At 66.5% G+C, this 57,671-nt stretch carries 45 protein-coding genes, 1 tRNA gene and 1 pseudogene (2 of these 47 only partly in view); 29 read left to right on the top strand and 18 right to left on the bottom strand.

All coding sequences use genetic code 11. The features are described from left to right. The 15 genes from ruvA to ABQZ09_RS04395 form a co-directional block, all read left to right on the top strand. On the top strand, window positions 1-103 hold the end of the coding sequence (gene ruvA / locus ABQZ09_RS04465; RefSeq protein WP_039413813.1) for a Holliday junction branch migration protein RuvA. Its footprint begins 482 nt before the window's first position; only the last 103 of its 585 coding nucleotides appear in the window; its start codon lies off the left edge, out of view; its stop codon occupies window positions 101-103. Window positions 104-156: 53 nt separating this feature from the next. Further along, window positions 157-2,064, top strand: coding sequence for a potassium transporter Kup (locus tag ABQZ09_RS04460; protein WP_184556735.1), 1,908 nt, complete (start codon window positions 157-159; stop codon window positions 2,062-2,064). Between the two features lie 157 nt (window positions 2,065-2,221). Continuing rightward, window positions 2,222-3,262: a Holliday junction branch migration DNA helicase RuvB gene (gene ruvB / locus ABQZ09_RS04455; protein ID WP_184388252.1), complete on the top strand. Its 1,041-nt coding sequence runs from the start codon at window positions 2,222-2,224 to the stop codon at window positions 3,260-3,262. Window positions 3,263-3,314: 52 nt separating this feature from the next. Further along, window positions 3,315-3,773 carry a tol-pal system-associated acyl-CoA thioesterase gene (ybgC, locus tag ABQZ09_RS04450; RefSeq protein WP_349776205.1) on the top strand — a complete coding sequence of 153 codons (459 nt, stop codon included), beginning with the start codon at window positions 3,315-3,317 and terminating at the stop codon, window positions 3,771-3,773. Between the two features lie 11 nt (window positions 3,774-3,784). Further along, window positions 3,785-4,564, top strand: coding sequence for a protein TolQ (gene tolQ / locus ABQZ09_RS04445; protein WP_039415390.1), 780 nt, complete (start codon window positions 3,785-3,787; stop codon window positions 4,562-4,564). 178 nt (window positions 4,565-4,742) lie between these two features. Next, window positions 4,743-5,192 carry a protein TolR gene (tolR, locus tag ABQZ09_RS04440; RefSeq protein ID WP_039415386.1) on the top strand — a complete coding sequence of 150 codons (450 nt, stop codon included), beginning with the start codon at window positions 4,743-4,745 and terminating at the stop codon, window positions 5,190-5,192. After that, entirely contained in the window at window positions 5,182-6,222 is a 1,041-nt protein-coding gene (tolA, locus tag ABQZ09_RS04435; RefSeq protein ID WP_039415383.1) for a cell envelope integrity protein TolA, read from the top strand. The genes tolR and tolA overlap by 11 nt, the downstream gene beginning before the upstream one ends. Before the next feature lie 265 nt (window positions 6,223-6,487). Continuing rightward, window positions 6,488-7,807, top strand: coding sequence for a Tol-Pal system beta propeller repeat protein TolB (tolB, locus tag ABQZ09_RS04430; RefSeq protein ID WP_047695287.1), 1,320 nt, complete (start codon window positions 6,488-6,490; stop codon window positions 7,805-7,807). A 57-nt stretch (window positions 7,808-7,864) separates the two neighbouring features. Beyond that, window positions 7,865-8,383, top strand: coding sequence for a peptidoglycan-associated lipoprotein Pal (gene pal / locus ABQZ09_RS04425; protein WP_039415542.1), 519 nt, complete (start codon window positions 7,865-7,867; stop codon window positions 8,381-8,383). 6 nt (window positions 8,384-8,389) lie between these two features. After that, the gene (gene ybgF, locus ABQZ09_RS04420; protein WP_039563636.1) at window positions 8,390-9,208 is read left to right on the top strand and encodes a tol-pal system protein YbgF; all 819 of its coding nucleotides are present in this window, start codon (window positions 8,390-8,392) and stop codon (window positions 9,206-9,208) included. 42 nt (window positions 9,209-9,250) lie between these two features. After that, window positions 9,251-9,934 carry a 7-carboxy-7-deazaguanine synthase QueE gene (gene queE / locus ABQZ09_RS04415; RefSeq protein ID WP_228314221.1) on the top strand — a complete coding sequence of 228 codons (684 nt, stop codon included), beginning with the start codon at window positions 9,251-9,253 and terminating at the stop codon, window positions 9,932-9,934. 429 nt (window positions 9,935-10,363) lie between these two features. Then, complete coding sequence (queC, locus tag ABQZ09_RS04410; protein WP_349776204.1) at window positions 10,364-11,038, top strand: 7-cyano-7-deazaguanine synthase QueC; 675 nt, start codon at window positions 10,364-10,366, stop codon at window positions 11,036-11,038. 46 nt (window positions 11,039-11,084) lie between these two features. Continuing rightward, a tRNA-Lys gene (locus ABQZ09_RS04405) sits at window positions 11,085-11,160 on the top strand. A 1,660-nt stretch (window positions 11,161-12,820) separates the two neighbouring features. Further along, a complete protein-coding gene (locus tag ABQZ09_RS04400; protein ID WP_228314219.1) occupies window positions 12,821-13,828 on the top strand; it encodes a sensor histidine kinase in 1,008 nt (335 codons plus the stop codon). Further along, entirely contained in the window at window positions 13,825-14,187 is a 363-nt protein-coding gene (locus ABQZ09_RS04395) for a response regulator (protein ID WP_039410960.1), read from the top strand. Before ABQZ09_RS04400 ends, ABQZ09_RS04395 begins: the two co-directional genes overlap by 4 nt. 243 nt (window positions 14,188-14,430) lie before the next feature. Here ABQZ09_RS04395 and ABQZ09_RS04390 read toward each other — a convergent pair whose 3' ends face one another. Then, window positions 14,431-16,599, bottom strand: a complete 2,169-nt coding sequence (locus tag ABQZ09_RS04390; RefSeq protein WP_349776203.1) for a methyl-accepting chemotaxis protein — start codon at window positions 16,597-16,599, stop codon at window positions 14,431-14,433. 462 nt (window positions 16,600-17,061) lie between these two features. Next, a complete protein-coding gene (locus tag ABQZ09_RS04385) occupies window positions 17,062-17,268 on the bottom strand; it encodes a hypothetical protein (protein WP_039410964.1) in 207 nt (68 codons plus the stop codon). Between the two features lie 195 nt (window positions 17,269-17,463). Between ABQZ09_RS04385 and ABQZ09_RS04380 the strand changes: the two genes are divergently transcribed. Continuing rightward, window positions 17,464-18,174 carry an rRNA pseudouridine synthase gene (locus ABQZ09_RS04380; protein WP_349776202.1) on the top strand — a complete coding sequence of 237 codons (711 nt, stop codon included), beginning with the start codon at window positions 17,464-17,466 and terminating at the stop codon, window positions 18,172-18,174. Between the two features lie 1,269 nt (window positions 18,175-19,443). On the opposite strand, the gene ABQZ09_RS04375 is transcribed toward ABQZ09_RS04380, so the two are convergent. From ABQZ09_RS04375 to ABQZ09_RS04360, 4 genes are all read right to left on the bottom strand, one after another. Next, window positions 19,444-19,848 carry a response regulator gene (locus ABQZ09_RS04375; protein WP_039410969.1) on the bottom strand — a complete coding sequence of 135 codons (405 nt, stop codon included), beginning with the start codon at window positions 19,846-19,848 and terminating at the stop codon, window positions 19,444-19,446. Window positions 19,849-19,926: 78 nt separating this feature from the next. Continuing rightward, window positions 19,927-20,409: a hypothetical protein gene (locus ABQZ09_RS04370; RefSeq protein ID WP_349776201.1), complete on the bottom strand. Its 483-nt coding sequence runs from the start codon at window positions 20,407-20,409 to the stop codon at window positions 19,927-19,929. A 139-nt stretch (window positions 20,410-20,548) separates the two neighbouring features. Further along, complete coding sequence (recQ, locus tag ABQZ09_RS04365) at window positions 20,549-22,345, bottom strand: DNA helicase RecQ (RefSeq protein ID WP_166751983.1); 1,797 nt, start codon at window positions 22,343-22,345, stop codon at window positions 20,549-20,551. 264 nt (window positions 22,346-22,609) lie between these two features. Next, the gene (locus ABQZ09_RS04360; RefSeq protein WP_039410975.1) at window positions 22,610-23,158 is read right to left on the bottom strand and encodes a Dps family protein; all 549 of its coding nucleotides are present in this window, start codon (window positions 23,156-23,158) and stop codon (window positions 22,610-22,612) included. 103 nt (window positions 23,159-23,261) lie between these two features. Here ABQZ09_RS04360 and hrpA point away from each other — a divergent pair, with 103 nt between their 5' ends. Further along, the gene (hrpA, locus tag ABQZ09_RS04355) at window positions 23,262-27,377 is read left to right on the top strand and encodes an ATP-dependent RNA helicase HrpA (protein WP_349776200.1); all 4,116 of its coding nucleotides are present in this window, start codon (window positions 23,262-23,264) and stop codon (window positions 27,375-27,377) included. Window positions 27,378-27,652: 275 nt separating this feature from the next. On the opposite strand, the gene ABQZ09_RS04350 is transcribed toward hrpA, so the two are convergent. From ABQZ09_RS04350 to pqqA, 9 genes are all read right to left on the bottom strand, one after another. Beyond that, window positions 27,653-30,289: a TonB-dependent receptor gene (locus tag ABQZ09_RS04350; RefSeq protein WP_349776199.1), complete on the bottom strand. Its 2,637-nt coding sequence runs from the start codon at window positions 30,287-30,289 to the stop codon at window positions 27,653-27,655. 100 nt (window positions 30,290-30,389) lie between these two features. Next, window positions 30,390-31,421, bottom strand: coding sequence for a glucokinase family protein (locus tag ABQZ09_RS04345; protein WP_228314213.1), 1,032 nt, complete (start codon window positions 31,419-31,421; stop codon window positions 30,390-30,392). A 461-nt stretch (window positions 31,422-31,882) separates the two neighbouring features. Beyond that, window positions 31,883-33,373 (bottom strand): PhoPQ-activated pathogenicity-related family protein, encoded by a 1,491-nt coding sequence (locus ABQZ09_RS04340; RefSeq protein ID WP_349776198.1) that lies wholly within the window; start codon window positions 33,371-33,373, stop codon window positions 31,883-31,885. Window positions 33,374-33,575: 202 nt separating this feature from the next. After that, complete coding sequence (locus ABQZ09_RS04335) at window positions 33,576-34,088, bottom strand: hypothetical protein (protein ID WP_184556698.1); 513 nt, start codon at window positions 34,086-34,088, stop codon at window positions 33,576-33,578. Between the two features lie 63 nt (window positions 34,089-34,151). Then, window positions 34,152-35,279, bottom strand: coding sequence for a pyrroloquinoline quinone biosynthesis protein PqqE (gene pqqE, locus ABQZ09_RS04330; protein WP_039410989.1), 1,128 nt, complete (start codon window positions 35,277-35,279; stop codon window positions 34,152-34,154). Beyond that, window positions 35,276-35,665, bottom strand: a complete 390-nt coding sequence (gene pqqD / locus ABQZ09_RS04325; RefSeq protein WP_503018468.1) for a pyrroloquinoline quinone biosynthesis peptide chaperone PqqD — start codon at window positions 35,663-35,665, stop codon at window positions 35,276-35,278. The genes pqqE and pqqD overlap by 4 nt, the downstream gene beginning before the upstream one ends. Then, window positions 35,551-36,303 (bottom strand): pyrroloquinoline-quinone synthase PqqC, encoded by a 753-nt coding sequence (gene pqqC / locus ABQZ09_RS04320; RefSeq protein WP_349776197.1) that lies wholly within the window; start codon window positions 36,301-36,303, stop codon window positions 35,551-35,553. The genes pqqD and pqqC overlap by 115 nt, the downstream gene beginning before the upstream one ends. Beyond that, on the bottom strand, window positions 36,300-37,199 hold the full coding sequence (gene pqqB, locus ABQZ09_RS04315; RefSeq protein ID WP_349776196.1) for a pyrroloquinoline quinone biosynthesis protein PqqB: 900 nt from the start codon (window positions 37,197-37,199) through the stop codon (window positions 36,300-36,302). Before pqqB ends, pqqC begins: the two co-directional genes overlap by 4 nt. 83 nt (window positions 37,200-37,282) lie before the next feature. Further along, window positions 37,283-37,363: a pyrroloquinoline quinone precursor peptide PqqA gene (pqqA, locus tag ABQZ09_RS04310; RefSeq protein ID WP_002812057.1), complete on the bottom strand. Its 81-nt coding sequence runs from the start codon at window positions 37,361-37,363 to the stop codon at window positions 37,283-37,285. Window positions 37,364-37,678: 315 nt separating this feature from the next. On the opposite strand from pqqA, the gene ABQZ09_RS04305 reads away from it, so the two are divergent. Together ABQZ09_RS04305 and ABQZ09_RS04300 are read left to right on the top strand one after the other, a co-directional pair. Continuing rightward, window positions 37,679-39,838, top strand: coding sequence for a RelA/SpoT family protein (locus ABQZ09_RS04305; RefSeq protein ID WP_349776195.1), 2,160 nt, complete (start codon window positions 37,679-37,681; stop codon window positions 39,836-39,838). A gap of 328 nt (window positions 39,839-40,166) precedes the next feature. After that, a complete protein-coding gene (locus tag ABQZ09_RS04300) occupies window positions 40,167-41,681 on the top strand; it encodes a hypothetical protein (RefSeq protein ID WP_349776194.1) in 1,515 nt (504 codons plus the stop codon). A gap of 77 nt (window positions 41,682-41,758) precedes the next feature. Here ABQZ09_RS04300 and ABQZ09_RS04295 read toward each other — a convergent pair whose 3' ends face one another. Then, a complete protein-coding gene (locus tag ABQZ09_RS04295) occupies window positions 41,759-43,861 on the bottom strand; it encodes a glycosyltransferase (protein WP_349776193.1) in 2,103 nt (700 codons plus the stop codon). A 231-nt stretch (window positions 43,862-44,092) separates the two neighbouring features. On the opposite strand from ABQZ09_RS04295, the gene mrcB reads away from it, so the two are divergent. The 5 genes and pseudogenes from mrcB to ABQZ09_RS19865 all read left to right on the top strand — a co-directional run. After that, the gene (gene mrcB, locus ABQZ09_RS04290) at window positions 44,093-46,537 is read left to right on the top strand and encodes a penicillin-binding protein 1B (RefSeq protein WP_166749101.1); all 2,445 of its coding nucleotides are present in this window, start codon (window positions 44,093-44,095) and stop codon (window positions 46,535-46,537) included. A gap of 13 nt (window positions 46,538-46,550) precedes the next feature. Next, on the top strand, window positions 46,551-47,075 hold the full coding sequence (locus tag ABQZ09_RS04285; RefSeq protein WP_349776192.1) for a tetratricopeptide repeat protein: 525 nt from the start codon (window positions 46,551-46,553) through the stop codon (window positions 47,073-47,075). 433 nt (window positions 47,076-47,508) lie between these two features. Beyond that, window positions 47,509-49,506 (top strand): DNA repair helicase YoaA, encoded by a 1,998-nt coding sequence (gene yoaA / locus ABQZ09_RS04280; RefSeq protein WP_349776191.1) that lies wholly within the window; start codon window positions 47,509-47,511, stop codon window positions 49,504-49,506. A 328-nt stretch (window positions 49,507-49,834) separates the two neighbouring features. Then, window positions 49,835-50,554, top strand: coding sequence for a tRNA (adenosine(37)-N6)-threonylcarbamoyltransferase complex dimerization subunit type 1 TsaB (gene tsaB, locus ABQZ09_RS04275; protein ID WP_349776190.1), 720 nt, complete (start codon window positions 49,835-49,837; stop codon window positions 50,552-50,554). Continuing rightward, window positions 50,551-50,766, top strand: a pseudogene (locus tag ABQZ09_RS19865) (ADP-ribosylglycohydrolase family protein); the annotation flags it as partial. The gene tsaB and the pseudogene ABQZ09_RS19865, both read left to right, overlap by 4 nt. A gap of 1 nt (window position 50,767) precedes the next feature. Here ABQZ09_RS19865 and ABQZ09_RS04265 read toward each other — a convergent pair. Next, window positions 50,768-51,643 carry an energy transducer TonB gene (locus tag ABQZ09_RS04265; RefSeq protein WP_166744609.1) on the bottom strand — a complete coding sequence of 292 codons (876 nt, stop codon included), beginning with the start codon at window positions 51,641-51,643 and terminating at the stop codon, window positions 50,768-50,770. After that, complete coding sequence (gene gshB / locus ABQZ09_RS04260) at window positions 51,640-52,590, bottom strand: glutathione synthase (protein WP_349776189.1); 951 nt, start codon at window positions 52,588-52,590, stop codon at window positions 51,640-51,642. Before gshB ends, ABQZ09_RS04265 begins: the two co-directional genes overlap by 4 nt. Before the next feature lie 237 nt (window positions 52,591-52,827). Between gshB and pilG the strand changes: the two genes are divergently transcribed. The 5 genes from pilG to ABQZ09_RS04235 form a co-directional block, all read left to right on the top strand. Beyond that, window positions 52,828-53,229 carry a twitching motility response regulator PilG gene (pilG, locus tag ABQZ09_RS04255; RefSeq protein ID WP_005913706.1) on the top strand — a complete coding sequence of 134 codons (402 nt, stop codon included), beginning with the start codon at window positions 52,828-52,830 and terminating at the stop codon, window positions 53,227-53,229. Window positions 53,230-53,246: 17 nt separating this feature from the next. Continuing rightward, on the top strand, window positions 53,247-53,609 hold the full coding sequence (locus ABQZ09_RS04250; protein ID WP_039413898.1) for a response regulator: 363 nt from the start codon (window positions 53,247-53,249) through the stop codon (window positions 53,607-53,609). Continuing rightward, window positions 53,609-54,139, top strand: a complete 531-nt coding sequence (locus tag ABQZ09_RS04245; protein ID WP_039413900.1) for a chemotaxis protein CheW — start codon at window positions 53,609-53,611, stop codon at window positions 54,137-54,139. The genes ABQZ09_RS04250 and ABQZ09_RS04245 overlap by 1 nt, the downstream gene beginning before the upstream one ends. A gap of 39 nt (window positions 54,140-54,178) precedes the next feature. After that, window positions 54,179-56,215 (top strand): methyl-accepting chemotaxis protein, encoded by a 2,037-nt coding sequence (locus tag ABQZ09_RS04240; RefSeq protein ID WP_039563648.1) that lies wholly within the window; start codon window positions 54,179-54,181, stop codon window positions 56,213-56,215. Window positions 56,216-56,328: 113 nt separating this feature from the next. Beyond that, window positions 56,329-57,671 carry the 5' portion of an Hpt domain-containing protein gene (locus tag ABQZ09_RS04235; protein WP_349776188.1) on the top strand. 5,872 nt of this gene lie beyond the right edge of the window, so 1,343 of the gene's 7,215 nt are visible here — the first part of the coding sequence; the start codon lies at window positions 56,329-56,331; its stop codon lies off the right edge, out of view.

Raw genomic sequence — 57,671 nt, 5'->3', positions numbered from 1 at the left:
TTACAAGCCGGCCGAGGCCACACGCATGGCACGCGAGGCCGGGGCAGAAGGCGACGACGTCGCCATGGTCATTCGCAAGGCCCTGCAGGCCGCGCTGCGTTAAGCAGCCTCGACCTTTCCCATTCTTCACGCCCTTCGGCGATACCCTGCCAACCCATGTCACAGACCTCCACTCCTGCAGCGGGCCACGGCCACGCGCCCGCCAACAGCCATATGGCCTTGGTCATCGGCGCCATCGGCGTCGTGTTCGGCGATATCGGTACCAGCCCGCTGTACACCCTGAAGGAGGCGTTTTCGCCGCACTACGGGCTGAGCAGCGACCACGACACGGTGCTGGGGGTGCTGTCGCTGGCGTTCTGGGCACTGATGATCACGGTGACGCTCAAGTACGTCACCATCATCATGCGCGCCGACAACGAGGGCGAGGGCGGCATCATGGCGTTGATGGCGCTGACCCAGCGCACCCTCAAGCAGGGGTCGCGTTCGGCGTATGTGGTGGGCATCCTCGGCATCTTCGGCGCCTCGCTGTTCTTCGGTGACGGCGTGATCACCCCGGCCATCTCGGTGATGGGCGCGGTGGAAGGCCTGGAAATCGCCGCGCCCAGCCTGCATCCCTTCATCGTGCCGATCACCGTGGTGGTGCTGCTGATCGTGTTCATGGTGCAGCGTTTCGGCACCGAGACCGTGGGCAAGGTGTTCGGCCCGATCACCTGCCTGTGGTTCCTGTCGCTGGGCGCGATCGGCGCCTGGAACATCGTCGATGCACCGGAGGTGATGAAGGCCTTCAACCCGTGGTGGGCGATCCGCTTCTTCATCGAGCACGGCTGGCACGGGGTGTTCATCCTGGGCGCGGTGGTGCTGGCGGTGACCGGCGGCGAGGCGCTGTACGCGGACATGGGGCACTTCGGCGCGAAGCCGATCCGCCACGGCTGGTACTTCTTCGTGCTGCCGATGCTGCTGCTCAATTACCTGGGCCAGGGCGCGCTGGTGCTCAATCACCCGTCTGCGCTGAAGAACCCGTTTTTTGAAGCGGTGCCTGGCTGGGCGTTGTACCCGATGATCATCCTGGCCACGCTGGCGGCGGTGATCGCCTCGCAGGCGGTGATCACCGGCGCCTATTCGGTGGCCCGTCAGGCCATGCAGCTGGGCTACATCCCGCGCATGCTGATCAAGCACACCTCGCGCGACACCATCGGCCAGATCTACGTGCCCGGCATCAACTGGCTGCTGATGGTGATGGTGATCGCGCTGGTGCTGATCTTCCGCAGCTCCACCAATCTGGCGGTGGCCTACGGCATCTCGGTGTCGATGACCATGCTGATCGACACCCTGCTGCTGGCCCTGGTCGCCCGCGCGCTATGGCCGCGCTGGCGCAACTGGGTGCTGCCGCTGTGCGTGGTGTTCTTTGTCATCGAACTGGCCTTCGTGATCGCCAACGGCGCCAAGCTGCTGCAGGGTGCCTGGTTCCCGCTCGCGCTGGGCATCGTGGTGTTCACCCTGATGCGTACCTGGCGCCGCGGCCGCGCGCTGCTGCGCGAGGAAATCCGCAAGGACGGTATCCGCATCGACAGCTTCCTGCCGGGCCTGATGCTGGCCCCGCCGGCGCGCGTGCCGGGCATGGCGGTGTTCCTGACTGCCGACCCGATGGTGGTGCCGCATGCACTCATGCATAACCTCAAGCACAACAAGGTGCTGCACGAGCGCAACATCTTCCTCAACGTCGATACCTTGCCGATTCCGTATGCGCCGGTGGACAAGCGCCTGCAGATCGAATCGATCGGTGACGAGTTCTACCGCGTCTACGTGCGCTTCGGCTTCATGGAGACGCCCGACGTGCCGCTCGCGTTGATGCGCTCCTGCGACCAGGGCGGCATCCATTTCGACCCGATGGACACCACCTTCTTCGCCAGCCGCGAGACCATCGTGGCCAGCGCCAACCGCGGCATGCCGATCTGGCGCGACAAGTTGTTCGCGCTGATGCATCGCAATGCCGCGCCGGCCACCGGTTTCTTCCGCATCCCCGGCAATCGCCTGGTGGAGCTCGGCGCGCAGGTGGAGATTTAAATGCCGGGACCCGGGACCCGGGGCCGGGGACCCGGTAAAAGCGGGCTGCAGTCTTCTACAATTGCCGGATCATGATTTCTTTCCTGTCCTCCGCTGCCCCGCCCGCAATCGCACGCCATGCGCTTGCCGGGTCCCCGGTCCCCGGTCCCGGGTCCCGCTGATGGACCAGCGCATCATCGCCAGCAGCTCCACCCGCGAGGACGAAGCCGCCGATGCGAGCATTCGTCCCAAGCGCCTGGCCGACTATCTCGGCCAGCAGCCGGTGCGCGAGCAGATGGAGATCTACATCCAGGCGGCCAAGGCGCGCGGCGAGGCCATGGACCATGTGCTGATCTTCGGCCCGCCCGGGCTCGGCAAGACCACGCTCAGCCATGTCATCGCCAACGAGCTGGGCGTGAGCCTGCGGGTGACGTCCGGCCCGGTGATCGAGAAGGCCGGCGATCTTGCGGCGCTGCTGACCAACCTGCAGCCGCACGATGTGTTGTTCATCGACGAGATCCATCGCCTGTCGCCTGTGGTGGAGGAAGTGCTGTATCCGGCGATGGAAGATTTCCAGATCGACATCATGATCGGCGACGGCCCGGCTGCGCGCTCGATCAAGATCGACCTGCCGCCGTTTACCCTGATCGGCGCCACCACGCGTGCCGGCCTGCTGACCGCGCCGTTGCGCGACCGCTTCGGCATCGTGCAACGCCTGGAGTTTTATTCGCCCCAGGAGCTGACCCGCATCGTGATCCGCTCGGCCGCGATCCTGGGCATCGACTGCACACCCGAGGGCGCCGCCGAAATCGCGCGCCGCGCCCGCGGCACCCCGCGGATCGCCAACCGCCTGCTGCGCCGGGTGCGCGACTACGCCCAGGTCAAGGCGGCCGGCCACATCGATCTGCCGGTGGCGCAGGCCGCCATGCAGATGCTGAAAGTGGACCCGGAAGGCTTCGATGAGCTCGACCGCCGCATGCTGCGCACCATCGTCGAGCATTTCGATGGCGGCCCGGTGGGCGTGGAATCGCTGGCCGCCTCGCTGTCGGAAGAGCGCGGCACGCTGGAAGACGTGATCGAGCCCTACCTGATCCAGCAGGGCTTCCTGATCCGCACCGCGCGCGGCCGCATGGTCACCACCAAGGCCTATCTGCACCTGGGCCTGAAGCCGCCACGCGACCGCGCCGCAGGCATCGGTGAACCGGGAGAGCTGTTTTGATGGCGCTCCGTTCGTCGCCAGCCGCGGCCGTCTCGACCATCAATCGGTGCCCATGACCACCAATCCCGTCATCCCGAATCTCGAATCCCCGCCTGTATTCAGTTGGCCGACACGCGTCTACTGGGAAGATACCGACGCCGGCGGGGTGGTCTACCACGCGCGCTACGTCGCCTTCCTGGAACGTGCGCGCACCGAGTGGATGCGCGCGGCCGGTTACGGGCAGGACCTGATGCGCCAGGACCACGGTCTGGTGTTTGCGGTCCGCTCGATGCAACTGGATTTCCTCAAGCCGGCCCGGCTCGACGACGCGCTGTCAGTGTCGGCGGTGCTGTTGAAATGCAGACGGGCCAGCCTGCAGTTTGCGCAGTCGGTCCGCCGCGAAGGCGAAGTGCTGCTGACGGCCGAGGTGCGGATTGCCGCACTCGCTGCCAGCGACTTCCGCCCGCGCGGCATGGACGATGCGGTATACGACGTGTTGAAAGCTTTAGAAACCACAGAATCCGATTACTGAGGAACGAACGGATGTCGATTGCATTGCTCCTGGCCCTGCAGGACACGGTAGTGGAAGCACTACCGCAGGACGTCACCGCGGCCGCGGCGCAAACCGCCACGGCGGCGCACAACAGCAGCATCAACTACGTGGATCTGATCCTGCGGGCCAGTATCCCGGTGAAGATCATCGTGCTGTTGCTGTTGATCGGCTCGTTCATCAGCTGGGTCATCATTTTTCGCAAGGCGCGCGCGTTCAAGCAGGCCAACCGCGAGGCCGATGAATTTGAAAACCGCTTCTGGTCCGGTGCCGACCTGGCCAAGCTGTACGCGTCGGCGACCGACCGCAACCGCACTGTCGGCGGCCTGGAATCGATGTTCGAAAGCGGCTTCCGCGAGTTCTCGCGGTTGCGCGACCGCCGCCGCCTGGACGCACGCGTGCAGCTGGAAGGCGCACAGCGCGCCATGCGTACCGCCTTCACCCGTGAGGTCGACCAGCTCGAGCGCAACCTCGAACTGCTGGCCAACATCGGTTCCACCGCGCCGTACGTCGGCCTGGTCGGCACCGTGTTCGGCATCATGGTGACCATGCACGACATGGTCAGCAGTGGTGAGCAGGCCGGTATCGCCGCGGTGGCACCGGGCATCTCCGAAGCCCTGTTCGCCACCGCCATCGGCCTGTTCGTGGCGATCCCGGCCGTGTGGGCCTACAACCGCTTCACCACGCGCGTGGAACGGCTGTCGGTGCGCTACGAGACCTTCGCCGACGAGTTCAGCTCCATCCTGCAGCGCCAGGCCGGCGCGGACGAGTAATGCGCGTGCCTTGCAAGCCTGTGACGGTTCGCGCATCCGGCCATGGGCGCCGCGCCGCAGTGGGTGGAGCCCGCCGCGCGCAAGCCAGCGCACGGACGTGCGCGTCGGCCTGCACTAGCGAGCCACTCGCGACAGATCGCACATGCATGTGCGAGGGATTAATTAGGAACGTTTCGCGATGATCTCCGGTATTTCCCGCCGTAAGAAGCGCAAGCTCAAATCCGACATCAACGTCGTGCCGTACATCGACGTGATGCTGGTGCTGCTGATCATCTTCATGGTGACCGCACCGTTGTTGACCCTGAGTACAGATGTCAGCCTGCCGAGCTCGCGCGCCAAGGCGCTGGAGAGCAAGCAGGACCCGATCGTGGTGGTGGTCGCCGCCGATGGCCAGCTGGCATTGCAGCTGCCCAAGGGCAAGCCGCAGGCGATGGACGTCGCTGCCCTGCAGGCGCAGTTGGCCGCCATCGTGGCGCAGGACAAGGACGCGCGCGTGGTCGTGGCCGGCGATCGCGCCGCGCCGTACCAGAAGATCATGGACGCCATCGACGTGCTCAAGCAGGCCAAGGTCGAGAAGGTCGGCCTGATCTCCGACTCCGGCGGCACTGCAGGCAGCGATGCACGCTGACGCACTCCCGACCCAAGGCGCGCGCGAGGATGGCTGGCTGCGACCGGTCATGCTGGCCCTGGTCGTGCACATTCTGGTCGCGCTGGTGTTCATCGCCGGCTGGCTGTGGTCGCCCGAACGCTCGGTCGAGCCGGCCGCGGGCGACCCCAGCATGGAAGCCTCGCTGGATGTCTCTGCCGCGGAGGCGCGCGTCGCGCGCCAGGCGTTGAAGGCCACGCCGGTGGAAGCGCCGCCTCCGCCGGCACCATTGCCCGAGCCCGCACCGGAAGACACCGTGCCGCCACCGCAGCCGATTCCCGAGCCGCGCCCGCAGGACGCGCCCACGCCGCAGCAGGCGCAGGCGCAGGAACGCGTGGCCCAGCCGGACAAGGTGGACCAGGAGAAGGTCGACGCATTGGCCATTTCCGCCGAAAAGGCCAAGCAGGAGCAGGAAGCCAAGCGCCGCCAGGAGCAGATCGACCTGACCGAGCGCAAGCGGCAGGAAGAGGCCGAGCAGAAATTGCGCCTGGCCAAGCAGCAGGAAGAGGCCGACGCCAAGAAGAAGCAGGCCGCCGCGCAGCAGGCGGCCGCCGATGCCGAGCGCGAAAAGAAGATTGCCGACATCCGCCGGCAGCGCGAGCAGGCCACCAAGGAAGCGGCACTGGCCGAACAGAAGCTGCGCCAGGTGGCTGCCGCGCGCGCCCAGCAGGCGTCCGCGGCCGCGGCGTCCAGCGCGCAGCCGACCGCGGGGCAGGGCGGTACCAGTACCGATCTGTCGGCCAAGTACGCCGCGGCGATCCAGCAGAAGGTGCTGGCCCAGTGGGTGCGCCCGCCGTCGGTGCCGCCGGGTCAGAAGTGCACCATCAACATCCGCCAGTTGCCCGGTGGCAGCGTGATGGAGGCCAAGGTCGCGCCAGGCTGCCCGTATGACGAGGCCGGCCAGCGTTCGATCGAAGCCGCGGTGTTGAGTGCGCAACCGCTGCCGTACCGTGGTTTCGAATCGGTGTTCCAGCGCAATCTGACCTTCGTGTTCACCGCGCAGGACCAGTAACCGGCGTCGGTACTGGCCGGGCCGCGGCTGCCTGCGCGGGCTGCAGCCCGGCGACGACGGCAAGGCCGCCGGAGCCGGTGTACGCGTGACAGCCGCCGCCAGGCAGTGGCGCAGTTGCTGCGCACCGGCGATTGGCCGGCAGTGCCATCCAATTCGCTACACGATCAATCGCTCCATTTTCACGTTGTCTCGTTCACGATTGCGAGTATGTTCACTCGCTGATTGGTATCCCTTGCCCACTTTTCCTGCCCGATCCGAGCCGTCCATGAAAAAACCGCTGCGTTGGCTAGCTGCCCTGACCGCCCTGTTGTTGCCGCTGAGCGCGCTCGCGCAGCAGCAGGGTCTTACCATCGATATCGTGGGCGGTAGCGCCTCGGCCACGCCGATCGCGGTCATCCCCATGCCGTATCAGGGCTCCGGCGCTGCGCCGCAGACCGACGTGTCCGCCGTAGTCGGTGCCGACCTGGATCGCTCCGGCCAGTTCCGCACCTTGCCGGCTGCCCAGATCGTGGAAAAGCCGACCCGCGGGACCGAGGTGCAGTTCCCGACCTGGCGCACGCTGAAGCAGAACTACATCGTCGTCGGCCGTGTGATGGACGCGGGCGAGGGCGCGTATCGCGTCGAATACGAACTGTTCGACGTGGCCAAGGGCGAGCGCCTGCTCGGCCTGGCGATGACCGCGCGCGCCAACGCGATGCGCGATGTTTCGCACCAGATGGCCGATGCGATCTACGAAAAGATCACCGGCGTGCGCGGCGCGTTCTGGACCCGCATCGCCTACGTCACCGCCAGCGGCAAGGGTGGCGCCATGCGCTATGCGCTGATGGTGGCCGATTCGGACGGCTACAACCCGCAGACCATCGTGCGTTCTGCCGAACCGCTGCTGTCGCCGAACTGGAGCCCGGACGGCAAGAAGCTTGCGTATGTGAGCTTCGAGCGCGGCAATTCGTCGATCTATCTGCAGGACATCGCCACCGGCGCCCGTGAGCTGGTGTCCAGCTTCCGCGGCATCAACGGCGCACCGGCGTTCTCGCCCGACGGCCGTCGCCTGGCGCTGGCCCTGTCGCGCAGTGGCAACCCTGAGATCTATGTGATGGATCTGGGCAGCAAGCAGCTGACCCAGCTGACCAACCACTTCGGCATCGACACCGAGCCGACCTGGGCGCCGGATGGCGGCAGCATCTATTTCACCTCCGATCGCGGCGGTCGCCCGCAGATCTACCAGGTGGCCGCCAGCGGCGGCAGCGCCAACCGCGTGACCTTCCAGGGCAACTACAACGCGACTGCCAGCGTGTCGTTCGACGGCAAGAAGATCGCCGTGGCGCAGGGCAGTGGCAACAGCTACCGCATTGCCATGATGGACCGCAGCCTGGGTTCGCCCAGCTGGAGCACGCTCTCGCCGGGGTCGCTGGACGAGTCGCCGAGCTTCGCGCCGAACGCCAGCATGGTGCTGTATGCGGCACGTGAGGGTGGTCGTGGCGTCCTTTATGCGGTGTCCGCCGACGCTCGGGTCCGCCAGCGCCTGGTTCTGGCCGACGGTGATGTGAGAGAACCTGCTTGGGGGCCTTACCGAACCGCGCATTAATGTTAATATTTCGCTGCGTTAAACCACTCATTGGCCCAGAGCCTCCATAGGTATCCCATGAACAAGTCCACCCGCGTCTTGCTTGTCTCCCTGCTGTCCGTTGCCGTGCTGGCTGGTTGCTCGAAGAAGGTGAAGGAAACTCCGCCTGCTCCGACCGACACCACCGCTGGTTCCTCCGTTCCGACCGGCCCGGCCACCTCTGGCCTGTACGGCCCGGGCGACCTGGATACCGATGCCTGCCTGCGTCAGCGCGTTGTCTACTTCGATCTGGATCAGGACTCCCTGAAGCCGGAATTCCAGGCCATCATGGCGTGCCACGCCAAGTACCTGCGTGACCGCCCCTCCTCGCGCATCACCCTGCAGGGCAATGCCGACGAGCGCGGTTCGCGCGAGTACAACATGGGCCTGGGCGAGCGCCGCGGCAATGCCGTGTCCTCCGCACTGCAGGCTGCCGGTGGTTCGGCCAGCCAGCTGACCGTTGTCAGCTACGGCGAAGAGCGTCCGGTCTGCACCGAAACCAGCGAAAGCTGCTGGTCGCAGAACCGTCGCGTCGAAATCGTGTACACGGCTCAGTAAGAAGCGATGCGCTTTCGAGTGACATCCCTGTTCGTCGCGGCGGCCCTTGTGGTCGCCGCGCCGGCTCACGCCCAGCGAGCAAGTCTCGCTGATCGTGTGGCGGTGCTCGAGCAGCAGCAGGCCAACAGTCAGGCCAACAACGATCTGCTCAATCAACTGCAGCAGGCGCGTTCCGACCTGCAGGCGTTGCGCGCGACCGTTGAACAGCTGCAGCACGACAACGAGCAACTCAAGCAGCAGTCCAAGGACCAGTATCTGGACCTGGACGGACGTCTGAACCGGCTGGAAGGTGCAGGTGGCGCAACGCCCCCGCTGCCTCCTGCCACCGGCAGCGTCACCCCAGCCCCGGCTCCGGCCGCGCGGCCTGCAACGGCGGCTACCTCCGAGAAGCCGCCGAGCGTGCATGGCGACCCAGGCACCCTGGCCGTCAGCAATGACGAGCGCACGGCCTATAACGTGGCGTTCGATGCATTGAAGAACGGCAAGTACGACGATGCGTCGCAGCTGTTCCTGAGCTTCCTGGAGCTCTACCCCAATGGCGTCTACACCCCCAATGCCTTGTACTGGCTGGGTGAGAGTTATTACGCCACCCGCAATTTCCAGCTGGCCGAGGCGCAGTTCCGCGATCTCGTCAGCCGCTATCCCACGCATGACAAGGCTGCCGGCGGTCTGTTGAAGCTTGGCCTGTCGCAGTATGGCGAAGGCAAGAACAACGAAGCCCAGCAGACCTTGCAGCAGGTCGTGGCGCAGTATCCCGGTTCCGATGCCGCGCGCGTCGCGCAGGAACGTCTGCAATCCATCCGTCTCGGCCAGCAGCTGCGCTGAGCCCGCGCGTCGTCGCCGGTTGGCGCGGCGCATACCTTGCCCATGAACGCCGCCGCCGTCCCCAGCGAGATCGTCCAATCGCCATTGCCGCGATTGAAGATCACCGAAATCTTCCTGTCCCTGCAGGGCGAAGCCGAGACGGCTGGTTGGCCGACCGTGTTCGTACGCCTGACCGGCTGTCCGTTGCGCTGCCAGTATTGCGACACGGCCTACGCCTTCCATGGCGGGCAGTGGCATGACATCGACGCGATCGTTGCCGACGTTGCAAGCCACGGCGTTCGCCACGTCTGCGTCACCGGGGGAGAGCCGCTGGCGCAGAAGCGCTGCCTGGTGCTGCTGCAGAAGCTCTGCGATGCCGGCTTTGATGTTTCGCTGGAAACCTCCGGTGCGCTGGATGTGTCCGAGGTCGATGCGCGCGTTTCGCGGGTGGTCGACATCAAGACGCCGGCATCCGGTGAGTCGCATCGCAACCGCTGGGACAACCTGGCATTGCTGACGGCGCGCGACCAGATCAAGTTCGTGATCTGCAGCCGCGCCGACTACGATTGGTCGCGCGAGATCGTGGCGGCCCATGCGCTGGATCGCCGCTGCACGGTGTGGTTTTCGCCCAGCAAGAGCGAGGTGACGCCACGCCAGCTGGCCGACTGGATCGTGGCCGATCGGGTGCCGGTGCGCTTCCAGATGCAGTTGCACAAGATTCTCTGGAACGACGAGCCGGGGCGCTGATGCCCGATCACGCGGCGAGGGTCGGGAGCGTCGGTTCCTGATCCTCACGTTCACATGGTTCTTGGGTCCGGATGATCGGGTCCGCATGACCGCCGCGGATCATGGCGTGTGCAGGTCTGTCCTTTGCGAGGTGGCGGACAGCATCTGCCGCGTCGGCGCGACGCTCGCTGGATCGGCGCGCCGTCTACCGAGCCTTCTGGCTGCTGGCCATGGCGTTGCCTCTCGATGCCGCTGCACTCCTGCCTGGGCGCGGGATCGCGCGGCAAGCGTTGTCGCTACCAGTCGGTTCAATGCGTCTGGATGGTCGCGACGGGATGGGGCCGCGTCATCGACCAGACGGTCAAACCTCGTCGGCGCCATCGGCTGCGTTAACCCATCGCGGACCGAGCCTGCTAGCCTTCCCTTTCTGTTGTCATCGTCTGATTGGTCATGAAAAAAGCTGTCGTGTTGTTGTCCGGAGGCATGGATTCTGCCGCCGTCATTGCGCTCGCGCAGGAGCAGGGCTTTGTCGTCTACGCGCTGAGCGTGCGCTACGGTCAGCGCCATACCTCCGAGCTGGATGCGGCCGCACGGGTGGCGGCGGCGCAGGGCGTGGCGGCGCACAAGGTGGTCGATGTGGACCTGCGCAGCATCGGCGGCTCGGCGCTGACCGACGACATCGAGGTGCCCGATGCAGGCGGCGAGGGGATTCCGGTCACCTACGTGCCCGCACGCAATACCATCATGCTGTCGCTGGCGCTTGGCTGGGCCGAAGTGGTGGGTGCCAACGACCTGTTCTGCGGGGTCAATGCCGTGGACTACTCCGGCTATCCGGACTGCCGGCCCGAGTTCGTCCGCGCCTTCGAAGTGCTCGCCAATCTGGCCACCAAGGCCGGCGTGGAAGGTGCAGGCTTGCGCGTCCACGCCCCGCTGCAGTTCCTCAGCAAGGCCGACATCGTGCGCGAAGGCGTGCGCCTGGGCGTGGATTTCGGGCTGACCGTGTCCTGCTACCGCGCCGATGCCGACGGACGTGCCTGCGGCCACTGCGACGCCTGCCGGCTACGCGCAGCCGGCTTCGCCGACGCGGGAGTTCAGGATCCCACGCACTACGCGATTTCGTCTTGACGCCGGTGTAGGGTAGAATGCGCACCCCGACGCACAGTCGGGCAATGGGCCGTTAGCTCAGTCGGTAGAGCAGAAGACTTTTAATCTTTTGGTCGATGGTTCGAATCCATCACGGCCCACCAATCGAATCACCAGCTTGAAAGGCGCCTTGGGCGCCTTTTTTGTGCCCCGCGAAATCTTGCCGCAAGGCGGCTCCGCGATGAAGCGAGCGGAGCAACGCCATGGCCAATCGTTGCGCCGGGGTGGCTCTGCCACTGATACAAGGTTGGGAAGGCCGATGCGTCAACGATGTTCCCGATCAAGCTGCGCCTCAGTTTGATCCGTGGCTTTGTAGGAGAAGCAGAAAGCCACGTCGCGCTGCGCGACTGCAGGAAGCGTGTTGCGTGGATGGCGCACGTGCCAGGGCTCGGGCTTACACCAACATCGACTGCCAGGGTGACCGAGGCCATCGCGGGACTTGCAAGATCGCCCGCGGCGTAGATGCCGGGCGTGCTGGTTTCGCGGAAAACGCTGGCCACGGTCGTGGCATGCGTGGCGCCCGACGCCGATTGCCGATAGGGCCGTGCTTGCAGGTCATGTGATTCGATGTGCCGCAGCCCCACGCGCGCTGACACTCACTGGACGGGTGCGCGACGGCCGCTGCGCTGCGCCGCGTCTGCAGGCACAGCACAAGCGCCAGGGACACCGGGGCATGCATCAGCTCGACGGGCGTGGCAGCCGACTGCCAAACAATCAGCCCCTGCAGATCCACCTTCCGGTGACCTGGAACGTCCTTGCATTGATCGCGCGGGTGTCGACCCGGCCCAGCTGCACCGAGGTGGTCTGTGGAAAGGACTCACGGCATTGCGCTGCGCCTTCTGCCCATTGCTGATGGAAGACTTCGGATCTGCTCGGCCCGCCGGTTTTGAATGACCTCATCTGATCGGTACGGGAGACGGTATGCAACGATGTCGCAGAGGCCGCGGTGGCCAACGTAGCGGACATCAAGACGCCGAACAGGATGGCGTTCTGAAAGACGTTTCTAGACGACCAAGCGCATGTTTTCATCTGGGCGACCACTGCTGAGTGGGTGGAGACACTGAATCCGGGCGCGAGGCTACGGCGCGGATAAGTCGCTCATATGACGATGGCTTTGCCTTGGATAGTGGGTTATTCGCGCATTCAGAACACGGCTGCTTCGGTGGCGCCAGAGCGGCGGTCGCCGGCCGAGCCCAATCGACATCTCACGCTGAAGGCTGCATGCGGGCGATGCGATTAGTCCGGCGCAACGATGTCGCGAAGAACGGCGCCTCGCTGATTCGCGTATGGCAACCCCTATCTGTCGCTAGGATTTGTTTGAGGCAGAAAAGACAGGGTGGCCCGGGTAATTGCATTCGATGAAATGGGCGAATGCGGTCGGCGAGTCGGCAAGTTGAGTGACCACCCGGAGCGCCCCCGGCGTGGATCGGGTCGTGTTGATGAAGCAATGCCGCGTTGGCCACATGCTTTGGGTCAAACTCGCGCATGTCGCGTATCTGGTATCGAAGGCTGAGCGAGGTTGCGCGCACGGTGCGACAAGGCGTCATATCGCTGCAGGGTGTCGCGCACAGATGCCGCGTCGCATGGACCAGATCGATTTGTTGAGTCCGCTTATTCAGGGCGAACTGCATTGGTATAACGATAAAAGCATATTAGTCAGGATAAGGCTTGGTACGTCGGCCCACTCTGACGCAGATATAGGCATGATCGTGCGTTCACGGCAATCCCATTATTGTGCCGTCCAACTTCAGGACCACGACGTAAATGGCCGAGCACCAGGAAGACGCCGCAAAGTCTCGTATCTACGAGGCCTTGTTGCAGGCAACGCCGGACCTTTTATATGTGTTCGACACCCAGCACCGTTTCGTCTACGCCAATCAGGCATTGCTGACGATGTGGGGCATGCGCTGGGAAGAGGCATGCGGAAAGACCTGCCTGGAGATCGGGTATGAGCCCTGGCATGCCGCGATGCACGATGAAGAAATCGAGCGCGTCATCGCAACCGGCCAGCCGCTGCGTGGCGAAGTGCCATTTCCGCATGCGGTCAAGGGATTGCGGATCTACGATTACATCTTTACGCCGGTCTTCGGGCCAGATGGAGAAGTGGAGGCCATTGCCGGCGCCACGCGCGACATCACCGAACACAAGCAGCACGAGCAACACCTGCAGCTGTTGATCAACGAGCTCAACCATCGGGTCAAGAATTCGCTGGTGATGGTGCAGTCGCTGGCGCGGCAGTCATTCAACAATGCCGACAGCCTGGCCGATGCACAGGAGAAGATCGATGCGCGCCTGCTGGCGCTGTCGCGTGCGCACGATACGCTGACGCGGGAAAACTGGGTCAGTGCCGATATTCTGGAACTCACCCGCGATGCGGCGACGCTCTACGAATCGCGCGACAGCCAGCGCTTCACCCTGCAGGGCGAGTCCTGCCGTCTCGATCCGCGGCGCGCACTGGCATTGTCGATGGCGCTGCACGAGCTGTGCACCAACGCGCTGAAGTACGGTGCGCTGTCCTCGTCCGATGGTGCGGTTCGGATCGTGTGGGAGCGCCACGTCCGCGATGGACAGGCGCTGCTTGAGCTGGTCTGGCAGGAGTCCGGCGGGCCGCTCGTGCAACCGCCGACGCGCAAGGGCTTCGGCTCGCGGCTGTTGGAGCGCGGCTTGAAGCATGATCTCAAGGGCGAAGTGGATCTGTCGTTCGAACCTGCCGGCGTGTGCTTCCGCGTGTCGATCCCATTGCCGGTCGAGCTTGCCGAGGTGCAGCCGTGACCATGCGCGTGTTGCTGGTCGAAGACGAATCGCTGGTTGCGATGCTGCTGGAAGATTGTCTGGCCGAGCTGGGCTACGAAGTCGCAGCGACCGTCGGTGACGTCGATACGGCACTGGCGGTCGTGCAGCAAGGCCACCTGGATCTGGCGGTGCTGGACGTCAACCTGGGCGGAACGCTGTCGTTTCCCATTGCAGAAGAACTGGATGCGCGCGGCGTGCCGTATATCTTCGTGACCGGCTATGCGCAGAGCGGAATCCCGGAGAAGTTCCGGCACCGGCATGGGCTGCAGAAGCCGTTCCAGTTCCGTGACCTGCAACAGGCGTTGTCGCTACTGGAGCAGGGCGTCAAAGTCGGGTGATCGTGTTGCCGTGCACGCACGTCAAGACCGTGCGCGCACTGACCCGGTAAAGAAGCAGAGCACTCAGGCGCCGGCGCGTGAGCCCATTCCTAGCGCATCATCGCTGGCAGTTGCGTCTGCGCCCGATCACGCGCCGAGTGCAGACGGAAAGGCGCTTGGACACCGGTGTGTTGTCGACGCCCGCAGCGTGCAGCGATGTCGGCCAGCGCCGACATCGCTGCAAGCCAACGCAGCGCCGCGGCGCTAGGCGCTGCGGACCTTGCTCAACAGCTGCGCGACCGGTGTGGCTGCGCGCGGGCCGGCCTGTCGTATTGCGGCTGTTTCGATCCGGAAGATGGCCACCGCATCGGTAAGCTGGACGGCCTGTTCTTCCATGGCGCGCGCGGCGGCAGTGGCTTCTTCCACCAGCGCCGCATTTTGCTGCGTGGTTTCGTCCATGTGGGTGATGGTCTGGTTGACCTGCTCGATGCCGGCAGACTGTTCCTGCGAGGCTGCGGAAATCTCGCCCATGATGTCGGTCACGCGTTGCACGCTTGCGACCACATCGCCCATGGTCTTGCCGGCGCTGTGCACCAGCGCCGAGCCTTCGGCCACGCGCTGCACCGAATCGTCGATCAGGTCCTTGATCTGCTTGGCCGCGCCGGAGGAGCGCTGCGCCAGCGTGCGGACTTCCGATGCCACCACCGCAAAGCCACGGCCTTGCTCACCCGCACGTGCTGCTTCCACCGCAGCGTTCAACGCCAGGATGTTGGTCTGGAACGCGATGCCGTCGATGACGGAGATGATGTCGGAAATCTTCTTGGACGAGGCTTCGATGCCGCTCATGGTCTCGACGACCTTGCCCACCACGTCGCCGCCCTGCGAGGCCACGCGTGCGGCGCCGATGGCGAGCTGATTTGCTTGGCGCGCACTCTCGGCGTTCTGTCTGACCGTGGAGGTCAGCTCTTCCATCGAGGCAGCGGTTTCTTCGAGGTTTGCGGCCTGCTGCTCGGTGCGTTGCGAAAGATCCTGATTGCCTGCCGCGATCTCGCTGGCCGCCGCATTGATCGACACCGCCGATTGCTGAATGTTACCGACGATCTGCGCCAGCTGGCTGGCGGTGGCATTGGCATCGTCACGCATCTGCGCGAAGACGCCGCGGAATTCGCCACTCATGCGTGCAGTAAGGTCGCCGGCGGCGATTGCCTGCAGCAGCGACGACAAGGACTGCAGGTTGCCGTCTGCGGTGGACATCAGGTGGTTGAGGCTTTCGACCATGATGCGGAAGTCGAACTGGAAACGCTCGACATCGCCGCGCGCGCTGAAGTCGCCATTGGCCGCGGCCTGCGCCAGATGCTTGATCTCGTGATTCATGGCCGACAGGTTGAGTTTGACCTGCGACATGGTGTCGCTGAACACGGCTTTTTCGCCAGGCAAGGACTGCATGTCTTCGGACAGCTCGCCCACCGCGTAGCGGCCCATGATGCGTGCCAGGTCGGTCTGCACGGCGACGTGCGAGGCCACCAGCAGGTTGGTGTCGTTGGCCATGCGGCCGTAGTCGCCTGGAAATGCGCTGGCATCGATGCGGAAGCTGATCTGGCCGGCGTCATGGCGCCTGGCCATGTCGGTCTGTGCGGTGATCAGGTTGCGCAGCTGCAGCTGCATCTTGTCCATCGCCTGCAGCAGACGGCCGGTTTCATCGTTGGCGGTGGTGTGGACGTCGTTGTGCAGGTTGCCGGCGGCGATGGCTTCGGCAGTGCGGGTGGCCTGGCTCAGTGGCATGGTGAGGCTGCGGGTGATCAGCCATGCCAGCAAGGTGCTGATGACCAGCGCCGCGATGCCGCCGCTTGCCAGGATGACCTTGCCACGATGCATCGATGCGACCGCCACTGCATAGGCCTCCTTGCTGAGGCGTCGTTCCAGCGCGGCATTGGCACCAATGGCCGCCTGCTGTTCGTTCATTGCGGTGGCGGCAGCGCCCTGCAACAGCGCCTGTGCCTGCTGATTCTGGTCGTGGATGCCGTAGTCCAGGATCTGGTTGTTGAATTTGACCGAGACGTCGCGCTTGTCCTGCACCTGCTTGAGCGCGTTCTTTTCCAGCGCGTTGCTGGGCATGGCCGCCAACGCATCGTGGGCCTGGCGGTAGCGCGTGCGATTGTCTTCGATCATCTGCATGGCGCGGCGGTTGGCCGCCTCGCCGGAGACCATCACGATGTCGCGCAGACCGATGGCCACATTGGTATTGGCATCGAGCATGTCGGAAGAAAGTCGGATCCGCTCCATGTTGTTGTTGACGATGGTGTCCAGCTCATAGCGGGCGTTGGACATGGTGATCAGGCCGGCGGCCACGAGCAGGCCAGAGAGCAGGATCAGGATGCCGAAGGCCGCGCCCAGGCGACGACCGACGTTGAGGCGTTGCAGATAATCGTTCATTTCCACATCCAGGTAGTGCAGCTTCGCCTGGCGGATGCGGGGTGCGTCCGCTCTGGCGTCTTGCCCAGCTAGCGGCAGAATCTGGAAGAGCTAAAGCTTCCGTTCTGAAAATAGTTAGAGCGGATTCACCCCGCGCAAGACATTCCCCGACAGCTGTCCAGCCGGCCCTGACAGCACCTGATCCGGCGGGCACTTTCGATGTGTTTGCATGGGCCGTAGCGTGCCAACTGCAGAACGATGGACAGCTTGCTGCTGGCCCAGAACAGAGTTTGTTGTTGTAGCCACGGGCAACAAGCGCGTCACATCGCGCTGCATTGCACAACGCGCCTCATAACAGCAGGCGAACGCACTCACCAAGCAGCATGCGGCGCTGCGGCGACAGGGCGAAACCCTCAGCGCCGTGCAGCGTGACGCTGGGCTGATGCAGCGCTTGCCGGCGCGATGCGGTGTGGTGACGGCAGGTCAGCCTTCCAGCGCCTTCAACACATCGGCGTGGAGCTGCTGTGCACCGGCTTCGCTGTTGAAGCGTGCAAAGACCTCTTCGCCGGAGATCAGGCCGACCCGTACCGAGTGGCAGTATGAGCCGAAGTTCTCGCCGGCGTTGAACGGATCGCTGATGACGGAAATATGGTTGAGGCGGACCCGGGTGGTGCCGAACTGGATGAACATCTGCGATCTCCTGTGTGAGCGCCGAGTTTCCCATTTTGGCGTGCATGGAAGAAGCATGCATGGCGTGCACGCCAGACAGGCAAGGGCGGAACGTGAACGGGTTCGCCATTGCCATGGCGGGCGCTGCAGACCGGCACCTCACGCATCCGGGGAACCAGCACCTACACTGCCGTGCCCTAGTGCCGAGCTCGCCCGATGTCCGATCCGATCCGTCTCGACAAATGCGTGGCTGCGCGCTACGGCTGCTCGCGTGGCGAGGCGCAGCAGTACATCGAAGGCGGCTGGGTCAGTGTGGATGGCGTGGTGGTCGAAGAGCCGCAGGCGTTGGCGACGATGGAGCAGGTGAACTTGGCCGCCGACGCTGTGCTGGCACCTGCGGAGCCTGCCACCTTGCTGCTGCACAAGCCGGCCGGCATGCGTGCCGACGCCGCGGTGGCCTTGGCGAGCCCGCAGTCGCGTAGCGAGCTGGACCACTCCGCGACGCGAGTACTCAGGCGCCACTTCCTGCGCCTCAATGCGCCGTTGCCGCTGGAGGACGAGGCAAGCGGTCTGCTGGTGCTGACTCAGGACGGTCGCGTGCTGCGCAGGTTGAGTGCCGATGCCAGCGCGATCGAGCAGGAATTCCTGGTGGAAGTGCGTGGCGCCTTGCGTCCCTATGGCATGGCCAGGCTGGCGCAGGGGTTGGTCTATCAGCAACGGACCCTGCCGCCGTGCAAGGTGAGCTGGCAGAACGAAGAGCGGCTGCGCTTTGCCATCAAGCACGTGCAGCCCGGCCAGCTGCGTTTCATGTGCGGCGAGGTGGGGCTGGAGGTGGTGAGCATCCGCCGCCTGCGCGTGGGGCGTGTTTCGTTGGGCAAGCTGGCCATCGACCAGTGGCGCTATCTGCCTGCAGGCGAGCGCTTTTGAGCAAGCGCGGCGGAGGTTGCATCCGGTCTGCGCAGACGGCGTCGACGCTGTTCGCTGCCTCGGCCGTGTTGCCGGCTTCAACAGGCTGGCCGTGCCGGCAGACAAGTTGTCGCCGCTAACCGCGACGCTGCTGCCGTGCTGGAAGTGGCCAGACCAAGGCCGACTCCCGCCGATTAATGCCTGACCGGCCGCGCGTTGCATGCACGGCGGCATGCGTTGCGGGCCGGTATCCGAACGCTTACTTCTTGTTGCGCTTTTTCTTGGCGCGGGTCACCAGCCAAAACACGACGGCGATGATGCCGATCACCAGGATGACGAAAGCCGGTGATAGAAACGAATTGTCGCCCATGAGGATCTCCTGAAAGTCGTCTGCAGCGAAGCACTGCACTGGCGTTAGCCTAGCGAGCGGCCTGCTTGATAGCGTGAAATACGCTGCAGGTGCAGATCGACGCGGTGCGTTGGCGCGACGCGGTGGCAGGCTGGACGCACGCCATCGAGGCCATCCGTCCATGGTGACGGAGCGCTGCATGCAATCACGCATGCGGGATGACCCATTGCCTGCACTGCGCAAGGCGCGTCGGCGCCGCTCGTCCAGCGGCTGCGCAGATCTGCTCGTATCGCCCGCGTAAGGCGTCGGTGCGCTGCACACGGCGCGACAAGTCGGCGGATCGATGCGATCGGCCTGTCCGACAGACGATCAAGAGATGAGTCGAGGGGCCGGCATGCTCGCCGGATCAAGCGCGCGTTAGGGACAACGTCCGCACGCTGCTTGCATTGGCTGGCATGGGGACTGACGGTGCATCGCTCACGTGCGACAGACATGCGTTGCCTGACGCCGTCGCAAGACGACATGGCGCTGGCACTGCCATGGCAGTGTCCCGGCAGGGGCGTGCTCGGCGCCTCGCGAGTTGAGCGGCCCAACAGGCCTCGCGTCCGGTTGCTGCAGTTTAAATGCGAGCTGCGTCACGTAAATCGGGAGGGCGCCGACAGGCTATCGGGGCGATCCCTACGATGGATTTTCCTCGCCACGTCGGCGTCGGGCGCAACCGTTGCAGGTTATGCAGGATCGAAGCGGGGCAGAGTTCGAAGCAATCGATCTGGACAGTACGCCGCCATGGCAGACCGCAGTGAAGCTGTCATCGGCAGGTTACAGTGGCCCGCGCAGCCCTGGCGCAGCGTGTCGTGCTCAATTCCAGCCGCCGCCGCACCGCGCGACGGTTGAGGCTTCATGCCGAAAGCGTGGGCGGCGGTCCAACCGGTCCTGACGCGTCAGGCGCTTGGCGTCGCCAGCACGCGGCGCTTGGCCATCACGCTTCGGATCGCGGTCAACAATTGCTCGGGGGTGTAGGGCTTTTCGAGAAAGGCTACGCCGTCGGGCAGGATCTCCTCGACATATTCCACCGCCAGGCCGGATGTCAGCAGCACCGGCAGGTTGTACGGTGCATGTGCCGTCTTCAGCGCCAGGTCCACACCGGTCAGGCCGCCTGGAAAATGGATGTCCGAGAACAGCACGTCTACGCGCGGGTCGCTTTCGATCAGGGTCAGCGCTTCCTCGACCGAGCCGGCACTGCGGCAGGTAAAGCCATAGCTTTCCAGGACAAGGCAGCTGAGTTGTCGGGTGCCGTCGCCGTCCTCGACAACGAATACAACCGGCCGTTCCTTGTTCTGTGACATGAGCACGTCTCGTAAGGCAGACCACATTCTCAGCGATGCGGCAGTGAACCCCTCGTCAACGCAGACGGAGCCGTATGGTTACCAGCCAAACGGGCCCGGACCATAGCCGCCGGGGGCGTAACGTGGGCCGAAGACCGGGCCTTCGCCGCGCCCGACGCTGATGCTGACGCCGATCTGGTGCGCCTTGCCGCCATCGTCGTAATAGGTCTTGCAGGAATTCAGATTGGCGGCCTGCCAGTTGCTGTTGCCGCCGCGACTGGAGTAGCCCATGCCGGTCTCCACAGCGCCATGCAGCTTGCCCTGGCATTGCTCGGCGCGTTCGGCAGCGATTGACGCCGCACTCGGGCGCGCCAGGGCAGGCCGTGGCCCGCTCTTGTCGCCGTAGTAGGTGCCCGGCGGGTCGGTGCTGTATTCCGGGTCGGACCGATACTGCACCGGGGCCTGTGGAACGCTCAGGTCCAGCGAGCGCGCACTGGCGGGCTCGGCGCTTCCGTCGCCAGTCTGGGCAAGCGCGCTGCCGGCAGCAAACAGAATGGCCAGGAAAAGCAGGCTGCGTTTCATCGGGTGGACTCTCATCAAGAGGGACTGACAGCGCGTGCTGGATCGCCTTGTGAAACTAGCAATGGCCGATTGAATGCGCGCTGTCGATTCCGTGGATTTTTGCGCCAGCGCCGCCACCGTAATGACGCACGCTGTTGCATCAGCCCTGTTCGCGCACGATCTCGATCAGTTGCGCGCCATAACGCGCCAGTTTGCCGCCGCCGATCCCACCGACGCGCGACAGTGCGTCGATGCTGGTAGGCCGTTGTTCGGCGATATTGCGCAGGGTGCTGTCGTGGAAGATCACGAAGGCCGGCACGTTCTGCTCCTTGGCCAGTTCTGCGCGCAGGCCGCGCAGGGCATTGAACAGCACCAGGTCCTGCGGTTGCACCGGCAGTCCGGTGCGCTGCGCGCTGCGCTCGCGCCCGGCGGCCGGGTTCTCGCGCCGCATCATCACCTGACGCTCGCCCTTGAGCACCTGACGGCTGGCATCGGTCAGGCGCAGGCCGCCATGGCCTTCGCTGTCGACCTCCAGCAGGCTGGCTGCCACCAGTTGGCGGAACACGCCGCGCCAGGTGCGTTCGTCCAGATCGCGGCCAATGCCATACGTGCTCAGCTGGTCATGGCCGAGCTGCTTGATGCGCTCGTTCTCGCTGCCGCGCAGGATGTCGATCAGATGGCCCACGCCGAAGCGCTGGCCACTGCGATACACGCAGCTGAGCGCCTTCTGCGAGGCAACGGTGGCGTCCCAGGCGGCGGCGGGCGTCAGGCAGTTGTCGCAGTTGCCACAGGGCTTGGGGTAGGTCTCGCCGAAGCCGGCCAGCAGCACCTGGCGGCGGCATTGCATGGATTCGCAATAGCCCAGCAGGTGGTCGAGCTTGGCGCGCTCCAGGCGCTTGCGCTCCTCGGCCGCTTCGCCCTGTTCGATCATCTGCTTGAGCAGCACCACATCGCCCAGGCCGTAGCAGAGCCAGGCTTCGGCCGGGTCGCCATCGCGGCCGGCGCGGCCGGTTTCCTGGTAATAGCCTTCCAGCGACTTGGGCAGGTCCACGTGCGCCACGAAGCGCACATCCGGCTTGTCGATGCCCATGCCGAACGCGATCGTGGCAGCCATGATGATGCCGTCCTCGCGCAGGAAACGGCGCTGGTTTTCGGCACGGACCTCGGCCGGCAGGCCGGCGTGGTAGGGCAGGGCATTGAAGCCCTGCGCGCACAGCTGCTGGGCGGTCTCTTCGACCTTGCGCCGCGACATCGCGTAGACAATGCCGGCCGAGCCACGATGGCGGGTGAGGAATTCCTGCAGCTGTTTGCGCGCGTTGTCCTTCTGCACCACGGTGTAGCGGATGTTGGGGCGGTCGAAGGAGCTGACGAAGTGGCGCGCCTCGACCAGATCCAGGCGCTCTGCGATTTCGCGCTGGGTGGGCGGGTCGGCGGTGGCGGTCAGCGCCATGCGCGGGATGTGCGGCCAGCGCTCGTGCAGCACGGTGAGCTGGCGGTATTCAGGACGGAAATCGTGGCCCCACTGCGATACGCAGTGCGCTTCGTCGATGGCGAACAGCGCGATGCGGCTGCGTTCCAGCAAGGACAGGAAGCGCTGGGTCAGCAGGCGCTCCGGTGCGACGTAGAGCAGGTCCAGATCGCCGGACAACAAGGCACGCTCCACCCGCTGTGCGTTTTCTGCATCCAGCGTGGAGTTGAGGAACTCGGCGCGCACGCCGAGCTGGCGCAGGGCTTCGACCTGATCCTGCATCAGCGCGATCAGCGGCGAGACCACGATGCCGATGCCATCGCGCAGCAGTGCCGGCACCTGGTAGCACAGCGACTTGCCGCCGCCGGTAGGCATCAGCACCAGGGCGTCGTTGCCGGCAGCGACGTGTTCGACAATGGCCTGCTGCGGGCCGCGGAAGTCGTCGTAACCGAAGACGCGGCTGAGCAGTTCGTGAGCGGGGGAAGACATCCGCTTAGGATACCGTGCGGGTCAAGCCCGGGTGGCTGTCATGCCTGCAGTGTTGCGGACTGGCGGGTCGGGGAACGCCGCGATGCGTTGGTGTGCGCCCAACACTATCTGGAAGAGGCGTCCGGCGTTGCGTTGTTCTCGTGGCACAGGAGAGTTCAGGTAGGCGCTGCCTCTGAAACGACCCTGGCTCCCGCCGTACCCTCACCCCAACCCCTCTCCCGGCGGGAGAGGGGCTCAAACCCGAAGGGGCGAAGCCCCGAGGGTTTACTGCAGCAGCGAGCGCAGCATCCAGGCGTACTTTTCGTGGGTCTGCAGGCGCTGGGTCAGCAGGTCCACGGTCGGGTCGTCGCCGGCGTCGTCGGCGGTGCCCAGCACCTTGCGGGCGGTGCGGCAGACCGCTTCGTTGCCGCTGACCAGCTGGCGCACCATTTCGCGCCAGTCGGCGCTGTCGCTCAGGCCCGGTTCTTCCGGGATCGAGGTCAGCGCGACGAATTCGCGATACGAGCCCGGCGCGTTGTAGCCCAGGGCGCGGATGCGCTCGGCCACTTCGTCCAGCGCGCCCCACTGCTCGGTGTACTGGGTCTCGAACATGGTGTGCAGCGAGTTGAACATCGACCCGGTGACATTCCAGTGGAAGTTGTGGGTCTTCAGATACAGGGTGAAGGCGTCAGCCATGTAGCGGGCCAGACCGTCGGAGATCTGCTTGCGATCGGTGTCCTTGATCCCGATATCGATATGCGGCGCCGAGGCGGCTGCAACCGGCAGGGCATCGTTGACGATGACGGGCTTGTTGGCGTTCTTTTTCTTGGACATGGAATGGTCCTTCTGAGGGTTGGTGTCTGACAGAACAGTTATGGCGTCACAATAGACAGGCTAAAGGATCAAACGTCATTCAATCTTTCACATTTTCCGATCAATGAGCGCTATCGATACCGACCTTGCCAATACCTTGCGCGAGCGCCGCCGTGCCGTGGATGGCGCGATGAGCCGCGACCGTGGCCGTTTGCTGGGCCTATGGTCGCGCTGGCAGGGCAAGCCCGGCAATGTGCAGGTGCGCGAGGCGTTTGAGCAAGCCCTGGCGGCATCGCAGGCGCAGCGCCAGGCGCGCGCCGAGCAGCTGCCCGCCGTCACGCTGGACGAGCAGCTGCCGATTGCGCGCGAGGCCGAACGCATCATCGCGCTGATCCGCGACCACCAGGTGGTGGTCATTGCCGGCGAGACCGGCTCGGGCAAGACCACCCAGTTGCCCAAGCTGTGTCTGGCGGCCGGGCGCGGCGCGGCCGGCATGATCGGCTGTACCCAGCCGCGCCGGATTGCCGCGCGTGCGGTGGCGGCACGCGTGGCCGACGAGTTGAAGACCCCATTGGGCACCACGGTGGGCTTCCAGGTGCGCTTCACCGACCGGGTGAGCGAGCAGTCGCGCATCAAGTTCATGACCGACGGCATCCTGCTGGCTGAAATCGCCAGCGACCGTTGGCTGTCGTCCTACGACACCATCATCGTGGACGAGGCGCACGAGCGCAGCCTCAACATCGATTTCCTGCTGGGCTATCTCAAGCAACTGCTGAGCAAGCGCCCCGATCTGAAGCTGATCGTCACCTCGGCCACCATCGATACCGAGCGCTTCGCCCAGCACTTCAACAATGCGCCGGTGATCAGCGTGGAAGGGCGCACCTTCCCGGTGGAAGTGCGCTACCGCCCGTTGGAGGGCGAGGCCGGCGGCGAGGAGGACGACGGCAACGGGCGTGACGGCGAACGCACCGTCAACGATGCGATCGTGGCGGCCATCGATGAAATCACCCGCATCGACCCGCGTGGCGATGTGCTGATGTTCCTGCCGGGCGAGCGCGAGATCCGCGATGCGCATCATTCCCTGGAGCGGCGCAAATACCGCGACACCGAAGTGGTGCCGCTGTATGCGCGGTTGTCGGCCGCCGACCAGGACCGCGTCTTCAACCCCGGCCCGCGCCGACGCCTGGTGCTGGCCACCAACGTGGCCGAGACCTCGTTGACGGTGCCGCGCATCCGCTACGTGGTGGACCCGGGGTTTGCGCGGGTCAAACGCTACAGCCCGCGCCAGAAGCTGGACCGCCTGCACATCGAGCCGATCTCGCAGGCCAGCGCCAACCAGCGCATGGGCCGCTGCGGACGCATCGCCGAGGGCATCTGCTACCGGCTGTATGCCGAAGCCGACTTTGCTGCGCGCCCGGCGTTCACCGACCCGGAGATCCGGCGTTCGTCGTTGTCGGGCGTGATCCTGCGCATGTTGCAGCTGGGGCTGGGGCGGATCGAAGACTTCCCGTTTCTGGAGGCGCCGGACGAGCGTGCGGTGGCCGATGGCTGGCAGCAGCTGCTGGAACTGGGTGCAATCGATGCCGAACGCCGTCTGACCGCCATCGGCCGGCAGATGGCGCGCCTGCCGGTGGACGTCAAGCTGGCGCGCATGCTGGTGGCCGCGCAGCAGCATGGGTGCCTGCGCGAGATGATCATCATCGCCTCCTTCCTGGGCATCCAGGACCCGCGCGAGCGCCCGCCCGAAGCACGCGAGGCCGCCGACAATGCGCATGCGCTGTTCGCCGATGCGCGTTCGGAATTCGTCGGCATCCTGCGCCTGTGGGAAGCGTACCGGCAGGTACACGAAGATCTCACCCAATCCAAGTTGCGCGACTGGTGCGGCCGGCATTTCCTCGGCTTCTTGCGCATGCGCGAGTGGCGCGAACTGCATCGTCAGTTGCGGCTGCTGTGCGAGGAGCTCGGCTGGAGCGAAGAGCCGGCCACTGCGGTGCTGGCGCCGCTGCTGGCCGGTGCCAGTGCGCCGGCACGCGACGACGGCCACAACGCCAATCGGCCCACGCGCGGGCAACTGCATCGCGCCGCGCGTCTGGCGCGCGAAGGCAAGCCCGATCCCACCGCGCCGGCGCTGCAGCGCACGCCCGCGGCGGTAAGCCGGCAGGCCGACGCGGCCGAGGTGTCGGCACGCACCAGCGAGCGCGAACGCGCGGCCGCCTATCAATCGCTGCATCGCGCGCTGCTGGCCGGCCTGCCCACGCAGATCGGCCACCGCACCGAAAAGGGCGACTTTCTGGCGGCGCGGCAGCGGCGGTTCGTGCCATTCCCCGGCTCGGCCCTGGCGCGCAAGCCGCCACCGTGGATCCTGGCGGCCACGCTGCTGGACACCCAAAAGGTCTGGGGCATGACCAACGCGGCGATCGAGCCGGACTGGGCCATCGCCGAACTGGGGCACCTGCTGGCGCGCAAGCACTTCGATGCGCATTGGTCGCGCGCCCAGGGGCAGGTGGTCGCTTCCGAACAGATCAGCCTGTTCGGCCTGGTGCTGGCACCGAAGAAGCCGGTGCACTACGGCAAGATCGACCCGGCCGGCGCACACGAGTTGTTCGTGCGCCAGGGCCTGGTGACCGGCGAGATCAATACGCGCGCGGCCTTCGTCGCCGACAACCTCAAGGTGCTGGAGCAGGCACGCGAAGAAGAAGCAAAGCTGCGGCGTGCCGGCATTATGGCCGACGAAGGCTGGCAGGCGCGCTGGTATCTGGATCGCATCCCGGCCGAACTGCATTCGGCCAGCGGGCTGGATGCGTGGTGGAAGACCCTGCCGCCGGACAAGCGCCGCAGCCTGCATTGGAGCTTGAACGACCTGCTGCCGGGCGAAGGCAGCGAGGCGGACCGCTTTCCGAAGTATTTCCCGCTTGGCGATGCGCGGCTGCCGTTGCACTACCGCTTCGAGCCGGGTGCCGCCGATGACGGTGTCACCCTGGAGGTGCCGCTGCACCTGCTCAACGCGCTGGACCCGGCGCGCCTGTCGTGGCTGGCACCGGGCTTTGTGGCCGACAAGGCGTCGGCGCTGATCCGCAGCCTGCCCAAGGTGTTGCGGCGCAATTTCGTTCCGGCGCCGGACTTCGGGCGTGCGTTCTACGAGGCCTACAGCCTGCCCTCGGCCGACGACATCCGCGGCGAGCTGGCGCGGTTTTTGTCCAAGGCCACCGGTGTGCAGGTGGCGGCGCTGGATTTCGATGAGGAGTCGCTGGACACGCATCTGCTGATGAACCTGCGCCTGCGCGACGATGACGGCAAGGTGCTCGCCGAATCGCGCGATCTGGACGGGCTGCGCGCGCGCTTCGGCGAGCGCGCCGGCCAGGCATTTGCCGCGCGGGCCGGGCGTGCGCTGGCCGCCGAAGGTCTGCGCGATTTTCCGGCCGCCGCGATCCCCGAGCAGGTGGCCGGCGAGGCCGGTGTGCCGGCCTATCCGGCGTTGGTGGATCAGGGCGACAACGCGGCGCTACGCATCTTCGCCGACCGCAACGAGGCGGCGCGCGCGCATCCGCGCGGGGTGCGGCGTCTGCTGGAGATCGCGCTCGCCGACAAGATCAAGCAAGCGCGCAAGCAATTGCCGGTGTCGCCCAAGACCGGCTTGCTGTACGCGGCCATCGAATCGCAGGAGCGCCTGCGTGGCGATCTGGTCGATGCCGCGCTCAATGCGGTGCTGGCCGAGGGGCTGGCTGCGATTCGCGACCCGGCTGCATTTGCGCAACGTCGCGACGATGCCACCAAGCGGCTGTTCGGCGAGGCGATGGCGCGGCTGACCCTGGCCGAAAGCATCCTGGGGGCAGTCGCCGAGCTCAAACCCCTGCTGGAAGCGCCGTTGATGGGCTGGGCACGCGGCAATCTGGACGACATGGAGCAGCAGTTGCGTGCGCTGGTGCATGCCGGGTTCTTGCGTGACACGCCGGCCGAGGCGCTGGCCAACTATCCGCGCTACCTCAGGGCGATGATCCTGCGTACCGAGCGGGCCAAGCGCGACCCGGCGCGCGACCAGGCGCGCATGCTCGAACTCAAGCCCTTCGTGGATGCGCTGGATGACGCGGCCGCGCGCGGCTTGCAGCAGCGCGAGGAATGGCAATCGCTGCGTTGGGATCTGGAAGAGCTGCGTGTGTCGGTATTTGCGCAGGAACTGGGCGCCAAGTCGGGCGTGTCTGCGAAGAAGTTGTCGCAGCGCGTCGCGGCGCTGCGGAGCTGAGCGGCATTTGATTTGTGGCAGCGCGTTGCCCGTCGTCGGGTGCGCACGCCGAACCAGGAACGCACCCCCAGCAGGCCGGCCGCTCCGATCGCATCGGGCGGCCGGCGCGGCGTGCAGTTCACACGGCTGAAGCGTCGTCGCGTGGTGTCGGCGGTGCGGTCGGCGGCAACGGCTTATCCGCACACACAAGACACGCAGCAAACCCGCGCCGGCTGCCAACCCATCAAGCAACGGCCGCACCCACCCATGGCCGGTGCGGCCGTTGCCTGCCCGTTTCAGAACTTCACATGCAGGCTGGCCATGTAACGGCGCCCACTCCTGTAACGGCCGGCCAGGTGATCCTTGTCGCCCAGATACTGCAGGTATTCTTCATCCAGCAGGTTTTGCGCATCCACCTGCAGCGACCAGTTGGGGCTGAAGGCATAGCCGATGCTTGCCCCCAATTCGGCATAGTCGTCCACGCTGGCCGGTGCCGCGCCAGCGACATAGCCGCCGGCCAGATAGCTGTCGCGCCAGTTGTAGGTCAGCCGCGCGTTGAGCGGGCCTTTTTCGTAGTACGGGCTGAACGCCACGCTGTTGCGCGATTGGTAGGGCAGGGCGTCGCCGGTGTTGTTTTCGCCGTTGGCGTAGGTGTAGTTGGCGGTCAGGCCGAAGCCACTGTCGCCGAACGGTTGCTGGAAGGAAATGTTGAAGCCCTTGACCTTGCCGTCGCCGGCATTGCGCGGCCGCTGGATGCTGTAGTCGCAATAGCCGTCGGCGGTACAGCCGTTGCTGCCGAGCAATTGCGCCCAGCTTTGCGGCGCGGTGTCGCGGAGCGCGTTGTACTGGCGCTCCACGCTGGCGCTGGTGTCGATGTAGTTGTCGATCTTCTTGTAGAACACCGACCAGGCCACCACCGATTGCTGCGCGAAGTAGTACTCGGCCGACAGGTTGAAATTCCACGATTCGTAGGGCGACAACTCCGCGTTGCCGCCGCTGCCGGTCAAGGTGGTGTCGTTGAGGAAGGTGTTGTTGACCATCTGGTTGTAGGGCGCCCAGGCGATCACCTTGGCGGCTGCAAAGCGGAGCACCCAATCGTCGGCAGCGTCGTACGACAGCGTCAGCGAAGGCAGCAGAAAGTCTTCCTTGCGGGTGCGGGTCTGCCACAGGCTGTCGGCATTGGCCAGCGAGGGCGTGCCGCTGTAGACGAAACCGCTGCCCTCGGTCTTGGAATCCACATAGCGCACACCCAGGTTGCCGCGCACACCGCCGCCGGAAAAATTCAGCTGCGCATAGGCTGCGTTGTTGGTCTGCTCCAGAGCCCAGCTGTTGTTGAGATAGCTGGCCGGATCCGGTGCGCCGTAATCGACCGGGCTGTTGCGGATCCAGTTCAGCACATTGTTACGGCCCGCCTGCACATGCCGGCCGTGATCGGGATAGAAATCCTGCAGATCGGTGAGCCCGATCGTGCCGACATCGGCCAACGTGCCGGGGGTCACTCCGCCGTAGACATTGAGCTCGAAGCGCTCCTCGTGTTTGCCATGGCGCACGCCCAGCAGCAATTGGTTGAACACGCTGTCGAACTGCAGGTTGAGGTCCAGCTGGCCGTAGGTGTCCTTGCTCTCAGTGGAGAAGATGCCGTTGTTGCCAAACCAGCCGCCGGCCGAGCCCCAGTTGGCCGGGTTGCGCGCCGCCGCAGGGTCGTCGAAGCGGATGCCACGGCGGGTGTCCCAGCTGAAACCGCCGTTGTAGAACGGTTCGATGAAGTATTGCGACAGATCGGTGTTCTCCGATTTGCTCTGGCCCACCTGTCCGTTCAAGCCCCAGCCGTCACCGCGGAACGCGCCGCGCAGGTCCAGGCCCTTGGTGGTGACTTCCGATTCGCGCACGTTGTTGTCGTAGATCACCGTGCCGCCGAGCGGATCGGCATTGGCGCTGGAGTGGCCGCTGGTCACCACGCCATTGCGCACGCTGCCCAGCTGGTCCACCGCCGCCACCGTGCCGGCGTTCCAGGTGAGAAAGCTGTACATCGACTGGTTGTAGTTGTCGAAATTCTCATTGATGTACAGGCCGCTCAGGTTGAACTCCAGCGCATCGCTGGGCTTGAGTTGCAGGTTGACCACGGCACTGTCGCGCTCACGGTCCTGCTGGAACCAGGCGGCATTGATCGAGTTGGGTACGTCCGCATCGGCCGGCACCGTGCCTGCTGCATTAGGGAAGGTACTGGCTGGCGCGTAGCCGAAGACTTCCATGCCACGGCGGTCGACGCGCTCTTGGTAATGCTGCGCGGAGACCGCGATACCGAAGGTGTCTGCAGCGTTCTTCCAGCTGTAAAGCAGCGCCGCGTTGGGTTTGCCCGTGCTGGCCTGGTCGCTGTAGCTGTAGCCGATGGAACCGGCAATCTCGTTGGCCTCCAGGTCCAGCGGCTGGCGCGTATGCATCAGGACCGTGCCGCCCAGGCTGCCTTCGGTCAGTCGCGCCTCGGAGGATTTGAGGATTTCCGCGCGGCCCAGGATTTGCGGTGCCAGCAAGGTGTAGTCGAAGCCGCGGCTGGGCTGTTCGCCGTACAGCCAGATCGCCTGCGCCACCGGGTGACCGTCCAGGAACGACAGGTTGAGGCTGGGATCGGTGCCGTCGATGCTCACGCGTTCGCCTTGTCCGAAGCGGCGATCCAGGGTGACGCCAGGAATCTGCGACAGCGCTTCGGCCACGTTGGTGCTCGGGAACTTGCCGATGTCCTCGGCAGTGATGGCCTCGGAAATGCCGGTGTTGTTGCGTTTGGTGTCGAGCGATTTTTCCAGGCTGGCACGGATGCCGACCACCTGGACCGCATCCAGGTCGGTGGCGTGCTGGCCATCGCTCTGCTGGGCATGCGCACTGAATGCCAACGACAACGCAATCGCACTGGATAGCAGGGTGGCGCTGTATTTCATGATGTCTCTCCTCATCACGCACAGGGATGGACGGCGGGCGGCTGCTCGCCGGATGCGGGGTGTTGCCGCCGCGCGTTCTCGACAACGCGCGACAGATCGCCTACGACACGTCAGCGTGGTGCTGCAGGTACCAATTGGCCGCACCGAGCACGCCCAGTTGCCCGTGCTCGACCAGCTTGACCGGGATGCGTTCGAGCACCTCGCGCATGTTGCCCTTGGCCAGGAAGCGCGCACGGAACTGGCTGGTGGCCAGGAAGTGCCCGATCGTCGGCAGGATGCCGCCGGCCAGATAGACGCCGCCCGCGCCATAGGCCAGCGCCATGTCGCCGACGGCATGCCCGAGCAGCGCGCAGAACACCTGCAGGCATTCGCCGGCCGGCCCGTCGTCTTCGTGCAAGGCGGCCTGGGTGATGGCGGCAGGCAACTGATGACGTGGCGCGGCGCCATGGAGTTGGCAGACAGCGCTGTAGAGCCGGAGCAGACCGGGGCCGGACAGTACGTGCTCCAGCGGCAGGTAGTGCTGACCGCGCAGCAGGATGCGCAGCAGCTGCAGTTCGTGGTCGTGGGTGCTGGCCAGCGCGACCTGGCCGGCTTCGGTGGGCAGCACCAGCGGTCTGGGTGTGGCATCGATCCAGACCGCCGCGCCCAACCCGGTGCCGGGGCCGACCACCAGGATCGGGCCGGTGCTGCGGACATGCCGGGGCGTGGGGCCGCTCAGCTGCAGCACCGCACGCGGCTCCATGTGCGGCGCCGCGTAGGCGACGGCTTCGAAATCGTTGACCAGGTGCACGCTGCGCAGCGCCAACGTGGTGCGCAGGCGCTTGGGCGACATGCTCCACGGCAGGTTGTTGCTGATGAAGGTGTCCTCGTCCAGCGCAACGCCGGCGCTGGCGATGACCACCGCCTCCACACGACTCACCTGCGGCAGGAACTCGGCAAGGATGGCGTCGAGGCTGGCGTACTCGGCGCAGCGATAGGTGCGGTAGTGCGACAGCTCCACCGCGCCGTCGTCGGCCTGCATCACGTGGGCAAGCCGGACATGCGTGCCGCCGACATCGGCCGCGACGAAGCCGGTGGCAGCGGATACCGCGGGCGAGGCAGAAGCGTGAGCAGAACGCGAGGTCGCAGCCACATGCAGTCCTTTGATCCGTCCGATTGGCCGATGCCATCAGCGCGTCACGGCTGTTTAGGAGTTGGTGACAACGATGTCAATGGTCCAGTCGGGTTGGATCGATCTTGCTGGCGGGCTCAAGTGCCAAATCGGGGCTTGGGAATGGTTCTGTGCGGACTTCGTTGCGCAAGGCGGTCAAGAGTGTCCACTTGGTCAACCGCAGCGGTGGCGCCCGTCGACACCAAGCCAACCTGGACGTCGCCATGGGTGCGCACGCAGCAGGTGTGGCTGCAGTTGGCCGTCGCCGCGACAGCACGCAGGCAGGTGGAATGGCGACCTGCGCAGTGACCGCTACGACATCTCAACGCCGTTCGGAAGCCGCGGGCAGCAGACGCACACGCGGATCAGCACCGCCCACCGCTGCGCTTCGCTGGCGACACCTGCGGCAAACGCCGTCTCCGCCAGGTTGGCGGTACACGGCATCAACGCGTAGCGGCACTGCTCGCCATGCCCGGCAAGGTGCTGCAGGCGGCGTTGTCGGTCGGCGGCGCCTGCTGCGGATACTGCTGTTTGCCGAGGATGTAGGTCTGGCTGGTGGCCACAAAGCCATCGGCATAGGTGGCTTCGACGAAGTACGCGCTCCAGCCGGTCTCGGGCACCTGCACCGGCACGGTGACGGTGTGGCCGCGCCCCGCAACGAGCGGACTGGCGTGATAGCGGATGCCACAGGCGTAGCGGAAGTCGCGTGCCTGCGGGTTGCTGGCCGTCCACAGTTGCAGCTGCGTCGGTCGCTCGGAAGACCGCAGGCGGATCTGCGGCGCGGCGCCCCTCCGCAAGGTATCGCTCAGCTGCGGAAGCGGGCGCTGTTGCTGCAGCCGCGTCACGAAGGGCACCAACGTGTCGACGACCGCGGCACGGATGCCGTTGTGCGCGCTGTTGGGCACCACACGCAAGGCCTTGCTGCCAGGCAGCGCCGCATAGAAGAACTGCGTGTTGTCGGGCAGGAAAAAATCATCGCCGCTGGCGTTGACGATGTATTTGGGCACCGACAGCCGCTTGCGGTACGGCGAGTGCAGATAGCTCAGCGGGTCTTGCAGTTGCACCAGCTGCGCAAACGCCGGCGTCTGCAGCTGCGTGGTGATGCCTTGCCGGGCGTAGGCATTGAATGCAATCGGCCAGTTGCCCCCGTATGTCCGGTACATGTGGTCCAGCACCGCCGGCATGTTGAGGATATCGATCACGAACGGCACCACGGCTTCGACGCGCGGGTCGGCGATCGTGGCATGCCAGCTGGCCCAGCCGCGCTTGGACGCACCGGCAAGGATGAAGCGGTGGATCTTCAGCGGCGCCAGCTCACGCTCGGCCAGGCTCATGGTGCGTGCGATCGCCGCGGCCATGGGCACATGCAGCGGCATGGTCTTGCGTTGCTGTGGCGCCTTGAGAAACAGCGACCAGGTGTAGGCGACGCTGTCGTCCTCGCGCCGTGGCGCGGCGTCGCCCTGATAGCGCAAGGCCTGATTGGGAATGTCGCTCAATGCGATGACCACGGTGCGGCTGCGTTGCGCCAGCGCAGCCAGCGCCTCCGGCGGCAACTCGCTGGCCGGCTGCGCCGCGCCGCCGTCTGCCGGGTGACGCGTGCCGTTGGTGGAGATCAGCACCGCGCGGGTCGGCAAGGCATCGGACGGCACATAGATCGCCACATCGTGCTGCCAGACGGCCGGCGTGACACGCGCCTCAGGCGACCAGGTCTGCGAGGTGAGCAGGTAGTCGCGCCGTTCCACGCCAGCAACGCGGCTGGTGCCCACCCGCGTGTAGACCAGCGGCTGTTGTTCCACCGCGTCGTGATAGCAGACCAGGGCCTGATCAAACCCGACCTCTGGCGAGGTGGCGCATCGCTCGGCGGCGGTAGAGGCCAACGCCGGGCAGGAGAGCAGGGCCAGCAGGGCAAGACCGCAACGTGTCATCAAGCGCATCGGTGTCCTCCGGAAGCGGTGCAACGGGCCAGCGCAGTCATGGGCAGGTCGAGCGGAAAGCACATGGCGCGCCGGGACGTGATGGCAAGTCTTGCACGTTACGGACGTCCGGGTCGCGGTGCCAAGGCCGCCAGCGGGTTGGGACGAAGGCCACGCTGCCATTGCACGGCAGGAGGCACCCATGCCGCGCCGTTACCCGTGCTTACTTGATTCGCCGTACCTTGGCCGGGGTGTTGTAGCCCTCGATCTGCAGATACCAGACGCCGACCAGGCCGGGCTTGATCCTGACCTTGGGGGACGCCTTGCGCACGCCGGACAGGCTGGCGGCGTCGGTCTGTTCCCAGTCCTGACCATTGGCCAGCGTGTAGACGCGGCCCTTGGAGAAGCCCTTGAACTCGCCGACGATGCTGCTTTCGATCGGCTCCTTGCTGCCGAAATCGAAGAAGCCGCGGTTCTTGACGATGACTTCCTGGCGGCCGGCCTCCTTGGCCTGCTCGACCACCACGGCCGCTTCCTTGGCCACCTTGCCCTGCAGCCAGTCGTTGAGCGCGGCCAGTTCGCTGGCGTCGAGCTTGTCCAGGCCGGCGGCCTTGAACTGCTCGGCACTCATCTGTGACTGCAGATCGCCCTGGACGGCACGCTGCGCCAGGGCGGGGGTGGCAGACAACGCAAGGGTCAGGCAGACCAGCAGGGGAATGCGGCGCGCGAGCGACATGGAAGCCATCCAGGAGGAAAGAGGTGGCTAGTGTAGACGCTGTTCTGCGCCGGCCACCGCGGGTCAGTCCGTGCTGCCTGCAGTGGCGGGTTCTGCGCGCGCGGGACGGGCCGGCCGGCGATAGACGAAGTCCGGCGCTGGCGCGGCCGCTTCGCGTTCGGCGGTGGCACGTACCTGCGCGTGGGTGGGCGAGCGTTCGCACACCGGGTCCAGCGTGGCGGCATCGCCGCTGAGCGCCAGCGCCTGGCAACGGCAGCCGCCCCAGTCGATCTCGCGCTTGGGACAGCCCTGGCAGACCTCGGGCATCCACGCGGTGCCACGGAAGCGCACGAACGCCTCGCCGTTGTTCCAGATATCGGCCAGCGAGCGCTCGCGCAGATTGTCGAAGCGCATGCCGTCGATGGTCTCGGCGGCATGGCAGGGCAGCACGTCCCCGCGGGGGGAAATGTTGACGAAGCGCTGGCCCCAGCCGCCCATGCAGGGTTTGGGCTGGCGTGCGTAGTAGTCGGGGGTGACGAAGTCGATCGCCAGGCGGTCGCCGAGTTCGCGGCGCGCGGTTTCCACTGCCTCGATGGTGGCCATCAGCTGCTCGCGGCTGGGCATCAGCGCCGCGCGATTGCGCAGGCCCCAGCCGTAGTACTGGGTATGGGCAACCTCGATACGCTCGGCCTGCCATTCCAGCGCGAGCGCGATCATGCCGGGCACGCGCTCGGCGTTATGCCGGTGCAGCACCGCGTTGAGGGTCAGCGGCAGGCCACGCGCACGCACGGCGCTGGCGAACTCGCGCTTCTTTGCCAGGCTGTTGCGATAGCCGGCAATGCGGTCGGCGCCGGCCGGGTCGACGTCCTGCACGCTCAGTTGCACGTGCTCCAGCCCGGCGGCCTGCAGCTGGTCCAGCATCCGCTCGCCGCCAGCCACGCCGGAGGTGATCAGGTTGCTGTACAGCCCGAGCGCGCGCGCATGCGCCACCAGTTCGGGCAGGTCCTTGCGCAGCATCGGCTCGCCACCGGAAAAATGCGCCTGCAGTACGCCCATGTCGGCGGCCTGCTGCAGCAGCGAGCGCCAGCCGGCGGTGTCCATCTCCTCGCGCAGTGCGGCCAGTGCAATCGGGTTGGAGCAATACGGGCACGCCAGCGGGCAGCGATGGGTCAGCTCCAGCAGCACCGACAGCGGCGGCGGTGCGCTGTTCATGGCCGCAGCAGACGCTTCTGATGCAAGGTGGTCGTCAGCTCGATCACATCGGCTTCGATCTCGGTGGTGTCGGCGTCGAACTCGGCGGCCAGCTCCACTGCAATCTGCGCCAGCGACCGGACGCCATCGAAGCGCTGCGCCACCACCAGGGCGATCTCGTCCAGCTCGACCACGCGTTCGGGTGCGAGCAGCACCCATTGGTCGCGTGCGCGGTCATGCTGCAGGCGTACGCCTGCGCGCAGGGCCGGCTGGCTGTCGCGCGTGATGCTGCTCACGCGGCGGCCCGGGTGGCGTCGCGCGCCGGCACGAACGCGTCCGGCCACACGATGCCGGGCGCAATATAGGCCACGTGCAAGGCATCCAGTTGCGCCCAGAGCACCGAGCATTTGAAATGCAGCGCGTCCTTGACCAGCTGTTGTTTCTCGATGGTGTCGGCGTGCTGCTTGACGTAGTCCAGCGCGAAATCCGAATCGCGCGGCGCTTCGGTCAGGCGATGCTCGAAGTAGGCCAGCGCCTCGGCCGAGACGAAGTCGTAATGCGTGAGCATGCCGGCCACGCGCTTGCCGATGATGTTGGGAGCGAACAATTCCGTCAGCGACGACGCGATGGCCTCGAGCAGGCTCTTCTCGCGCACGAAGTGCAGATATGCCTGCACCGCAAAGCGGGTGCCGGGCAGCAGTGCACGCCCCGATTCCACCAGCTGGCGGCCCAGGCCGAGTGCATCGGTCAGATGCAGCCAGCGGGCAATGCCGCCATCGGCCGCGCTATTGCCGTCGTGATCGAGGATGCGCTGGCGCCAGATGCGCCGCAGCGCCGGGTCTTCCATGCGTGCCAGGATCGCAGCGTCCTTCAATGGAATGCAGCGTTGGTACTCGAAGCGGTTCAAGGCCCACGCCTGCACCTGGCCGCGATCGAGCTTGCCGTCGTGCAGCAGCGCGTGGAAGGGGTGCTGGTCGTGATACAGGCGTGCACCGATGGCACGCAGGTCTGCTTCCAGCTGGTCGGGGGTGAGCAGGGCGGTCACAGCGTGATCTCCAGGCCGTCGTGGGCGACATCCCAGCCGCTGGCACGCGCGCTGGCGTACTCCGGGGAGTGGATATCGAGCACGGGATTGGTGGTGTTGATATGGATGAAGATCTTGCGCGCCACGTTCAGCGTTTCGAACGCGGCGATGGTGCCCTCGGGTCCGTCGATGCTGAGATGGCCCATGCGCCGGCCGGTCTTCTGGCTGACGCCCAGCTGCACCATTTCATCGTCGCGCCACAGCGTGCCGTCGAAGAACACCAGCTCGGCGCCTTGCAGGCGGGCGCGCAGTGCATCGGTCATGACGGCGCAGCCGGGAATGTAGTGCACCCGGTGCCGGCCATCGTCGATGGTGAGCCCAAGGGTTTCCTCGTTGGAGCCGGCGAGGTCGCCGCCACTGCGCGATTCCATGAACAATGGCACCTTGCCCGGCACCGAGAACGGTGTGAGCTGCAGGCCGAGCAGCGGTAAGGGTGTATCGAGCGCGAAGGGCGTGCGCGTGACGTAGTGCGGGTTGACTGCGTCGAAGATCGGGTTCTGTGCCAGCAGGTCGAGCACGCGGCTGCTGGCATGCAACGAGAAGGGTTGGCTCTCGCGCATCGACAGCAGCCCGGCGATGTGGTCGATTTCGCCGCTGGTCAGCAGCACTGCCTCGATCGGCGAGTGACGCAGCCCCTGCTGTGGCCATAGCGCGGGTGTGGCAAGGATCTGCTGGCGGAAATCAGGAGAGGCATTGATCAACACCCAACGCTGGCCATCTGCGCTGACGGCGATGCTGGCCTGGGTACGACGTTGGGCACCGTCTGCTTGTTGCCACGCCCGCTGGCTGGCGGGTGTGTGGCAATTCCACTGCGGGTGCCCACCGCCGGCCGCCGATCCCAGAACAATGATGCGCATGGAGAACTGTTACCTAATCTGCCGGCAACTGCCGGACATGCATCAAGAAGGAAGGGCGGCAGGTGCGTGTGAAACGGGCCGGATCAAAACTCGCCGGAGACGTAGCAGTTGATTTCGGCGCCACAGTTGACTTCTCGAACGACAGGCTTCTTCCAGGTCTTCATCGGCTACCTCGCAGTTGGGTGAGTGACGTCGCCGCTGCGCACGACAGCAACGACGTGCAGGGAGCATAGGCAGCCGGTTTGGGCGAGTTGTAAAGAGCACGTAAAAAGCGGCGGATGAGGCGCAGATGGAATGTGACGGCGCCTGCCGCATTGCGCCGAGCGGTTGCGAATCAAGACGTTGGCGCGTGAACCGACCATAAGCACGGCGGTCATGCGGCAGCGCACGGGCACCGAAATTTCGCGTTGTGGAGAGGGTGACGCGCACGTTACCGTAGCTGTCAGCCCCTTGTTGTTGCCGCCACCGTGTCCACCGTTGTGACCAGTTCCTCATTCGAACGCCTGCAGGCAGTGCTGCAGCGCCCGGCTGTCGCCTCGATCGCACCCGCCCTGCGGGACGCGCTTGCGCAGGCCTGGCAGGACATGCCGCCCGCGCCAGCCGACAGCGTGCCGTGGTCGCTGCTCGGCGACACGCTGGATGCGCTGGCCTTGCTGGCGGCCGACGAGGCCACCCTGATTGCGGCGCTGCTGTTCGACCTGCCGGCGTTGCGCGGCACCGTTGCCGCCCTGCCGTGGCAACCGGCGGAGCGGCGCGTGGCGGTGGAGGGCCTGCTCGATGGCCTGGATGCGGCCGACCAGGTCTGGGCGCTGCATGCCGGGCGCGAGGCTGGGCGCAACAGCGAGGGCCTGCGCCGCTTGTTGCTGTCGATCATCCACGACCTGCGGGTGGTGCCGATCCTGCTGGCGCGGCAGTTGTCGCGCATGCGCGTGGCCGACCGGCTCAACGAGGAACAGCGCCGCGCGCTGGCCCAGCTCACCCGCGACATCCATGCCCCGCTGGCGAACCGTCTGGGCATCTGGCAGGTGAAGTGGGAACTGGAAGATCTGGCGTTCCGTCACCTGGAGCCGGAGACCTACCGCCGCATCGCCCGCGAGGTGGATGAAACCCGCGTTGCACGCGAGCGCTATATCGAAGCGGTCAAGCGCAGCCTGTCCAGCGCGTTGGCCGGGCAGGGGCTGCGTGCGGAGGTGAGCGGGCGGCCGAAGCACATCTACAGCATCTGGCGGAAGATGCAGAAAAAGCGGTTGTCCTTCGACCAGTTGTACGACGTGCGCGCAGTGCGGGTGATGGTGGACGACGTGGCGGCCTGCTACGCGGCCTTGGGCGCGGTGCATTCGCTGTGGGCGCCGGTGCCCAGCGAGTTCGACGATTACATCGCCCGTCCCAAGGCCAACGACTACCGCTCGCTGCACACCGCCGTGGTCGGCCCGGAAGGGCGCACCATCGAAATCCAGATCCGTACCTTCGAGATGCACGCCCAGGCCGAACTTGGCGTGGCTGCGCACTGGAAATACAAGGAAGGCAGCAAGGGCGCCGAAAAGGCCTTCGATCGCAAGATCCTGTGGATGCGCCAGTTGCTGGAGCAGGTGCAGGAAGGCGACCACGGCGAGCTGGCCGGCGCGCTGGATGCCGAGCTGATCGAAGACCGCGTGTACGCGCTGACCCCCAAGGGCGAGGTGATCGATCTGCCACAGGGCGCCACGCCGCTGGACTTTGCGTATCACGTGCACACCATGGTGGGGCATCGCTGCCGCGGCGCGCGCGTCAACGACCGCATCGTGCCGCTGACCTATCGGCTGCGCAGCGGCGACCGCGTGGAGATCATGACCGCCAAGGAAGCCGACCCGCGCCGCGACTGGCTGCTGGCGTCCAACGGCTTTCTGGCCAGCGGGCGGTCGCGCGACAAGGTGCGTGCGTGGTTCCACAAGCTCGACCGCGCGCGCAACGTGCAGGCCGGCAAGGACCTGCTCGATCGCGAGCTCAAGCGGCTGGGCCTGCAGCATGACGATCTGGGCGTGGCGGCACGCAAATTCCACGCCGAGAACATCGACGAGCTGTATATCCAGGTGGCGCTGGGCGATACCGGCCCGAACCAGGTCAGCCGCGCGTTGCTGGAAGCCGAGCGCGCCGCGTCGCAACCGGCGGTGCCGGCGCCGCCACGCCCGACTGCGCGTCGCGATGGGTTGGGCAAGTCCAAATTCACCGTGCAGGGCGTGGGCAACCTGCTGGTGCAGCTGGCGCGCTGCTGCCAGCCGGTGGCCGGCGAACCGATTGCCGGCTACCTCACCCGCGGGCGCGGCATCACCGTCCACCGCACCGATTGCGCGGCATTGGCGCGGCTGGCCGCCGCCCACCCGCAGCGCGTGTTGCCGGTGGAGTGGGGCAAGGCTGGCAGCGGCTACGAGGTGGATGTGCAGGTGCGTGCGGTGGATCGCCGTTGGCTGCTCAAGGACATCACCAACCTGATCGCGCAGGAAGACGCCCACGTGCTGGAGATCAACAGCGACAACGTGCGCGACACCGGCAGGGCGCAGTTGCGGCTGCGGCTCAAGGTCAGCGACTACGACCAGCTGTCGGCCCTGCTCGGTAAACTGGACGCCTTGCCCGGCGTCAACGAGGTCCGACGCCTGGGCTGAGGCTGGGTAACAAGGCGGTGGCGTTCGTTTGACGGGCGCCGCAAAGACGAGCGGCGGTTATCGTAAAAGCGTATGCCTCGGCATCCATCGATCTGGACAAGCCGACGATGGCAGACCATGTTTTAGGAGCGGCCAGGCCCGGTGCTGCCCTTTGCTCGACGGTACATCCGTGGACCTGCAAAGCCCATCAGCCATGTTTGCCTGACGATTCCCGAATCCCGAATCCCGAATCCCGAATCCCGAAACGCACATCGTCTTCGCAGCAGGCAGCTACCATAGTCGGGTGAACGCGTCCCCGTCAGGTCGCGCCAAGGATGGTCGCCACCGCATGTTCCCGCTGCCGCGCTGGGCCAGGTCGTCCCGCCTCTGGGCGCCGTTGCGCAGCCGCGCGCTATGGCGCGTGGTGTTGGCGCTGTCCGCGTGCCTGCTCCTCAGCGTCATCGTGCTGCGCAAGCCGCTTGCCGACTGGCTGTGGCCGGATACGCGCATCCAGCAGCTGCTGCAACGCGGCGATGCGGCCTTGCTGCGCGGCCGGCTCAGCGCAGCCGACGGCACCGGGGCGCGCGAATTGTTCAACGCTGCACTCGCGCTGGACAGCGATCGCACCGAGGCGCGGACCGGTCTGGCGCGTACCGGTGCCGCCGCCGTGGTGCAGGCACGTGCGGCCATCGCGGCCGGCGATGCGCCCGGTGCGCAACGCGCGCTGACACTGGCAGGTGCGCTGGAGGTGCCGCAGGCGCAGACCGCCCCGGTCGCGCTGCGCCTGCGCGACCTGCAGGCGCGCCGTGCCGGGCTCGATGCCTTGCTCGCACAGGCGGTGATCGCCCAGCAACAGGGGCGCCTGGATGGAACCCCCGACAGCGCGCTGCCGCTTTACCAGCGCATCCTGACCCTGGCCCCGGACCGCACCGACGCGCTGGAAGGACGCGAAGATGCCCTGACCGATCTGCTGGCGCAGGCGCGCCATGCGCTGGCACGCGACGCACTTGCCGATGCCGCCGCCCTGCTGGCCGCTGCCAAGCGCTACGACGCCGGGCATGCCGACCTGCCGCTGACCGAGGGGCACTATCACCGTCTGCTCGAGCAGCGCCGTCAACGTGCTCAGACCTTGCTGCGCCGCGGCCGGTTGGCCCCGGCAGCGCGCGATTTTGCCGCGGTGCTGGCCGCCGAGCCGGCAGATGCCGGGGCGCAGCGCGGGCTCGAACGGGTGGCCGGCGAATACGCTGCGCAGGCGGGTCGCCAGGCTGCGGATTTCCATTTCGATGAGGCCTTGCAGTCGCTGCAACAGGCGCAGGCCCTGGTGCCGGGCGCTGCATCGATCGCGCAGGCCGAGCAGGCGATCGCGCGTGCGCGCGATGCGCAACGCGACCCGCAGACCGGTCTGTCGCGCGCAGTGCGCGAGCGCCGCCTGCGCGTGTTGCTGCAACGCGTGGCCGACGCCGAAGCACGCCAGCAGTGGATGACGCCGCCCGGGGCCAGTGCATACGATGCCGTGCGCGCGGCACAGGCGCTGGCGCCGCGCGATCCACGCGTGGTGCAGGCGGCCGCGCGGGTGGTGCCTGCCAGTCAACGCTGCTTCGAAGACGAACTGCGCAACAACCGCCTGCGCGCGGCGCGCGGATGTCTGGATGCCTGGCAGGCGCTGACGCCCAATGGCGATGCGCTGGCCGGCGCACGTCGGCGCCTGGCGCAACGCTGGGTTGCGGTCGGCAGCGAGCGGCTGGGGCAGGAGGATGCAGCGTTCGCCCGACGTGCCCAGGACCAGGCGCATCAGCTGGATCCAGGCTTGCCGGAGCTGGCCGAGTTCACGCGACGGGTGCGGGCGGTGGCCGAGCAGCGCTGAGGCATGCGTCGGCGGGGAGTGAGTGAGGTCGGTCGCAGAGTCCCGGTCGGCCAGGCGACACGCGCGACACCGCCCGGTCAAGGCGCGATAAACAACGCGCGCACCGTGTCGCGTGCGGCCTCCAGCGAGAAATGCCGGGCCACGTTGCGCAAGCCGTTGTCCGCCAGGCGTTGCCATAACGCCGCATCCTGATACAGCCGCACGATGGCGCTGGCGAACGCGTCGGCGTCGTCGGCCACGCAGACATCTTCGCCGTCGCGCAGGTGCATGCCTTCCACCGCACAGGTGGTGCCGACCACCGGTTGGCCGTGCGCCATGCTCAGGTTGATCTTGCCCTTGACGCCTGCGCCAAAGCGCAGCGGTGCCACCGACAGGCGCGCGCTGTCCATGAACGGCACCAGGTCCGGCACATGCCCGTGCAACTGCACGCCCGGGCATTCGTCGGCCAGCAGCTTGAGCGCTTCGGGCAGGTCGGCGCCGATGCAATGAAAGACCACGCCGGGCAGTTGCGCGCGGACCTGCGGGAAGATGGCGCTGATGAACCACTGCACCGCGTCCACGTTCGGCGCGTGACGGAACCCTCCGACGAACACCAGGTCGCGGCGTTGTTCGAAACGGTGGCCGCTGCCGGCGACATCATGCAGGTTGGACAGCAGGGCGGTGCGGATCTGCGGCGCGTCCGCGCGCAGCTGCGCCTGTTCGGCGGCCGACACCAGCAGGGTGACATCGGTGGCGGCCATGATCTCCAGTTCGCGCACCCGGGTGCGCTCTGCGCTGCGCAGCAGGTTGGCATCGCCGGCAAGCTCGGCACCGCGGCGTTCGCGCAGGTAATGCAGGTCGACGGTATCGAACAGGGTGCGTGCCTGGGGCGCGTATTGCTTGAGCAACGGCAGGCAGGCATGCGCCACGTGATGACGCACCAGCAGCACCACCGCAAACCGCGACCCATGCGTGCGCAACCAGCTGCCGATGCCCTCCAGGAACGGCGCGTACCAGACCTCCACGCCCAGCTGCTGCAGCGCCTGGGTGTGGCGTCCGGCATGTTCGCGACGGGTGGGCACGAACACCACGTGCGCGCCTTCTTCGCAGAGCAGACGGATCAGGTTGAATTGCCGCAACGAGCCGGAGTCGCGGTCCGGCTGCGGCACGCATTCGTCCAGGATCAGTACCTGGCGCTGCCCGCGATGCAGCTGCGCGGGGCCGGGCACGCGGCCGACCGGCAATTGCCGGGTCAGCACCTGCTGCCATTTGTCCGCAAAGACCGCCTGATTGCGGACCTGGTAGGCCTTGACCCCGGTACGGGTGTCGGTGCCGTTGCTGGTGCCTTCGTCATGCACCACCACGCTGGCCGGTTGCACCAGCACCTGATGCCCGGCGGCGCGTACCGCGAAAGCCAGGTCGGTGTCTTCGTAGTAGGCCGGCATGTAGCGGCGATCCAGCCCGCCCAGTGTCTGCAACAGCGCCCGTGGCAGGGCAATCGCCGCACCCGAGCAGTAGTCCATCGCGCGCACATGGGCATAGCGCGGGTCCTCGGCCGATTCGAAGCGGCCGTAGCTCCAGGCGCTGCCATCGGCGAACACCACGCCACCGGATTCCTGCAGACGTCCGTCCGGGTAAACGAGCTGCGCGCCGACCAGCCCGGCAGCCGGGTGCTGGTCGAACGTGGCGATCAGCCGGTCCAGCCAGCCGGGCTGCGGGATGGTGTCGTTGTTGAGCAACACCACGTAATCGCCGCGCGCAAGTTCAATGCCATCATTGCAGGCTGCGATGAAACCGCCGTTGCTGGCGCGCAGGTGATAGTGCAGGCCCTCGATCTGCGGCAGCTGCACCGCGGTGGCATCGCTGCTGCCGTCGTCCACCACGATGATCTCGATGGCGAGCCGTGGCGGATGCGCGGCGAGCGCGCGCAGGCAGGCCAGCGTATGAGCGATGTGGTTGTACACCGGAATCACCACCGTCACCCGTGGCGCGGCGCTGTGCGGTACCGCGAATACGTCGAACGGCGTGGCGTCCGGCAACCAGAGCGGGGTGCCGAGCGCGACCGGCGGCGCCTGCGTGTGCACGCGAATGCGTTGCCAGGTGGCGCGCCACCCGCGGGTGCGCATGCTCGCCACGCTGCGGTGGATCAGGCCAAGCACGCGATTGAACAGGTAGCGCGCATCGGCCAGGGACATCGACATTCCGTTGGAACTCCAGCGTAGAGACGGGTGATACAGGGCGAGCCGTCGCCGGATGGGGCAAGGCGGGCCTGAGCGCGCAGTGTACCGAGCGGGCCATGCCGCGCCGAGCATCGCCGGACCACAGCACAAGGTGTCGGCGTTTGTTAGCCGCGCTTAAGTCGCCAGGCCCGGTAAACCGCAACCATGACACCGCTGCGCTAGACTCGCCGGACTCTACATTCTCGCATTCCCGTGCCCCGACGCTACGACCACGACGATTCCGACGATTTCCAGGACGACACCGACGAGCAAGGCTCCCGCTGGCAGCGCAGACTGATTGTCTGGGGCTTTGCCGGCATCGCGCTGGCGCTCGGTTTCCTGATTCCCTACACGGTGTATCTGAACAAGCAGGTCAGCCAACGGTTCGGCGAACTGCGCTGGCAGATCCCGACCCGCGTTTACGGGCGGCCGTTGGTACTGGCGCCCGGCAATGCGCTGGATGCGGCCACCTTGAAGACCGAGCTGGATGCGGCGTCGTACCGCGATGACGGCCAGGCCAAGCTGGCCGGCACCTACCAGCAGGACGGCAGCCGCTTCACCATCGCCAGCCGTGGCTATATCGACGTGGACGGACGTGTGCCCGCGCGGCGTGTCGAGGTGGCGCTGTCCGGTGGCCGCGTGGCCAGCCTGCGCGATGCCGGCGACCGCAAGGCGCTCAAGAGCGCACGTCTGGACCCGGCACGCATCGCCACGCTGTACGGACAAAAGCAGGAAGAGCGCCGCCTGGTGCGCATGGAGGAAGTGCCGGAGTTGCTGGTGACCGGCTTGCAGGCGGTGGAAGACCGCGACTTCAACAGCCATCACGGCATCGATCTCAGCGGCATGGTGCGTGCGGCCTGGATCATGCTGCGCTCCGGCGGCCAGGTGCGGCAGGGCGCCAGCACCCTGACCCAGCAGCTGGCCCGCAGCGGCCTGCTCGGCATCGGCAAGGAGCAGACGCTCACCCGCAAGTTCAACGAGATCCTGTACGCGGTGATCATGGAGGCGCGCTACGACAAGCGCACCATCCTGGAGGCCTATCTCAATCAGGTCTACCTGGGCCAGCGCGGCGGGCAGGCCATCCACGGGGTGTCGTCGGGCGCGGAGCTGTGGTTCGGTCGTGAGTTGAATTCGATGACCACCGAGCAGATCGCCCTGCTGATCGGGCTGGTCAAGGGGCCGTCGTATTACGACCCGCGCCGCAACCCGGAACGCGCGCTGGACCGGCGTAATTTCGTACTGGGCAAGCTGCACGAAAACAGCCTGATCAACGATGCCGAATACAAGCGCGCGCTGGCCGCACCGTTGGGCGTGCCGCAGGAGCCGGGCCTAGTCGCGGCCAACCGCTTCCCGGCCTATGTGGATCTGGTGCGCCGCCAGCTGGCACACGACTACCCGGAAGGCGTGCTGCAGGGCGCCGGCATGAGCGTGCTCACCGGCATGTCGCCGTCTGCGCAGGCGTATGCCGAAGGCGCGGTGACCGGCACCATCAAGCGCCTGGACAACAAGAAGCGCCCGCCCTTGCAGGCCGGCCTGGTGCTGACCGATGTGCACAACGGTGACGTGCTGGCGGTGGTCGGCAGCCGCGACGTGGCCAAGCCCGGGTTCAATCGCGCGGTGGAAGCGCAGCGTCAGGTCGGCTCGCTGCTCAAGCCGTTCGTCTACCTGCTGGCCCTGGCCTCGCCGGATCGCTGGGCGCTATCCAGCTGGGTCGACGACTCGCCGGTGACCGTGCAGCTCAGCCGCGGCAAGACCTGGTCGCCGGGCAATTCCGACAACCGCAGCCACGGCACGGTACGGCTGATCGATGCACTGGCGCATTCCTACAACCAGGCCACGGTGCGGGTGGGCATGCAGGTCGGTGCCGACCGCATCGCCCAGCTGATCCAGGTGCTGGCCGGGATCAAGGCCGACCCCAATCCTTCGCTGATCCTGGGCGCTACCGACCAGAGCCCGTACGGCATGGCGCAGCTGTACCAGTTCCTGGCCGCCGGCGGCGAGATCCAGCCGCTGCATGCGGTGCGTGGCGTGCTCGACCCGCAGGGCAAGTTGCTCAAGCGCTACGACAAGACCCCGGCACCGGCACAGGAAGGCGACTCGGTGGCGGCCAACCTGATCAGCATCGCGCTGCAGCAGGTGGTCAGCGGCGGCACCGCGCGTCAGTTGCTGAGCGACGGGCTGGGGCGGCTGTCGCCGGCCGGCAAGACCGGCACCTCCAACGATGGTCGCGACAGCTGGTATGCCGGCTACACCGGCGATCACCTGGCGGTGATCTGGATGGGCAACGACCAGAACGAGCAGACCGGCCTGTACGGCGCCACCGGTGCGATGCGGGTGTGGTCGAGCATCTTCGCGCGCCTGCCCAGCGCGCCGCTCAAGGTCAGCGGCAAGGGGCTGGACTGGCAGCCGGTCGATGCCGCCGGGACCGGCGTGACCGACGCCGGTTGCCCCGGCGCGCGGCAGTTCCCGTTCGTGGTTGGCTTCACGCCCGCGTATGCTCCCTGCGCCGGCAATGCGCCGTCGATCGAGGGCGTTCCCGGCGAGGCCACAGCGCCCGCCGAGCAATCCAGCGGTGGCGGCTGGCGCCGCTTCTTCGGTCTGGAGAAGAAGCCCGAAGAACCCGCCCCCGCACCTGCCACGGCCCCACCCGCGCATTGACTGGAGTGACCCCATGATCCGAATCCACCGATTGCTTACCCTGGTTGGCGTGTTGACCGCAGTCACCGCCTGCGTCAGCGCGCCGCCGCCTCCGCCGCCGGCCCCGGTGGACCCGACCACCCCGACCCAGCGGTTGTTGCTGATCGAACGCGAGGCCGGCGTGGACGACACCGAACTGTCGGTGCAGCCGCTGCGCGACCCGCAGGTGGACGATCTGCGCGAGACCGCCAAGAGCAAGCGCCAGGCCGGCGATCTGCCCGGCGCGGCAGCCGCGCTGGATCAGGCGCTGGGACTGGTGTCCGGCGACCCGGCGATCCTGCAGGAGCGCGCGGAAGTGTCCGTGCTGCAGGCCGACTGGCCTGCCGCCGAGCGCTTCGCCAAGCAGGCGATCGCGCTTGGCTCCAAGACCGGCCCGCTGTGCCGTCGCCATTGGGCGACCATCGAGCAGTCGCGGCTGGCACGGGGCGAAAAGGAAAATGCAGCCTCTGCCAAGGCGCAGATCGCCGGCTGCACCGTACCGGGCGTCAAGCGGTACTGAGTGCGCACGGCAGCAGTCGTGCTGCCAGCAGCGCGAGTGGCTCGGTCGGCTGCCTCCTGCGGGTGGGCTGTGTCGCTTCGTGGGCCGGCCCGCGCAGCACAACGCAAGACGAGCGCCCTCGGCCTCTTTGGTCCTGGGTCTGACGTGCCTGGATGGGGCGCGGCATCTGTAGCAACGAAGGTGCAACAGCCTGTCGGACCACGGGGATGACGCAAGCGCCATCGCGCAGCACGGCACCGAAAGGCGCCTGAACCTTGTCGATAATCATCGACCGCTGTCGCTGGCATGGCGCAATCATGAAATCGATGCGCCCGTCCACCGCGGTCTCCTCGCTGCAATGACGTGTTTGCCGGCTGCTGCAAGCCGGACCCAGGCAGCATCACTGCGCACGCGCTAGGCTGTCGTGCTTCCTGTCCGCTCTTCGTTCGGTCCCATGTCCCAACTTGTCACTGCCAGCATCGAGGCGCTCAGCGAGGGCGGGGCGCTGGCGCGTCAGCTCGATGCGTTTGCGCCGCGCACGGCGCAGTTGCGCCTGACCGGCGCCATTGCCGAGGCCTTCGAACAGCGCGATGTATTGCTGGCCGAGGCCGGCACCGGCACCGGCAAGACGTACGCGTATCTGGTGCCTGCGCTGTTGTCCGGGCTCAAGACCATCGTCTCCACCGGTACGCGTGCGCTGCAGGATCAGCTGTTCCATCGCGATCTGCCGCGCGTGCGTGCCGCACTGGGTGTCGGGCTGCGCAGTGCATTGTTGAAGGGCCGCGCCAATTATCTGTGCAAGTACCGCACCCAGCAGGCGCGCGGCGAGCCGCGCTTTGCCACGCCCGAGCAGGTGTCGCAGTTCCAGCGCATCGTGGCCTGGAGCGGGCGCACCCAGTACGGCGACATGGCCGAGCTCGAAGCCTTGCCGGACGACTCGCCGCTGCTGCCGATGGTGACCTCCACCGTCGACAACTGCCTGGGCACCGAATGCCCGTTCTACAGCGAGTGCTTCGTGGTGCAGGCCCGTCAGCGCGCGCAGGCGGCCGATCTGGTGGTGGTCAACCACCATCTGCTGCTGGCCGATCTGGCGCTCAAGCAGGAAGGTTTCGGCGAAATCCTGCCGGGCGCGCAAGCCTTCGTCATCGACGAGGCGCACCAACTGCCCGAGCTGGCGGCCAATTTCTTCGGCGAAAGTTTCGGCATGCGGCCGTGGCAGGAACTGGCGCGCGATTGCATGGTGGAAGCGCGGCTGGTGGCCGGCGCGCAAGCCAGCCTGCAGGCACCGATCCTGGCGCTGGACGAGGCCTTGCGCGGACTACGTGCCGGCATGGAGGGGCTGCCGCCACGCGGCACGCAATGGCGTGCATTGGCCAAGCCGCAGGTGCGCGAAGGCTTCGATGCAGTGCTGTCGGCCCTGGCGCGATTGGGCGAGGCGCTGCTGCCGCTGCGCCAGGCGTCACCGGGTTTCGATGGCTGCACGGCGCGTGCGCAGGAGGCCCTGAACCGGTTGTCGCGCTGGCTGGGCGAGGATGTGCCGATCCCGGATTTTGCGCAGGATCCGCCGGAAGCGACGGTCGACAACGATGTGCTCTGGTACGAACTGAGTCCGCGCGGATTCCGTTGCCAGCGCACACCGCTGGATGTCTCCGGCCCGCTGCGCGAACACCGTGAAAAATCGCAGGCGGCGTGGGTGTTCACCTCGGCCACGCTGGCGGTGGGCGGGGAGTTCGACCACATTGCGCTACGGCTGGGCCTGAGCGACCCGGTGACCCTGCTGCAGCCCAGTCCCTTCGACTGGGCGCGCCAGGCGCTGTGCTATCTGCCGCCGAATCTGCCCGACCCGGCCGCGCGTGGCTTTGGCACTGCCTTGATCGCGGCACTGACGCCGGTGCTGGAAGCATCCAACGGCCGTGCGTTCTTGTTGTTCGCCTCGCATCGCGCGCTGCGCGAAGCGGCCGAGGCCTTGCGTGGTGCGCCGTGGCCGTTGTTCGTGCAGGGCGAAGCGCCGCGCGCAACCTTGCTGCAGCGCTTCCGCGATTCCGGCAACGGCGTGCTGCTGGGCTCGGCCAGTTTCCGCGAGGGCGTGGACGTGGTCGGCGATGCCTTGAGCGTGGTGGTGATCGACAAGCTGCCGTTCGCCGCACCGGACGATCCGGTGTTCGAAGCGCGCCTGGATGCGATCCGCCGCGACGGCGGCAACCCGTTCCGCGACGAGCAACTGCCGCAGGCGGTGATCGCGCTCAAGCAGGGTGTGGGCCGCTTGATTCGCAGCGAAACCGACCGTGGCGTACTGGTGCTATGCGACCCGCGGCTGGTGAACAAGAGCTACGGACGCACCTTCATGAAATCGCTGCCGCCGTTTGCGCGCACGCGCGAGATTGCCGATGTGCAGGCGTTTTTTGAGCCGCAGGGGGCGGGACCGGGAACCGGGGACCAGGAACCCGGATAAACGCAGGGCGAGCTGGTGGTGGCCGTCGCATGTGTCGGGTTGCTGGATTGCCGGCGCGGTGCGATCTGCATGCCGCGACTTGGGACCTGGGGCCGGGAACCCGGCTAGGCACAGAGCGAAGTACGCAGGGGCGGCCGCGCACGCCGCATTGATGTGCAATGGCCGTCGCGGATGTCGCGTTGCCGGTCGGCCCGCCCAGTCGCTTGTGCATAAGTACCCGCATGGATCGGTTGGCACGCGCGGGCACGGTCCCGGCCCCTCGAATCAATCAGTTAAACTTTGCCCCTTTCCGGGTTCCCAGTCCCGGGTCCCCGGTTCCGGCTCTCCCATGAACATCCTCGCATTCGAAACGTCCACCGAAGCCTGCTCCGTTGCGCTGCACGTGGATGGCCGCGTGATCGAGCGTTTCGAACTGGCGCCACGCCGCCATGCCGAACTGGCACTGCCGTGGGCCGAGCAGCTGTTGGCCGAGGCAGGTATCGCGCGCCGCCAGCTCGATGCGATTGCGGTGGGCCGTGGCCCCGGTGCGTTCACCGGCGTGCGTCTGGCGATCGGCATCGCGCAAGGCATCGCCCTGGCGCTGGATCTGCCAGTGCTGGCCATCTCCACGCTGCAGGTGCTGGCCCTGCGCGCGCCGGCCGATCCACCCCATGTGCTGGCCTGCATCGACGCGCGCATGGGCGAGGTGTATGCCGGCGTGTTTGCGCGTAGTGGCGACACCTTGCTGGAACTGGCACCGGAAGTGGTGTGCGCACCGGACGCGCTCGCGCTGCCCGACAGCGCCGCGCGTATGGCCGGTGTCGGCACCGGTTTCGCCGCGGCCGACGCACTGCTGCAACAGCGTTTTGCGACCCGCCTGACCAGTGTCGATGCAACCGCGCTGCCACGTGCGGCCGATCTGCTCACGCTCGCGGTGCCGGCGTTGCAGCGTGGCGAAGGCGTGGCGCCCGAGCGGGTGGAGCCAGCTTACCTGCGCGACAACGTCGCACTCACCCTGGTCGAGCAACAGGCCGCCCGCGCCGCCAAGGCGGCCGGCGCGACGCCATGACCGACGCTGCATAACGCACCCGTTGTCGCAGGTGCCTGCTCGGCCTGGCAGTCGGCGATGCGCTGGGCGCCACGCTGGAATTCTGCCCGCCGGGTAGCTTCACGCCGATCGACGGCATGCGCGGCGGCGGCCCGTTCGCATTGCGCGCCGGGCAGCACCGTCACCCCATTCGCAGCGCGGCACCGTGCGCGTACCGATCAGGCGCGCACCGCCTCAACGGTCGTCGTGTAGCTCGCCACCGGGCAGGAACAGCCAGGTGCGGGTGACTTCCAGGATGTCCACGTCGTCCTTGGTCGTGGGAAGCGGCGGGAACGGCTGTGCCAGCTGCACCACGCGCAAGGCGGCATCGTCCAGCGCCGGCACGCCACTGGAGATCAGCACGCGGCTGCTTTCCACGCTGCCGTCGCGGCGCACGCCCACGCTGATCACCACCTTGCCGCCCAGCCGGCGGCGCCGCGCCTCGTCGGGATAGTTCAGGTTGCCCACGCGCTCGGCACGGTCCACCCATGCACGCAGATAGTTGGCGTAGGCGTATTCGCGGGTACTGGCAGAGACGAACTTGCGGTTCGGGCGCTTGGCGTACTGCTCCGAGCGCAGGTGCACTTCGGCAGCCAGCCGGGCCATTTCCGCATCGCGCTGCACGCGTTGCGCATCGGCCGGGGTGAGCGGGTCGGTCTGTGGATTCGGTTGCGGGCTCGGCACCGTCTGTTCGCCGCGGCGGCTGCTCACCACCCGGGTCTGGGTCGGCTCCGGCGCGTTCACGCTGGTGGCGCGTTGCGCCTGAGGGGCCAGGCCAGTGCGGTCCTGCGGCACCACGCCGGGCTGGCTGTCGCGTGGGCGCTGCGCGGTGGCGTGGTCGCCGCCGCCCTGCTGGTTGGCCTGGGCCAGGAAGTCGGCCTGCTTGGGCGTCAGCGGCGTGCTGGTCTGGCTGAAGATCACATCCAGGGTCGGCACCAGCGGCGCGTCCTCGCTGACCGCAAAGCCCACGCCCAGGATCAGCGCGCCGTGCAGCAGCAGCGAGATCACCAGCGTGGTGGTCAGCCGCCGGCGTTCGTCCATGGAAGCAGGCAGGGCCGCCGCCGTGCTCATTGCGCGGCGCCGGCCTCGATGGCGTCGAACAGCAGCCCGGCGATGTTCAGGCCGAACTGCGCATCCAGCTCGCGCACGCAGGTGGGGCTGGTGACGTTGACCTCGGTGAGGTAATCGCCGATCACGTCCAGGCCGACGAAGCGCATGCCGCGGCGGCGCATTTCCGGGCCGACCTGCGCGGCGATCCAGCGGTCGCGCTCGGACAGCGGGCGGCCTTCGCCGCGTCCGCCGGCGGCCAGGTTGCCGCGGAACTCGTCGCCCTGCGGAATCCGTGCCAGGCAATAGTCCACCGGCACGCCGTCCACCAGCAGGATGCGCTTGTCGCCGGCAGTGATGTCGGGGATGAAGCGCTGCGCCAGGGTCAGCTTGCGGTTGCCGTCGGTCAGCGTTTCCAGGATCACGTTGAGGTTGGGGTCGCCGGTGCCGCTGCGGAAGATCGAGCGCCCGCCCATGCCGTCCAGCGGCTTGAGCACCGCCTGGCCGTGCTCCAGCACGAAGGCCTTGAGCGCGGCCGCGTCGCGGCTGACCAGGGTCGGCGGGCAGCACTGCGGAAACAGCAGCGCCGCCAGCTTCTCGTTGTAGTCGCGCAGGCCCTGCGGGTCGTTGACGATCTGCGCGCCGGCGCGCTGCGCCACGCTCAGCACCTGGGTGTCGTAGACGAACTCCGCATCCACCGGCGGGTCCTTGCGCATCAGCACCACCTGGCCGGGGCCGAATGCCAGCTCGGCGAACTCGCCCAGGGTGAACCAGCTGGTCGTGTCCTCGCGCACGCTCAGCGGCGCAACCTGCGCCACCGCGCGGCCTTCGCGCAGGCTGAGTCCGCCGGGGCGCAGGTAATGCAGGCGATGCCCACGACGCTGGGCTTCCAGCAGCATGGCGAAGGTGGTGTCTTTTACGATCTTGATGGAGGCGATGGGATCCATCACCACAACGACGTCGAGCGACATGGGGCTAAACCTTTCGAACAGGCTGCCGATGGTAACTTCAAGCGGTGGGCGATGGCGTGCCTGGGCGGTCGCAGATGCGCGACTCGTCGGTCTGGACGCGCCCAGACGTGGTCGGAACGTCCGCCTGGCGGGGCCCCGGCAATGCGCCCTTGACAGTCGATGCGGGTCTTGGGATATACATGCAGTTTCGTAGCGACGTCGGAAGGGATGAAGCGTCGCGCGCCCGGGGATATTTGCATGAGTGAAAACATTGCTGCGGGTGGGGAACTCGCAGGACTGAAGGTGATGGTGATCGATGATTCGAAAACCATTCGCCGCACCGCCGAAACGCTGCTGAAGCGGGAAGGGTGTGAAGTAGTGACAGCAACGGATGGTTTCGAGGCACTGGCCAAAATTGCGGACCAGCAACCTCAGATCATTTTTGTCGACATCATGATGCCGCGCCTGGATGGGTACCAGACGTGCGCGTTGATCAAGGGCAACCAGCTCTTCAAGTCGACGCCGGTCATCATGTTGTCGTCCAAGGATGGCCTGTTCGACAAGGCACGTGGCCGCATCGTCGGTTCCGAGCAATATCTGACCAAGCCGTTCACCCGTGAAGAACTACTGAGCGCGATCCGCACGTACGTCCACGCCTGACCAGGGGGAAAGGCAACATGGCTCGAATTATATTGATCGAGGACTCGCCCACCGATCGGGCAGTCTTCAGTCAATGGCTGGAAAAAGCTGGCCATACGGTCGTCGCCACCGACAACGCCGAAGCGGGACTTGAGCTGGTTCGCAGCCAGGCGCCCGATCTGGTGCTGATGGATGTGGTGCTGCCCGGCATGAGCGGCTTCCAGGCAACGCGTGCGTTGGCACGCGACCAGGCCACCAAGGACATCCCGGTGCTGCTGGTCAGCACCAAGGGCATGGAAACCGACAAGGCCTGGGGGCTGCGACAAGGTGCCAGCGACTACATCGTCAAGCCGCCGCGCGAAGACGATCTGATCGCGCGCATCAAACAACTGGTGCGTTGATGCGTTCTCCATTCGATATTCTCGAAGACTACGAGCGTCGTAGTCTTGCGCACGCTACGCCGCTGCCGGAACGTCAGTTCTCGGCAGATATCTGGCGTGGTGTCGGCTATCGCGTCGGTACCCGGCGCCTGGTCTCGGACTTCCGCGAGGTAGCGGAAATCGTGCCGATGCCGCCGGTCACCCCGGTGCCGGGCGCACAGCCCTGGCTGCTGGGCGTGGGCAACCTGCGCGGCAATCTGTTTCCGGTGATCGATCTGAAGCAATTCCTGGAAGGCCGTCGCACGGTGCTGCAGGAAGGCCAACGCGTGCTGATCATGCGTCAGAGCGGCGGCGACGTCGCGCTGACCATCGATGAGCTCTACGGCCAGCGCAGTTTCGAACAGGCGCAGGCAGTCGAGCCCGGCGAGCTGGCCCAGGGCCGCTACGCCCACTTCATCGAGCGTGCCTTCCGCAACGAGACGCAGGACTGGGGTGTGTTCTCCCTGGCATTGCTGTCGCGCACTCCTGAATTCCGGCAGGCCGCGGCCTAAGCCGCGACCCCGCCACGTCATACAGATCGAGGTCGAACCATGAGTACCGCCCCGGACGCCCGCAAGACCAACAAGCTTGGCAGCGTCAGCACCAGCTTCTGGCTTGGCTTGCTGGTGTTGTCGATGATCGTGTTTGGCGCCAACACCGGCGTCGCCACCTGGCAGGGCAGCCGCCTGGCCGGTGCCGGCACCGGCGCGGCCGACCTGCAGGTGCTCTCGCAGCAGCTGGCGAACCAGGGCCGCGAAGCGGTATCCGGCGACGCCAAGGCATTCGCCGCGTTCAAGGAGACCAAGGGCCGCATCGACAGCACGGTGAGCGAACTCGATGGCCGTTACGGCCAGGAAGGTTCGGTGGCCAGTTCGATGGCGCAGCTCAAGGCGACCTGGGTGCCGCTGAGCAAGAACGCCGATCAGATCATCGCCAGCGAACCGGCGGTGCTCGGCCTGGCCGGCAACGCCGAACGCTTCTCCGGCAGCGTGCCGCAACTGCAGGCGCAGTTGAACGAAGTGGTGCGCGCGATGACCGTCAGCGGCGCGCCCGCCGCGCAGATCTACAACACGCTGCAGCAGGTCGTGGTCGCCGGCACCATGGCGCGCCGGGTGACCGAAATGCGCGCCGGTGGCGCCAATGCGGCCGCCTCGGGCGACGCGCTGGCGCGTGACTCGGTGGTGTTCACGCAGATGCTGGACGGGCTGCGCGCAGGCAACGACGAACTCGGCATCGCCGCGGTGCGCAACCCGGCCGCGCTGGCGGCGCTGGAGCAGTCGCAGGCGCAGTGGGCGACGATGAAGAAGGACATCGACGCCATCCTCGCCAGCTCGCGCAACCTGTTCGCCGCGCAGTCGTCGGCGGCCGCACTGACCGCCGGCTCCAACAAGATGCTCGACGACAGCAAGAAGCTGTTCGATGCGTTTTCGGCGTTCGGTTCGGTCCGCGACACCCGCCTGTTCCCGAATTTCTGGCTGGGCGTGGTGTCCGGCCTGGTCGCCTTGCTGGCCATCATCGGCTTCGTATGGAGCTCGGTGCGGGTGCGCACCCGCGAGCAGGACGTGCGCTACCAGGCACAGGTGGAATTCAACAGCCGCAACCAGCAGGCGATCATGCGCTTGCTGGACGAAATCAGCTCGCTCGGTGAGGGTGACCTGACCGTCAAGGCCTCGGTGACCGAGGACATGACCGGCGCGATTGCAGACGCCATCAACTACGCCGTGGACGAACTGCGCCACCTGGTGACCACCATCAACGACACCTCCGCCAAGGTGGCCGTGTCGACCCAGGAAACCCAGGCCACCGCAATGCAGCTGGCCGAAGCGGCCGGCCAGCAGGCCAACCAGATCACCACCGCCTCCGAGCGCATCAGCGAAATCGCTGCCAGCATCGAACAGGTCTCGCGCAACTCCACCGAATCGGCCGAAGTGGCGCAGCGTTCGGTGGTCATCGCCGCCGAGGGTGCCGGCGTGGTGCGCGAGACGATCCAGGGCATGGACCAGATCCGCGACCAGATCCAGGAAACCTCCAAGCGCATCAAGCGCCTGGGCGAATCCTCGCAGGAGATCGGCTCGATCGTGGAACTGATCAACGACATTTCCGAGCAGACCAACATCCTGGCGCTCAACGCCGCGGTGCAGGCGGCATCCGCAGGCGAGGCCGGTCGCGGTTTCGCGGTGGTGGCCGACGAAGTGCAGCGCCTGGCTGAACGCACTTCCGGTGCGACGCGCCGGATCGAAGGCCTCGTGCAGACCATTCAGGCCGATACCAACGAGGCGGTCAGCTCGATGGAGCAGACCACCTCCGAAGTGGTGTCCGGTGCGCGCCTGGCCGAAGATGCCGGCACCGCGCTGACCGAAATCGAGCGCGTGTCCAACGCCTTGAACAACCTGATTAAGAACATCTCCATCGCGGCGCACCAGCAGTCGGCGGCGGCGACGGATATCACACAGACCATGGGCGTGATCCGTCAGATCACCAGCCAGACATCGCAGGGTGCGGAACAGACGGCCGAGTCGATCGGCAACCTGGCCGAGCTTGCTGCCGATCTGCGCCGTTCGGTCGCCGACTTCAAGCTGCCGGCGTGACCACGACGCGGAACGGGAAAGGATCAGCAGATGGCGCGTAGTCGCATTACGTCGATGCAGGAAGTGACCGGTGACCGCAGCAGCGGTGAGCCGGCCGTTGTCAGGGGGCTGCAATGAGCGCGCTTCGCGATGCGATGAGCCACGCCGCACTGGGCTGGGTCAAGCCGGAGCTGGACGAGACCTTGCGCCAGGCGCGCAACGAGATCGAATACTTCGCCGAAGAACCGTCCGATACCAGTCGGATGCGCTTCTGCGCGGGCTATCTGCACCAGGTGCAGGGCACGCTGCGCATGGTGGAGCTGTATGCGCCGGCCATGGTGGCCGAAGAGCTGGAACTGCTGGCCCAGGCCGTGCAGGTCGGCGAGGTCGCCGACCGCGACGAAGCCTGCGCCATGCTGATGCGCGGCACCGTGCTGCTGCCCGATTATCTGGAGCGCCTGCAGAACGGCCACCGCGACATTCCGATCGTGCTGCTGCCGCTGCTCAATGAAATCCGCGCGACCCGTGGCCAGCCCGGTCTGAGTGAAAGCGTGTTGTTCGCGTTCGACCCGCAGGCCGGTGTTGCCACCGAAGCCGAGTTGGATCACGCCCGCGGCAGCCTTTCCGGGCGTAACCGCGAGCTGCTCGACACCGTCGGCAGCGCGGTCAAGGAAGAACTGCTGCGCGTCAAGGACGCGCTGGACCTGCATCTGCGCACCGGCGGCGACATCGCCGAGCTGCAGACCCAGGTCAAGGATCTGGGCAGCGTTGCCGACACGCTGGGCATGATGGGCCTGGGCGTTGCGCGCAGTGTCGTCGTGCAGCAGCGCGACGCGCTGGCGCGCGTGGTCGACGGTCAGGTGCAGATGGACGAAGGCGTGCTGCTGGATATCGCCGGCGCGCTGCTGTACGTGGATGCCTCGCTGGACGATCAGGTCGCCAGCCTTGGCGCCGATCTCGGCGATGGCAACGAAGCCAGCAACAGTGCCACCTCCTCGGAAGTGCGCCGCACCGTGGACGTGCTGGCGCAGGAAGCGATCGCCAACTTCGGTGCGGCGCGCGAACATTTCGTCGCCTTTATCGAAACCAATTGGGACCACGCGCGCCTGGCCGATGTGCCGCATCTGCTGGGCGAAGTCGGTGGCGCACTGCGCATCCTCGAATTGCCGCAGGCCGCCGATTATCTGGAAGGCGTGCGGCGCTATGTCGATCTGGAGTTGATCGGCAAGCAGCGCGTGCCCAGCGGCCGTCAGCTGGACACCCTGGCCGATGCGATGGCCAGCCTGGAGTACTACCTGGAAGCCCTGCGCGAGCGCCGTCCCGGCCGCGAGGAGATTCTGGACATCACCCGCAACAGCCTGGAAACGCTGCGGTATTGGCCGCTGCCGTCCGGGCAGCCGTCCGAATTGCCGGTCGGCGCCGACCAGCCCGGCAGCGTTGCCGCATTGCAGCCGGTGGCGGCATCGCCTGCTGCGCA

It is taken from the genome of Xanthomonas sp. WHRI 6106, assembly GCF_040202405.1.
Taxonomy (GTDB): Bacteria; Pseudomonadota; Gammaproteobacteria; order Xanthomonadales; family Xanthomonadaceae; genus Xanthomonas; species Xanthomonas cannabis.
The sequence above is the reverse complement of the archived record's forward strand: the minus strand, read 5'-3'. Positions and strand labels throughout refer to the sequence as shown.

Excerpts from the sequence above, each read along its gene's own strand:
- ABQZ09_RS04360 (WP_039410975.1), bottom strand. The coding sequence starts at position 23,158 with ATGTCCAAGAAAAAGAACGCCAACAAGCCCGTCATCGTCAACGATGCC.
- ABQZ09_RS04250 (WP_039413898.1), top strand. The coding sequence starts at position 53,247 with ATGGCTCGAATTATATTGATCGAGGACTCGCCCACCGATCGGGCAGTC.
- pal (WP_039415542.1), top strand. The coding sequence starts at position 7,865 with ATGAACAAGTCCACCCGCGTCTTGCTTGTCTCCCTGCTGTCCGTTGCC.
- ABQZ09_RS04300 (WP_349776194.1), top strand. The coding sequence starts at position 40,167 with ATGTTCCCGCTGCCGCGCTGGGCCAGGTCGTCCCGCCTCTGGGCGCCG.
- ABQZ09_RS04240 (WP_039563648.1), top strand. The coding sequence starts at position 54,179 with ATGAGTACCGCCCCGGACGCCCGCAAGACCAACAAGCTTGGCAGCGTC.
- ABQZ09_RS04335 (WP_184556698.1), bottom strand. The coding sequence starts at position 34,088 with ATGTCGCTCGCGCGCCGCATTCCCCTGCTGGTCTGCCTGACCCTTGCG.
- pqqD (WP_503018468.1), bottom strand. The coding sequence starts at position 35,665 with ATGCTCGGTGCTCTGGGCGCAACTGGATGCCTTGCACGTGGCCTATAT.
- queE (WP_228314221.1), top strand. The coding sequence starts at position 9,251 with ATGAACGCCGCCGCCGTCCCCAGCGAGATCGTCCAATCGCCATTGCCG.
- ybgC (WP_349776205.1), top strand. The coding sequence starts at position 3,315 with ATGACCACCAATCCCGTCATCCCGAATCTCGAATCCCCGCCTGTATTC.
- ABQZ09_RS04265 (WP_166744609.1), bottom strand. The coding sequence starts at position 51,643 with ATGAGCACGGCGGCGGCCCTGCCTGCTTCCATGGACGAACGCCGGCGG.
- pqqB (WP_349776196.1), bottom strand. The coding sequence starts at position 37,199 with ATGCGCATCATTGTTCTGGGATCGGCGGCCGGCGGTGGGCACCCGCAG.
- ABQZ09_RS04400 (WP_228314219.1), top strand. The coding sequence starts at position 12,821 with ATGGCCGAGCACCAGGAAGACGCCGCAAAGTCTCGTATCTACGAGGCC.
- ABQZ09_RS04375 (WP_039410969.1), bottom strand. The coding sequence starts at position 19,848 with ATGTCACAGAACAAGGAACGGCCGGTTGTATTCGTTGTCGAGGACGGC.
- hrpA (WP_349776200.1), top strand. The coding sequence starts at position 23,262 with ATGAGCGCTATCGATACCGACCTTGCCAATACCTTGCGCGAGCGCCGC.
- pilG (WP_005913706.1), top strand. The coding sequence starts at position 52,828 with ATGAGTGAAAACATTGCTGCGGGTGGGGAACTCGCAGGACTGAAGGTG.
- ABQZ09_RS04295 (WP_349776193.1), bottom strand. The coding sequence starts at position 43,861 with ATGTCGATGTCCCTGGCCGATGCGCGCTACCTGTTCAATCGCGTGCTT.
- pqqE (WP_039410989.1), bottom strand. The coding sequence starts at position 35,279 with ATGAACAGCGCACCGCCGCCGCTGTCGGTGCTGCTGGAGCTGACCCAT.
- recQ (WP_166751983.1), bottom strand. The coding sequence starts at position 22,345 with ATGTCTTCCCCCGCTCACGAACTGCTCAGCCGCGTCTTCGGTTACGAC.
- yoaA (WP_349776191.1), top strand. The coding sequence starts at position 47,509 with ATGTCCCAACTTGTCACTGCCAGCATCGAGGCGCTCAGCGAGGGCGGG.
- tsaB (WP_349776190.1), top strand. The coding sequence starts at position 49,835 with ATGAACATCCTCGCATTCGAAACGTCCACCGAAGCCTGCTCCGTTGCG.
- ABQZ09_RS04340 (WP_349776198.1), bottom strand. The coding sequence starts at position 33,373 with ATGCGCTTGATGACACGTTGCGGTCTTGCCCTGCTGGCCCTGCTCTCC.
- ABQZ09_RS04390 (WP_349776203.1), bottom strand. The coding sequence starts at position 16,599 with ATGAACGATTATCTGCAACGCCTCAACGTCGGTCGTCGCCTGGGCGCG.
- ABQZ09_RS04285 (WP_349776192.1), top strand. The coding sequence starts at position 46,551 with ATGATCCGAATCCACCGATTGCTTACCCTGGTTGGCGTGTTGACCGCA.
- ABQZ09_RS04370 (WP_349776201.1), bottom strand. The coding sequence starts at position 20,409 with ATGAAACGCAGCCTGCTTTTCCTGGCCATTCTGTTTGCTGCCGGCAGC.
- tolA (WP_039415383.1), top strand. The coding sequence starts at position 5,182 with ATGCACGCTGACGCACTCCCGACCCAAGGCGCGCGCGAGGATGGCTGG.
- pqqA (WP_002812057.1), bottom strand. The coding sequence starts at position 37,363 with ATGAAGACCTGGAAGAAGCCTGTCGTTCGAGAAGTCAACTGTGGCGCC.
- ABQZ09_RS04350 (WP_349776199.1), bottom strand. The coding sequence starts at position 30,289 with ATGAAATACAGCGCCACCCTGCTATCCAGTGCGATTGCGTTGTCGTTG.
- ABQZ09_RS04460 (WP_184556735.1), top strand. The coding sequence starts at position 157 with ATGTCACAGACCTCCACTCCTGCAGCGGGCCACGGCCACGCGCCCGCC.
- tolR (WP_039415386.1), top strand. The coding sequence starts at position 4,743 with ATGATCTCCGGTATTTCCCGCCGTAAGAAGCGCAAGCTCAAATCCGAC.
- ABQZ09_RS04380 (WP_349776202.1), top strand. The coding sequence starts at position 17,464 with ATGTCCGATCCGATCCGTCTCGACAAATGCGTGGCTGCGCGCTACGGC.
- gshB (WP_349776189.1), bottom strand. The coding sequence starts at position 52,590 with ATGTCGCTCGACGTCGTTGTGGTGATGGATCCCATCGCCTCCATCAAG.
- tolQ (WP_039415390.1), top strand. The coding sequence starts at position 3,785 with ATGTCGATTGCATTGCTCCTGGCCCTGCAGGACACGGTAGTGGAAGCA.
- tolB (WP_047695287.1), top strand. The coding sequence starts at position 6,488 with ATGAAAAAACCGCTGCGTTGGCTAGCTGCCCTGACCGCCCTGTTGTTG.
- queC (WP_349776204.1), top strand. The coding sequence starts at position 10,364 with ATGAAAAAAGCTGTCGTGTTGTTGTCCGGAGGCATGGATTCTGCCGCC.
- ybgF (WP_039563636.1), top strand. The coding sequence starts at position 8,390 with ATGCGCTTTCGAGTGACATCCCTGTTCGTCGCGGCGGCCCTTGTGGTC.
- ABQZ09_RS04385 (WP_039410964.1), bottom strand. The coding sequence starts at position 17,268 with ATGTTCATCCAGTTCGGCACCACCCGGGTCCGCCTCAACCATATTTCC.
- ABQZ09_RS04245 (WP_039413900.1), top strand. The coding sequence starts at position 53,609 with ATGCGTTCTCCATTCGATATTCTCGAAGACTACGAGCGTCGTAGTCTT.